Origin of the sequence: Lactobacillus sp. ESL0233, assembly GCF_003692995.1 — a bacterium.
In the GTDB taxonomy this organism is placed as follows: Bacteria; Bacillota; Bacilli; order Lactobacillales; family Lactobacillaceae; genus Lactobacillus; species Lactobacillus bombicola.
Map to the genome: position 1 here is coordinate 1 of NZ_REHH01000009.1, position 57,671 is coordinate 57,671.

The 57,671-nt window shown below is 35.7% G+C and carries 53 protein-coding genes (1 of these 53 running past the window's edge); 4 read left to right on the plus strand and 49 right to left on the minus strand.

The window, feature by feature from the left end; translation table 11 throughout:
• The 3 genes from F5ESL0233_RS06370 to F5ESL0233_RS06385 form a co-directional block, all read right to left on the minus strand.
• Nucleotides 1-18,419: DUF1542 domain-containing protein (locus F5ESL0233_RS06370; protein ID WP_122059330.1), on the minus strand; the 18,419-nt coding region annotated here is incomplete at its 3' end.
• 972 nt (nucleotides 18,420-19,391) lie between these two features.
• A complete protein-coding gene (locus F5ESL0233_RS06380) occupies nucleotides 19,392-20,717 on the minus strand; it encodes a PTS sugar transporter subunit IIC (protein WP_122059628.1) in 1,326 nt (441 codons plus the stop codon).
• A gap of 17 nt (nucleotides 20,718-20,734) precedes the next feature.
• A complete protein-coding gene (locus F5ESL0233_RS06385; RefSeq protein ID WP_122059334.1) occupies nucleotides 20,735-22,096 on the minus strand; it encodes a glycoside hydrolase family 1 protein in 1,362 nt (453 codons plus the stop codon).
• 134 nt (nucleotides 22,097-22,230) lie between these two features.
• Here F5ESL0233_RS06385 and F5ESL0233_RS06390 point away from each other — a divergent pair, with 134 nt between their 5' ends.
• Nucleotides 22,231-22,944, plus strand: a complete 714-nt coding sequence (locus tag F5ESL0233_RS06390) for a GntR family transcriptional regulator (RefSeq protein WP_122059336.1) — start codon at nucleotides 22,231-22,233, stop codon at nucleotides 22,942-22,944.
• Nucleotides 22,945-22,992: 48 nt separating this feature from the next.
• Here F5ESL0233_RS06390 and scrK read toward each other — a convergent pair whose 3' ends face one another.
• The 9 genes from scrK to F5ESL0233_RS06435 all read right to left on the minus strand — a co-directional run bounded on the left by scrK (nucleotide 22,993) and on the right by F5ESL0233_RS06435 (nucleotide 35,078).
• Nucleotides 22,993-23,868 carry a fructokinase ScrK gene (scrK, locus tag F5ESL0233_RS06395; protein ID WP_122059338.1) on the minus strand — a complete coding sequence of 292 codons (876 nt, stop codon included), beginning with the start codon at nucleotides 23,866-23,868 and terminating at the stop codon, nucleotides 22,993-22,995.
• 10 nt (nucleotides 23,869-23,878) lie between these two features.
• On the minus strand, nucleotides 23,879-25,810 hold the full coding sequence (locus F5ESL0233_RS06400) for a transcription antiterminator (RefSeq protein WP_122059340.1): 1,932 nt from the start codon (nucleotides 25,808-25,810) through the stop codon (nucleotides 23,879-23,881).
• A 40-nt stretch (nucleotides 25,811-25,850) separates the two neighbouring features.
• The gene (locus F5ESL0233_RS06405; protein WP_122059342.1) at nucleotides 25,851-28,466 is read right to left on the minus strand and encodes a glycoside hydrolase family 38 C-terminal domain-containing protein; all 2,616 of its coding nucleotides are present in this window, start codon (nucleotides 28,464-28,466) and stop codon (nucleotides 25,851-25,853) included.
• Between the two features lie 8 nt (nucleotides 28,467-28,474).
• A complete protein-coding gene (locus F5ESL0233_RS06410; protein WP_122059344.1) occupies nucleotides 28,475-31,144 on the minus strand; it encodes a glycoside hydrolase family 38 C-terminal domain-containing protein in 2,670 nt (889 codons plus the stop codon).
• 77 nt (nucleotides 31,145-31,221) lie between these two features.
• Nucleotides 31,222-32,319, minus strand: a complete 1,098-nt coding sequence (locus F5ESL0233_RS06415) for a PTS fructose transporter subunit IIC (protein ID WP_122059345.1) — start codon at nucleotides 32,317-32,319, stop codon at nucleotides 31,222-31,224.
• A gap of 3 nt (nucleotides 32,320-32,322) precedes the next feature.
• On the minus strand, nucleotides 32,323-32,640 hold the full coding sequence (locus tag F5ESL0233_RS06420; protein ID WP_122059347.1) for a PTS fructose transporter subunit IIB: 318 nt from the start codon (nucleotides 32,638-32,640) through the stop codon (nucleotides 32,323-32,325).
• A gap of 5 nt (nucleotides 32,641-32,645) precedes the next feature.
• Entirely contained in the window at nucleotides 32,646-33,095 is a 450-nt protein-coding gene (locus F5ESL0233_RS06425; protein ID WP_122059349.1) for a PTS sugar transporter subunit IIA, read from the minus strand.
• Nucleotides 33,096-33,305: 210 nt separating this feature from the next.
• Nucleotides 33,306-34,589 (minus strand): glycosyltransferase family 2 protein, encoded by a 1,284-nt coding sequence (locus tag F5ESL0233_RS06430; protein ID WP_122059350.1) that lies wholly within the window; start codon nucleotides 34,587-34,589, stop codon nucleotides 33,306-33,308.
• A 9-nt stretch (nucleotides 34,590-34,598) separates the two neighbouring features.
• Nucleotides 34,599-35,078: a cell division protein gene (locus F5ESL0233_RS06435; RefSeq protein WP_118898090.1), complete on the minus strand. Its 480-nt coding sequence runs from the start codon at nucleotides 35,076-35,078 to the stop codon at nucleotides 34,599-34,601.
• A gap of 192 nt (nucleotides 35,079-35,270) precedes the next feature.
• Between F5ESL0233_RS06435 and F5ESL0233_RS06440 the strand changes: the two genes are divergently transcribed.
• The 3 genes from F5ESL0233_RS06440 to F5ESL0233_RS06450 all read left to right on the plus strand — a co-directional run bounded on the left by F5ESL0233_RS06440 (nucleotide 35,271) and on the right by F5ESL0233_RS06450 (nucleotide 38,649).
• Nucleotides 35,271-36,344, plus strand: coding sequence for a S66 peptidase family protein (locus F5ESL0233_RS06440; RefSeq protein WP_122059352.1), 1,074 nt, complete (start codon nucleotides 35,271-35,273; stop codon nucleotides 36,342-36,344).
• A gap of 356 nt (nucleotides 36,345-36,700) precedes the next feature.
• On the plus strand, nucleotides 36,701-37,381 hold the full coding sequence (locus tag F5ESL0233_RS06445) for an ABC transporter ATP-binding protein (protein ID WP_122048089.1): 681 nt from the start codon (nucleotides 36,701-36,703) through the stop codon (nucleotides 37,379-37,381).
• The gene (locus F5ESL0233_RS06450; protein ID WP_122059353.1) at nucleotides 37,381-38,649 is read left to right on the plus strand and encodes an ABC transporter permease; all 1,269 of its coding nucleotides are present in this window, start codon (nucleotides 37,381-37,383) and stop codon (nucleotides 38,647-38,649) included. Before F5ESL0233_RS06445 ends, F5ESL0233_RS06450 begins: the two co-directional genes overlap by 1 nt.
• Before the next feature lie 39 nt (nucleotides 38,650-38,688).
• Here F5ESL0233_RS06450 and F5ESL0233_RS06455 read toward each other — a convergent pair whose 3' ends face one another.
• The 37 genes from F5ESL0233_RS06455 to fusA form a co-directional block, all read right to left on the minus strand.
• Entirely contained in the window at nucleotides 38,689-39,057 is a 369-nt protein-coding gene (locus F5ESL0233_RS06455) for a DUF6176 family protein (protein ID WP_228150092.1), read from the minus strand.
• Nucleotides 39,058-39,144: 87 nt separating this feature from the next.
• Nucleotides 39,145-39,540, minus strand: a complete 396-nt coding sequence (rpsI, locus tag F5ESL0233_RS06460; RefSeq protein ID WP_122059355.1) for a 30S ribosomal protein S9 — start codon at nucleotides 39,538-39,540, stop codon at nucleotides 39,145-39,147.
• A 12-nt stretch (nucleotides 39,541-39,552) separates the two neighbouring features.
• Nucleotides 39,553-39,996, minus strand: coding sequence for a 50S ribosomal protein L13 (gene rplM / locus F5ESL0233_RS06465; protein ID WP_090092276.1), 444 nt, complete (start codon nucleotides 39,994-39,996; stop codon nucleotides 39,553-39,555).
• 106 nt (nucleotides 39,997-40,102) lie between these two features.
• Nucleotides 40,103-40,888, minus strand: a complete 786-nt coding sequence (truA, locus tag F5ESL0233_RS06470; protein WP_122059356.1) for a tRNA pseudouridine(38-40) synthase TruA — start codon at nucleotides 40,886-40,888, stop codon at nucleotides 40,103-40,105.
• A complete protein-coding gene (locus tag F5ESL0233_RS06475; RefSeq protein WP_118895980.1) occupies nucleotides 40,888-41,685 on the minus strand; it encodes an energy-coupling factor transporter transmembrane protein EcfT in 798 nt (265 codons plus the stop codon). Before F5ESL0233_RS06475 ends, truA begins: the two co-directional genes overlap by 1 nt.
• 4 nt (nucleotides 41,686-41,689) lie before the next feature.
• Nucleotides 41,690-42,535, minus strand: coding sequence for an energy-coupling factor transporter ATPase (locus tag F5ESL0233_RS06480; RefSeq protein WP_122059358.1), 846 nt, complete (start codon nucleotides 42,533-42,535; stop codon nucleotides 41,690-41,692).
• Entirely contained in the window at nucleotides 42,511-43,362 is an 852-nt protein-coding gene (locus tag F5ESL0233_RS06485; RefSeq protein ID WP_118898097.1) for an energy-coupling factor transporter ATPase, read from the minus strand. Before F5ESL0233_RS06485 ends, F5ESL0233_RS06480 begins: the two co-directional genes overlap by 25 nt.
• A gap of 176 nt (nucleotides 43,363-43,538) precedes the next feature.
• Nucleotides 43,539-43,922, minus strand: a complete 384-nt coding sequence (gene rplQ, locus F5ESL0233_RS06490) for a 50S ribosomal protein L17 (RefSeq protein WP_090092283.1) — start codon at nucleotides 43,920-43,922, stop codon at nucleotides 43,539-43,541.
• 26 nt (nucleotides 43,923-43,948) lie between these two features.
• Nucleotides 43,949-44,887, minus strand: coding sequence for a DNA-directed RNA polymerase subunit alpha (locus F5ESL0233_RS06495; RefSeq protein ID WP_090092285.1), 939 nt, complete (start codon nucleotides 44,885-44,887; stop codon nucleotides 43,949-43,951).
• 45 nt (nucleotides 44,888-44,932) lie between these two features.
• A complete protein-coding gene (gene rpsK / locus F5ESL0233_RS06500) occupies nucleotides 44,933-45,316 on the minus strand; it encodes a 30S ribosomal protein S11 (RefSeq protein ID WP_090092287.1) in 384 nt (127 codons plus the stop codon).
• A gap of 17 nt (nucleotides 45,317-45,333) precedes the next feature.
• A complete protein-coding gene (gene rpsM / locus F5ESL0233_RS06505) occupies nucleotides 45,334-45,684 on the minus strand; it encodes a 30S ribosomal protein S13 (RefSeq protein WP_090092288.1) in 351 nt (116 codons plus the stop codon).
• Nucleotides 45,685-45,707: 23 nt separating this feature from the next.
• Nucleotides 45,708-45,824, minus strand: coding sequence for a 50S ribosomal protein L36 (gene rpmJ / locus F5ESL0233_RS06510; protein ID WP_046307548.1), 117 nt, complete (start codon nucleotides 45,822-45,824; stop codon nucleotides 45,708-45,710).
• 14 nt (nucleotides 45,825-45,838) lie between these two features.
• The gene (gene infA / locus F5ESL0233_RS06515) at nucleotides 45,839-46,060 is read right to left on the minus strand and encodes a translation initiation factor IF-1 (RefSeq protein ID WP_090092290.1); all 222 of its coding nucleotides are present in this window, start codon (nucleotides 46,058-46,060) and stop codon (nucleotides 45,839-45,841) included.
• 65 nt (nucleotides 46,061-46,125) lie between these two features.
• Complete coding sequence (locus tag F5ESL0233_RS06520) at nucleotides 46,126-46,782, minus strand: adenylate kinase (RefSeq protein WP_090092291.1); 657 nt, start codon at nucleotides 46,780-46,782, stop codon at nucleotides 46,126-46,128.
• Nucleotides 46,783-46,792: 10 nt separating this feature from the next.
• On the minus strand, nucleotides 46,793-48,088 hold the full coding sequence (gene secY / locus F5ESL0233_RS06525; RefSeq protein ID WP_118898098.1) for a preprotein translocase subunit SecY: 1,296 nt from the start codon (nucleotides 48,086-48,088) through the stop codon (nucleotides 46,793-46,795).
• Entirely contained in the window at nucleotides 48,088-48,528 is a 441-nt protein-coding gene (gene rplO, locus F5ESL0233_RS06530; protein ID WP_090092294.1) for a 50S ribosomal protein L15, read from the minus strand. The genes secY and rplO overlap by 1 nt, the downstream gene beginning before the upstream one ends.
• Before the next feature lie 23 nt (nucleotides 48,529-48,551).
• On the minus strand, nucleotides 48,552-48,737 hold the full coding sequence (gene rpmD, locus F5ESL0233_RS06535; protein WP_122059360.1) for a 50S ribosomal protein L30: 186 nt from the start codon (nucleotides 48,735-48,737) through the stop codon (nucleotides 48,552-48,554).
• Between the two features lie 12 nt (nucleotides 48,738-48,749).
• Entirely contained in the window at nucleotides 48,750-49,256 is a 507-nt protein-coding gene (rpsE, locus tag F5ESL0233_RS06540) for a 30S ribosomal protein S5 (protein ID WP_090092297.1), read from the minus strand.
• 16 nt (nucleotides 49,257-49,272) lie between these two features.
• On the minus strand, nucleotides 49,273-49,632 hold the full coding sequence (gene rplR / locus F5ESL0233_RS06545; protein WP_090092299.1) for a 50S ribosomal protein L18: 360 nt from the start codon (nucleotides 49,630-49,632) through the stop codon (nucleotides 49,273-49,275).
• Nucleotides 49,633-49,655: 23 nt separating this feature from the next.
• Nucleotides 49,656-50,186, minus strand: coding sequence for a 50S ribosomal protein L6 (gene rplF, locus F5ESL0233_RS06550; RefSeq protein ID WP_090092300.1), 531 nt, complete (start codon nucleotides 50,184-50,186; stop codon nucleotides 49,656-49,658).
• 24 nt (nucleotides 50,187-50,210) lie between these two features.
• Nucleotides 50,211-50,609 carry a 30S ribosomal protein S8 gene (gene rpsH, locus F5ESL0233_RS06555; protein ID WP_122059361.1) on the minus strand — a complete coding sequence of 133 codons (399 nt, stop codon included), beginning with the start codon at nucleotides 50,607-50,609 and terminating at the stop codon, nucleotides 50,211-50,213.
• A 22-nt stretch (nucleotides 50,610-50,631) separates the two neighbouring features.
• Nucleotides 50,632-50,817 carry a type Z 30S ribosomal protein S14 gene (locus F5ESL0233_RS06560; protein ID WP_046307561.1) on the minus strand — a complete coding sequence of 62 codons (186 nt, stop codon included), beginning with the start codon at nucleotides 50,815-50,817 and terminating at the stop codon, nucleotides 50,632-50,634.
• Between the two features lie 12 nt (nucleotides 50,818-50,829).
• Nucleotides 50,830-51,372: a 50S ribosomal protein L5 gene (gene rplE, locus F5ESL0233_RS06565; RefSeq protein ID WP_090092303.1), complete on the minus strand. Its 543-nt coding sequence runs from the start codon at nucleotides 51,370-51,372 to the stop codon at nucleotides 50,830-50,832.
• Nucleotides 51,373-51,386: 14 nt separating this feature from the next.
• The gene (rplX, locus tag F5ESL0233_RS06570) at nucleotides 51,387-51,635 is read right to left on the minus strand and encodes a 50S ribosomal protein L24 (RefSeq protein ID WP_090092305.1); all 249 of its coding nucleotides are present in this window, start codon (nucleotides 51,633-51,635) and stop codon (nucleotides 51,387-51,389) included.
• Nucleotides 51,636-51,652: 17 nt separating this feature from the next.
• Nucleotides 51,653-52,021: a 50S ribosomal protein L14 gene (gene rplN, locus F5ESL0233_RS06575; protein ID WP_090092306.1), complete on the minus strand. Its 369-nt coding sequence runs from the start codon at nucleotides 52,019-52,021 to the stop codon at nucleotides 51,653-51,655.
• 31 nt (nucleotides 52,022-52,052) lie between these two features.
• Nucleotides 52,053-52,319, minus strand: a complete 267-nt coding sequence (rpsQ, locus tag F5ESL0233_RS06580; protein WP_090092308.1) for a 30S ribosomal protein S17 — start codon at nucleotides 52,317-52,319, stop codon at nucleotides 52,053-52,055.
• A gap of 18 nt (nucleotides 52,320-52,337) precedes the next feature.
• Nucleotides 52,338-52,535 (minus strand): 50S ribosomal protein L29, encoded by a 198-nt coding sequence (gene rpmC / locus F5ESL0233_RS06585; RefSeq protein WP_090092309.1) that lies wholly within the window; start codon nucleotides 52,533-52,535, stop codon nucleotides 52,338-52,340.
• Nucleotides 52,525-52,965, minus strand: a complete 441-nt coding sequence (gene rplP / locus F5ESL0233_RS06590; RefSeq protein ID WP_090092311.1) for a 50S ribosomal protein L16 — start codon at nucleotides 52,963-52,965, stop codon at nucleotides 52,525-52,527. The genes rpmC and rplP overlap by 11 nt, the downstream gene beginning before the upstream one ends.
• Nucleotides 52,965-53,636: a 30S ribosomal protein S3 gene (gene rpsC, locus F5ESL0233_RS06595; protein WP_090092312.1), complete on the minus strand. Its 672-nt coding sequence runs from the start codon at nucleotides 53,634-53,636 to the stop codon at nucleotides 52,965-52,967. Before rpsC ends, rplP begins: the two co-directional genes overlap by 1 nt.
• A gap of 13 nt (nucleotides 53,637-53,649) precedes the next feature.
• Nucleotides 53,650-54,003, minus strand: coding sequence for a 50S ribosomal protein L22 (gene rplV / locus F5ESL0233_RS06600; RefSeq protein ID WP_090092314.1), 354 nt, complete (start codon nucleotides 54,001-54,003; stop codon nucleotides 53,650-53,652).
• Nucleotides 54,004-54,022: 19 nt separating this feature from the next.
• Nucleotides 54,023-54,301, minus strand: coding sequence for a 30S ribosomal protein S19 (rpsS, locus tag F5ESL0233_RS06605; protein ID WP_090092316.1), 279 nt, complete (start codon nucleotides 54,299-54,301; stop codon nucleotides 54,023-54,025).
• 18 nt (nucleotides 54,302-54,319) lie between these two features.
• Nucleotides 54,320-55,156, minus strand: coding sequence for a 50S ribosomal protein L2 (gene rplB, locus F5ESL0233_RS06610; RefSeq protein WP_090092317.1), 837 nt, complete (start codon nucleotides 55,154-55,156; stop codon nucleotides 54,320-54,322).
• Nucleotides 55,157-55,171: 15 nt separating this feature from the next.
• Nucleotides 55,172-55,477 carry a 50S ribosomal protein L23 gene (gene rplW / locus F5ESL0233_RS06615; RefSeq protein WP_122059363.1) on the minus strand — a complete coding sequence of 102 codons (306 nt, stop codon included), beginning with the start codon at nucleotides 55,475-55,477 and terminating at the stop codon, nucleotides 55,172-55,174.
• Nucleotides 55,474-56,106: a 50S ribosomal protein L4 gene (rplD, locus tag F5ESL0233_RS06620; RefSeq protein ID WP_122022137.1), complete on the minus strand. Its 633-nt coding sequence runs from the start codon at nucleotides 56,104-56,106 to the stop codon at nucleotides 55,474-55,476. Before rplD ends, rplW begins: the two co-directional genes overlap by 4 nt.
• Nucleotides 56,107-56,120: 14 nt before the next feature.
• Complete coding sequence (rplC, locus tag F5ESL0233_RS06625; RefSeq protein ID WP_090092322.1) at nucleotides 56,121-56,750, minus strand: 50S ribosomal protein L3; 630 nt, start codon at nucleotides 56,748-56,750, stop codon at nucleotides 56,121-56,123.
• A gap of 25 nt (nucleotides 56,751-56,775) precedes the next feature.
• Nucleotides 56,776-57,084, minus strand: a complete 309-nt coding sequence (gene rpsJ, locus F5ESL0233_RS06630) for a 30S ribosomal protein S10 (RefSeq protein WP_046327486.1) — start codon at nucleotides 57,082-57,084, stop codon at nucleotides 56,776-56,778.
• Between the two features lie 435 nt (nucleotides 57,085-57,519).
• On the minus strand, nucleotides 57,520-57,671 hold the final stretch of the coding sequence (gene fusA / locus F5ESL0233_RS06635; RefSeq protein ID WP_090092323.1) for an elongation factor G. Its footprint extends 1,942 nt past the window's final position; 152 of the gene's 2,094 nt are visible here — the last part of the coding sequence; the start codon falls outside the window, past its right edge; the stop codon is at nucleotides 57,520-57,522.

The window sequence follows — 57,671 nt, forward strand, 5'->3', positions numbered from 1 at the left end:
TGCTCTTCTGTTAACTTAGGATCCTTATTAATTGCATCCTTAGCAGCTGAAGCGGCCTTGTCAATGGCATCCTTAGCGGCCTGCTTCTGCTCTTCTAAGCTGTTACCTGGTTTGTTATTACCTGGTACTTGCTTATCAATATTTGCAGTACCCTTGTCTTTTGCCTTGTTAACTTCGTCTGGAGTCTTAGCCTTGTCGATTTCATCCTTGGCATTCGCTGCGGCATTATCAACTTCCTTCTTGGCATCCTCTTTTTGCTTGTCAGTTAAGTTTGGATCTTTATTGATCTTATCCTTAGCTGCGGCTGCGGCGTCATCAACTTCCTTCTTAGCATCTTCTTTTTGCTTGTCTAAAGTACTGTTTGGCACAACTTTACCAATTTCAGCTAAACCATTTTCTTTTGCTTGGTTAACTTCATCTGGCGTCTTAGCCTTATCTACTGCATCTTTAGCAGCTGAAGCTGCCTTGTCAATGGCATCCTTAGCGGCCTGCTTCTGCTCTTCTGTTAACTTAGGATCCTTATTAATTGCATCCTTAGCAGCTGAAGCTGCCTTGTCAATGGCATCCTTAGCGGCCTGCTTCTGCTTATCCAAAGTACCGTTTGGCACAGCCTTACCAATTTCAGTTAAACCATTTTCTTTAGCCTTATTAATATCATCTGAGTTAACAGCCTTATCGATTTCATCCTTGGCATTCGCTGCGGCATCATCAACTGCCTTATTACCAGTTGCTTTTTCAGCATCTGTTAAACTATTGTCTTTATTAATGACATCTTTAGCGGCTGAAGCTGCCTTGTCAATAGCATCCTTAGCGCCCTGCTTCTGACCTTCTACTGTACCATTTGATTTTGGAATAGCATTTATTTCAGTAATTCCAGCTGCTTGTGCCTGATTAATTTCATCTGCATTCTTAGCCTGATCTACTGCTTCCTTAGCCTTGGCCTGAGCATCATCAACTGCTTGACTTTGTTTTGCCTTTTCAGCACTAGTTAAGGTTAAATCTTGGCTTATCTTGTCTTTAGCATCTGAAGCTGCCTTGTCAATGGCATCCTTAGCAGCCTGCTTCTGACCTTCTACTGTACCATTTGATTTTGGAATAGCATTTATTTCAGTAATTCCAGCTGCTTGTGCCTGATTAATTTCATCTGCATTCTTAGCCTGATCTACTGCTTCCTTAGCCTTGGCCTGAGCATCATCAACTGCTTGACTTTGTTTTGCCTTTTCAGCACTAGTTAAGGTTAAATCTTGGCTTATCTTGTCTTTAGCATCTGAAGCTGCCTTGTCAATGGCATCCTTAGCGGCCTGCTTCTGACCTTCTACTGTACCATTTGATTTTGGAATAGCATTTATTTCAGTAATTCCAGCTGCTTGTGCCTGATTAATTTCATCTGCATTCTTAGCCTGATCTACTGCTTCCTTAGCCTTGGCCTGAGCATCATCAACTGCTTGACTTTGTTTTGCCTTTTCAGCACTAGTTAAGGTTAAATCTTGGCTTATCTTGTCTTTAGCAGCTGATGCTGCCTTGTCAATAGCATCCTTAGCAGCCTGCTTCTGACCTTCTACTGTACCATTTGATTTTGGAATAGCATTTATTTCAGCCACTCCATCCTCTTCTAACTGAGCAATTTCATCTGCATTCTTAGCTTTTCTGATTGCACTCTTAGCCTTTGCTTGGGCTTCATCAACTGCTTGACTTTGTTTTGCCTTTTCAGCACTAGTTAAGGTTAAATCTTGGCTTATCTTTTCCTTAGCTTTAGCAACAGCATCTTCAATTGCCTTATTTGCTATATCTTTTTGATCATTAAGTGGTTTCCCAGGAATGTATTGTGCATCAATTGTTGCAATTCCTTTATCTTGTTGATCTTCAACTTCTTGTGAAGTTATTGCACGATCAATTGAATTTTGTGCTTTTTGCAATTCTAGTTCAACATTGTCGATCTGTGCTTTCTTAGCAATACTGTCCAAAGTTGAATCGGCATTAATTGCACTCTTAATTGTATCTGCTTCTTTGACAAGCGCATTTTTAGCTGCTTGCTTTTGAGTTTCTAATTGATTAGATGCTTCATGTTGAGCATGAAGTGCAAGAACACCATTTTTATATTCATCTTTAATAGCTTGCGAATTCGTAGCTTCGTCAATCTTATCCAAAGCCTTTTGCTTCTGAGCTTCTACAGCTTCAATTTGTTGCGCCTTAAGTTTTTGGGATAAGGTATTATCACTATTAATTGCGTTCTTAACAATTTCAGCCTCATCCATAATAAGTTTCTTAGCATAAGATTTTTGATCTGCTATTGAAATTGAAGGTACATATTTAGCGTCGATATTGGTAATTCCAAGATTAAGAGCATCATTAATATTTTGGGAATTTTCAGCCTTTTGAATATTCTCCTTAGCTATAGTCGCTTCTTGGTCAACTGCCGCCATCTGATCGGCCTTTGCTTTATCGTCTAATGATAAATCATTTGCAATCTTATTCTTGATTACAGAAGCTTCTTGATCAATTGCTGCCTTCGCCTTAGCCTTTTGACTATCTAAGTTTCCTTGAGGAATGTATTGCGCATCAATTGCGGCAATTCCTTTATTAACGGTATTCTTAAGTTCTTGAGCATTAGGCGCATTATCAATTGATTCTTTAGCTTTAACTGCTTCTGCATCTACATTAGCTTTTTCTTTAGCCTTTGTAGCATTATCTAAAGTTACATCAGCTTCAATTGCATCCCTAATTTTCTTAGCTTCTTGATCAATTGTTGCTTTAGCTGCTAATTTTTGATCTGCTAATGATGTGCTATTGGTTACATAGTCACTATCAATTTTACTAATTCCAGTAGATTGAGCATCCTTAACACTTTGAGCATTAGTTGCTTGATCTATTTTGTCTTTTGCATCAGCAGCATCTTTATCTACATTAGCCTTCTGTGCTGCTTTGGCAGCATTGTCAATTGTAGGATCAGCATCAATTGCAGCTTTAACTTTAGCAGCCTCTTGATCAATTGCTATTTGTGCATTTCTCTTTTGATCGGCTAATGACATACTACTTGGAATATGATCACTGTCAATCTTACTAATTCCAGCTGTTTTAGCGTCTTTGACACCTTGAACATTTGGAGCTTGATCAACATTAATCTTAGCAGCTTGTGCATCTTTATCTACATTAGCTTTTTGAGTTGCTTTGGTTGCATTGTCTAATGTAGAATCAGCATCAATTTCGGCCTTAATCTTAGCGGCTTCTTGATCAATTGTTGCCTTAGCTTGAGATTTTTGACTTTCTAAACTTCCATTTTCATTAGTTATATGTTGCCCATCTACTGCTACAATTCCATCACGAACTGCACCTTTTATACCTTGAGCGTTGGTTGCATTGTCAATTGCACCTTTAGCCTTAGTTGCTTCAGCATCAACATTGACTTTTTGCTTAGCTTTGGTTGCGTCATCTAAAGAAGGATCAGCATCAATTTCGGTTTTGACTTTCTTAGCTTCTTGGTCAATAGCATCCTTAGCAGCTAACTTTTGATCGGCTAATGAAACTTTACTACTTAAGTGATCGGCATCAATCTTACTAATTCCTACTGCTTTAGCATCTTTAACACCTTGAGCATCTAGAGCCTGATCAATGTTATTCTTAGCAGCTTGTGCATCCTTATCCACATTATCTTTTTGTGCTAGTTTGGTTGCGTCGTCTAAAGAAGGATCAGCATCAATTTCAGCTTTAATCTTAGCCGCTTCTTGATCAATTGTATTTTGCGCATTCCGCTTTTGATCGGCTAATGACATACCATTTACTAAATGATCACTATCAATCTTACTAATTCCAGCAGATTTTGCATCTTTTACTTCTTGAGCATTAGTTGCTTGATCAATCTTACCTTTAGCGCTCGCTGCATCGTTATCTACATTAGCTTTTTGTTTTGCCTTTGCAGTATCATCTAAAGTTTCGTCGGCATCAATCTCAGCCTTAATTTTAGCGGCTTCTTGATCAATTGCTGCTTGAGCTGATGATTTTTGATCAGCTAATGAGGCACTATTTGGCACATGATCGCTATCAATCTTACTGATACCAGCAGATTTTGCATCCTTCACACCTTGAGCATTAGTTGCTTGATCAATGTTATTCTTAGCAACTTGTGCGTCTTTATCAACATTAGCTTTTTGAGCTGCTTTAATTGCATTATCTAAAGTAGAATCAGCATCAATCTCAGCCTTAATTTTAGCGGCTTCTTGATCAATCGCACTTTGCGCATTCCGTTTTTGATCAGCTAATGGAATATTGTTTGTTACATGATCATCATCAATCTTACTAATTCCATCAGCTTTAGCATCTTTGACTGCTTGAGCATTAGTTGATTCAGAAATCTTTGCCTTAGCAGCTTGTGCATCTCTATCAACACTATTCTTTTGTGCCAATTTTGTAGCATCATCTAAGGTAGAATCGGCATCAATTTCGGCTTTAATCTTAGCAGCTTCTTTTGTGATTTCTGCTTGCGCGTTTCTCTTTTGATCGGCTAATGAAGCACCGTTTTCTAAGTGATCACTATCAATTTTAGCAATTCCTGCACTTTGTGCATTCTTTACGCCTTGAGCATTAGGTGCTTGATCAATACTACTTTTAGCAGCTTGTACATCTTTATCGACATTAGCTTTTTGTGATTTCTTAGCTGAATCATCTAAAGTTTCATCTGCATCAATATCAGCCTTAATCTTAGCGGCTTCTTGATCAATAGCAGCTTTAGCATTATTTTTTTGCTCAGCTAATGATGTATTACTTGGTACATAATCACTGTCAATCTTAGCAGTCCCAGTTGCTTGTGCATCTTTTATGCCTTGAGCATTAGGTGCTTGATCAATTTTCGCCTTAGCGGCTTGCGCGTCTCTATCTACAGTTAGCTTTTGCGCTGCCTTGAGTGCATCGTCTAGTGTTAGATCGGCATCAATATCAGCTTTAATTTTAGCAGCTTCTTGATCGATAGCGGCTTTAGCATTAGTCTTTTGCTCAGCTAATGATGTATTACTTGGTACATAATCACTATCAATTTTAGCAATTCCTGCACCTTGGGCATCTTTGACACCTTGAGCATTCGTTGCTTGACCAATTTTAGCTTTAGCAGCAGCAGCATCCTTATCTACATTAGCTTTTTGCTTATTCTTTGTCGCATCGTCTAAGGCTGGATCGGCATCAATATCAGCCTTAATTTTAGCGGCTTCTTGGTCAATTGTCGCTTGAGCAGCAACTTTTTGATCCGCTAGTGAAGTACTATTTGGAATGTGATCACCATCAATTTTGGCAATTCCAGTTGCTTTAGCATCCTTCACGCTTTGAGCATTAGGTGCTTGATCAATACTATTTTTAGCAGCTTGCGCATCTTTATTAACGTTAGCTTTTTGGGCAGCTTTAGTTGCATCATCTAAGGTTTCATCTGCATCAATTTCAGCCTTAATCTTGGCAGCTTCTTGATCAATTATACCTTGAGCAGCCTTCTTCTGATCTTCCAGTGACATACTATTTGGTACGTGGTCACCATCAATCTTACTAATTCCAGCTGCTTTGGCATCTTTGACGCCTTGCGCATCTATAGCTTGATCAATATTGTTCTTAGCCGCATTGGCATGAGCATCAACATTAGCTTTTTGCTTAGCCTTAGTTGCATCATCCAAAGTTGGATCAGTATCAATTTCCGCTTTAATCTTAGCGGTTTCTTGGTCAATTACACCTTGAGCAACCTTCTTTTGATCTTCTAATGAGATACCACTTGGCACATGGTCACTATCAATCTTACTAATTCCAGCTGCTTTAGCATCTTTGACACTTTGCGCATTAGGTGCTTGATCAATGCTATTCTTAGCGGCTTGCGCATCTTTATCAACGTTAGCCTTTTGTTTTGTCTTTTCGTTGGTATCCAGAGATGGGTCAGCATCAATTTCAGCCTTAATCTTAGCGGCTTCTTGATCAATAGCAGCTTGTGCTGATGACTTTTGATCGGCTAATGAAGCACTATTTGGTACATAATCGCTATCAATCTTGTTAATGCCGGCTTTAGCAGCATCTTTAACTGCTTGCGCATCTGCAGCCTGATCAATCTTAGCCTTAGCGGCTTGTGCGTCTTTATTTACGTTGGCCTTTTGCGCGGCCTTAGTTGCATCATCTAAAGTTACATCGGCATCAATTTCCGCTTTAATCTTAGCGGCTTCTTGATCAATTGTACTTTGCGCATTCTTCTTCTGATCATTTAATGAAATGCCACTTGGTACATGATCAGCATCAATCTTAGTAACTCCCGCAGCTTGCGCATCTTTGACACCTTGGGCATCAGCGGATTGACTAATTTTAGCCTTCGCATCTGTTGCATCCTTATCTACATTTGCTTTTTGTGCATCCTTAGCATCACAATCTAAAGTTACATCGGCATCAATTTCAGCTTTAATCTTAGCAGCTTCTTGATCAATTATCGCTTGAGCAGCAGCCTTTTGATCAGCTAATGACATCTTGCTACTTTGATGATCTGAATCAATTTTACTAATTCCTGCAACTTGAGCATCTTTAATACCTTGGGCATTAATTGCAGCATCAATGTTAGCTTTTGCAGTTTGTGCATCTTTATCAACGTTGCCTTTTTGAACTGCTTTAGTTGCACTATCTAAAGTAGAATCGGCATCGATTTCAGCCTTAATTTTAGCGGCTTCTTGGTCAATTATATTTTGTGCATTCTTCTTTTGATTTTCTAAAGATACACTATTTGGTATATGATCTGAATCAATCTTGTTAATTCCAGCGGCTTGCGCGTCTTTGACACCTTGGGCATCTGTAGCTTGATCAATATTGTTCTTAGCTGCATTTGCATCGGCATCAACATTAGCTTTTTGTTTTGCCTTAGTTGCATCATCTAAAGTTAGATCATTATCAATTTCGGCCTTAATTTTAGCGGCTTCTTGATCAATTAAACCTTGAGCGGCCTTTTTCTGATCGGTAAGTGATGCACTATTTGGTACATGATCAGAGTCAATCTTACTAATTCCAGCTGCTTGTGCATCTTTGACGCCTTGCGCGTTAGGTGCTTGAGCAACCTTATTTTTAGCTACTGCTGCATCATTGTCCACATTAGTTTTTTGCTTGGCCTTAGTTGCAGCATCTATAGTTACATCAGCATCAATTTCGGCCTTAATCTTAGCCGCTTCTTGATCAATTGCATCTTGAGCATTCTTCTTTTGATCAGCAAGAGAAGTACTATTTGGTATATGATCGGCATCAATCTTAATGATTCCAGCATTTTGCGCATCCTTAACATCCTGGGCATTAGTTGCAACATCAATCTTATTCTTAGCTGCTTGTGCATCAGCATCAACATTAGCTTTTTGCTTGGCCTTAGCCGCATCATCTAGGGTTGAATCATTATCAATTTCAGCTTTAATTTTTATTGCTTCTTGATCAATTAAACCTTGTGCATTCTTCTTTTGATCGTCTAAAGAAGTACTATTTGATATATGATCGGCATCAATTTTAATGATTCCAGCATTTTGCGCATCCTTAACATCTTGAGCATTAGTTGCAGCATCAATCTTATTCTTAGCCGCTTGCGCATCAGTATCTACGTTAGCTTTTTGCTTTGCCTTTGTAGCACTGTCTAGGGTTGGATCAGATTCAATTTCGGCCTTAATCTTAGCCGCTTCCTGATCAATTGCAGATTGTGCATTCTTTTTCTGATCTGCTAATGACAAGCTATTTGGTACATGATCGGCATCAATCTTAATAATTCCAGCATTTTGCGCATCTTTTACGCTTTGAGCGTTTGTTGCTTGATTAATCTTGCTCTTAGCATCTTGCGCGTCAGTATCTACGTTAGCTTTTTGCTTTGCCTTTGTAGCACTGTCTAGGGTTGGATCAGATTCAATTTCGGCCTTAATCTTAGCCGCTTCCTGATCAATTGTTGCTTGTGCTTTAGCTTTTTGTGCGTCTAAACTTCCATTTTGACCGGATACATGCTGGGCATCAATTGCTGAAATTCCATCATGTAGAGAAGATTTGATTTCTTGAGCATTATTTGCACCATCAATTGCTTTCTTGGCTTTTGCTACTTCATTATTAACATTATTCTTTTGCACATCTTTTGTCGCATCATCTAATGTTATATCAGCATCAATTTCTGCCTTAACCTTTTTAGCTTCGGCATCAATTTCAGCTTTTGCTGCCAATTTTTGATCCGATAATGAGGTATTATTACTTTGATGATCTGAGTCAATCTTACTAATTCCAGCATTTTGCGCATCATTTACCTCTTGGGCATTAGTTGCAGCATCAATCTTATTCTTAGCTGCTTGCGCATCAGTATCTACGTTACCTTTTTGACTAATCTTGGTAGCATCGTCTAGAGTTACATCAGCATCAATCTCAGCTTTAATCTTAGCCGCTTCTTGATCAATTGCAGATTGTGCATTCTTCTTCTGATCGGCTAATGATAAGTTGTTTGGTACATGATCAGAGTCAATCTTACTAATTCCGGACGTTTTAGCATCTTTTACACCTTGGGCACTAGTAGCCTGATCAATATTATTCTTGGCTGCCTGCGCATCCTTGTCAACATTACTCTTTTGCGCTGTCTTAGTTGCATTATCTAAACTTGGATCATTGTCAATTTCAGCTTTAATCTTAGCCGCTTCTTGATCAATTGCAGATTGTGCATTCTTCTTCTGATCGGCTAATGATAAGTTGTTTGGTACATGATCAGAGTCAATCTTACTAATTCCAGCTATCTTAGCATCTTTAACACTCTGAGCATCAGAAGCTTGATCAATCTTATTTTTAGCGGCTTGCGCATCTTTATCAACATTACTCTTTTGTGCTGCTTTTTCAGCATTATCTAAACTTGGATCATTGTCAATTTCAGCTTTAATTTTAGCCGCTTCTTGATCAATCTCTGATTGAGCGTTCTTCTTTTGATCAGCTAATGATGAGTTATTTGGCACATGGTCATTATCAATTTTAATAATTCCAGCAGCTTGCGCATCTTTGACACCTTGCGCGTCAAGAGCTTGATTAATCTTATTTTTAGCTACAACTGCATCTTTATCAACATTACCCTTTTGCGCTGCCTTTTCAGTATTATCTAAACTAGTATCAGCATCAATATTTGCCTTAATCTTAGTTGCTTCTTGATCAATTGCATCTTGGGCATTCTTCTTTTGATCAGCAAGTGACGTACTGCTTGGAATATGATCACTATCAATCTTAATAATTCCAGCGGCTTGGGCATCCTTTACTTCCTGCGCATTAACTGCTTGATCAATCTTATTTTTAGCAACAGCTGCATCAGTATCGACATTGGCTTTTTGTTTAGTCTTAGCTGCGTTATCTAAAGTAGAATCATTGTCAATTTCAGCTTTAATCTTAGCCGCTTCTTGATCAATTGCAGATTGCGCATTCTTCTTCTGATCGGCTAATGTTGTAATACTTGGAATATGATCACCATCAATCTTAGTAATTCCGGCTGCTTGCGCATCTTTGATACCCTGAGCATCAGGAGCTTGATTAATCTTATTCTTAGCAACAGTTGCATCATTATCAACATTCGCTTTTTGCTTGGCCTTAGCCGCATTATCTAAAGTTGAATCATTATCAATATCAAATTTGATTTTAGCGGCTTCTTGGTCAATTGCGTCTTGAGCATTTTTCTTTTGATCGGCTAATGATAAGTTGTTTGGTACATGATCACTGTCAATCTTAATAATTCCGGCTGCTTGCGCATCTTTCACACCTTGAGCATCAAGTGCTTGATCAATCTTATTTTTGGCTGCAACCGCATCACTATCGACATTTGCTTTTTGCTTAAGTTTAGTCGCATTGTCTAAAGTCGAATCATTGTCTATTTCAGCTTTAATCTTAGCGGCTTCTTGATCAATCGCACTTTGGGCATTTTTCTTTTGATTGTCTAAAGATACATTATTTGGAATATGGTCGCTATCAATTTTGGCAATTCCAGCTGCTTGCGCATCTTTTACACCTTGAGCATTAGTTGCAGCATCAATATTCTTTTTAGCATTGGCTGCATCGACATCGACATCAGCTTTTTGCTTAGCTTTAGTTGCAGCATCTAATGTCACATCTTTATCTATCTCAGCTTTAATTTTAGCGGCTTCTTGATCAATTGCATTTTGAGCACTCTTCTTTTGATCAGTCAGAGTAACATTATTTGGAATGTGATCGCCATCAATCTTATTAATTCCAGCTATTTGAGCATCCTTAACGCCTTGTGCATTAGTTGCTTGATCTATTTGAGTTTTAGCAGCCGCGGCATCAGCATCAACATTATTCTTTTGTGAAGCTTTTTGTTCACTATCCAAAGTTGGATCAGCATCGATTTCAGCTTTAATCTTAACTGCTTCTTGGTCAATAGCATTTTGAGCACTCTTCTTTTGATCGGCAAGTGACGTACTGTTAGGAACATGATCACTATCAATTTTGATAATACCAGCTGCTTGGGCATCTTTAACTTCTTGAGCATTAGTTGCTTGATCTATTTTACTCTTAGCAGCAGCAGCATCAATATCAACATTACCCTTTTGTGTTGCTTTAGTAGCATTATCTAACGTTGGATCGTTATCAATTTCAGCTTTTACTTTAGCGGCTTCTTGATCAATTGCACTTTGAGCACTTCGCTTTTGTTCTGCTAAAGAAACACTATTAGTAATGTGGTCACCATCAATTTTGATAATACCAGCTGCTTGGGCATCTTTGACAGTTTGAGAGTTAGTTGCTTGATTTATCTTGTTTTTGGCATCAGCAGCATCCTTATCAACGTTTCCTTTTTGTATAGCCTTAGTAGCACTATCCAAAGTTGAATCAGCTTCAATTTCAGCCTTAATCTTAGCGGCTTCTTGGTCGATTAATAGGGCGGCATTCTTCTTTTGATCTTCAAGTGAAGTGCTATTAGAAATATGATCAGCATCAATCTTAGTAATACCAACTGCTTGGGCATCTTTTACACCCTGGGCATTAATTGCTTGATCTATTTTACTCTTGGCGTCAGCAGCATCTTTATCGACATTGCCTTTTTGTGTTGCTTTTTGAGCTCTATCTAGGCTATCATCAGCTTCAATTTCAGCCTTAATTTTAGTAGCTTCGGCATCGATTGCATCTTGGGCTGCTTTCTTTTGATCGGCTAATGAAATTTTATTTGGAATATGATCGCTATCAATTTTAGCAATTCCCGCATTAGTTGCATCCTTAACACCTTGAGCACTAACTGCCTGATCTATTTTTACCTTAGCTGCAGCAGCATCAATATCGACATTGCCTTTTTGAGCTGCTTTAGCAGCCGCATCTAAAGTTACATCAGCTTCAATTTCGGCTTTTACTTTAGCCGCCTCTTGATCAATTATACTCTGAGCATTTTTCTTTTGATCAGCTAGTGATGTACTATTTGGTACATGGTCACTATCAATCTTAGAAATCCCATTATCACGTGCATCTTTCACAGCTTGAGCTCCAGTTGCTTGATCTATTTTAGTTTTAGCATTAGTTGCATCAGTATCAACATTGGCCTTTTGTTTTGTCTTAGCTGCGTCATCTAAAGTTACATCAGCATCTATTTCACCCTTTACTTTGGCAGCTTCTTGATCAATAGCATCTTTAGCCGCCTTCTTTTGATCAGCTAATGAAGTAGAACCTGAAATATGATCAGCATCTATTTTGGCGATTCCAGCTATTTGCTCATCTTTAACTATTTGGGCATTAGTTGCTTGGTCAATCTTAGTTTTAGCATTAGTTGCATCAGTATCAACATCAGCTTTTTGTTTTGTCTTAGTTGCGTCATCTAAAGTTACATCAGCATCAATTTCGGCCTTAATCTTAGTTGCTTCCGCATCAATTGCTGATTTTGCCTTTGCTTTTTGACTGTCCAAACTTCCATTTTCACCTGGTACATATTGAGCATCGATAGCTACTATTCCATCGTGTAGTGAAGTTTTAACCTCTTGAGCATTCTTTGAGTTATCGATAGCTACTTTAGCTTTAGTTGCTTCAGTATCAACATTGGCCTTTTGTTTTGTCTTAGTTGCGTCATCTAAAGTTACATCAGCATCAATCATACTCTTGACTCTTCTTGCTTCAGAATCAATTGTTAATTTAGCTGATTGTTTTTGATCGTCTAAAGACAATGTATTAGGGATGTGATCTGCATCTATTTTCACAATTCCATCATTTTTGGCATCTTTAATGCTCTGTGCATCAGTAGCTTGACTAATCTTACTCTTAGCTGCGACTGCATCAACATCCACATTAGCTTTTTGCTTGGTTTTAGTAGCATCATCTAAGCTCTTGTCAGCATCAATTTCACCCTTAATCTTCTCTGCTTCTCGGTCAATTGCATCTTGAGCTGCCTTCTTTTGATCAGCTAATGAAATACTATTTGGAATATGATCGCTATCTATCTTTCTGATACCTTCATTTTTAGCATCTTTGATACCTTGAGCACTTGTTGCTTGATCAATCTTATTCTTGGCTGCTTGAGCATCTTTATTAACGTTACTCTTTTGCGTAGCCTTTTCGGCACTATCTAAAGTCGCATCAGCATCTATTTCAGCTTTAACCTTAGTTGCTTCTTGATCAATGGCATCTTGGGCGTTTTTCTTTTGATCGGCCAATGACACAGTGTTTGGAATGTAATCAGCATCAATTTTAATAATTCCAGCTGCTTGCGCATCCTTAACAGCTTGAGCCGTTGCTGCCTGATCAATATTAGATTTAGCAGCTAAAGCATCTTTGTCAACGTTGGCCTTTTGTTTTGCCTTTTCAACGTCATCTAAGGTCGCATCGGCATCAATCTCGGACTTAATCTTAGTTGCTTCTTGATCAATGGCATCTTTGGCTGTCTTCTTTTGATCAGCTAATGAGATGTTATTTGGAACATGATCGCTATCGATTTTAATAATTCCAGCATTTTGCGCATCCTTCACACCTTGAGCATTAGTTGCTTGGTCAATCTTCACTTTGGCAGCAGCAGCATCAATATCAACATTATTTTTCTGCGCTACTTTCTCATTATTATCTAAACTATTATCAGCATCGATTTCAGCCTTAATCTTAGTTGCTTCTGCATCAATTATTGCCTTAGCATTTTTCTTTTGATCAGCTAGTGAAGTAGAACCTGGAATATGATCACTGTCAATATTAATTATTCCCTGATTTTTAGCGTTTTTAACACCTTGAGCATTTGCTGCTTGATCTATTTGAGTCTTAGCTGCTGCCGCATCACTGTCTACATTTGTTTTTTGTTTTGCCTTAGTAGCATCATCCAAAGTTGGATCGGCATCGATTTCAGCCTTAATCTTAGTTGCTTCTTGATCAATTGCATCTTTAGCTGCCTTCTTCTGATCAGCTAATGAAGTAGAACCTGGAATATGATCACTATCAATCTTGGCAATTCCTTCTGCTTTAGCATCCTTAACTCCCTGTGAACCTGTTGCTTGATCAATTTTTGCTTTAGCTGCATCAGCATCAGTATCCACATTAGCTTTTTGCTTAGCCTTAGCCGCATCATCTAAAGTTACATCAGCATCAATTTCGGCTTTAACCTTAGCTGCTTCCGCATCAATGGCATCTTTAGCAATTTTCTTTTGACCAGTTAGTGAGGTTGAATTAGGAATATAATCAGCATCAATTTTGGCAATTCCTTCTGCTTTAGCGTCCTTGACTCCTTGTGAGCTTGTTGCTTGATCTATCTTTTTCTTAGCATTTGTCACATCAGCATCAACATTACCCTTTTGAACTGCTTTTTCAGCACTGTCTAAACTAGTATCCGCATCAATTTCAGCCTTAATCTTCTTTGCTTCTTGATCAATTGCATCCTGAGCTGCCTTCTTTTGATCAGTTAAAGAAACCTTGTTTGGAATGTGATCCGCGTCAATTTTTGCAATTCCAGCTTCAGTTGCTTCTTTCACACCTTGAGCATTAGTTGCTTGATCAATCTTTCTCTTAGCAGCATCGGCATCAGCATCAACATTCGCTTTTTGAGTGGCTTTTTCGGCATTATCTAAGGTCTCATCAGCATCAATTTCGGCTTTAATCTTAGTTGCTTCACGATCAATAGCACTTTTATCATTTTGCTTAATTTCATCTAAAGAAATATTATTTCTAACATGATCACTGTCAATCTTAATAATGCCTGCATCTTTTGCATCCTTAACGCCCTGAGCATTAGTTGCTTGGTCTATTTTAACTTTAGCAGCTGCAGCATCAATATCAACATTAGACTTTTGCTTCGCTTTAGTTGCATCATCTAAAGTATCGTCAGCATCAATTTCAGCTTTTATTTTTACTGCTTCTTGATCAATTATCCCTTTAGCAGCTTGTTTTTGGTCCGCCAAAGAAGTGGTGCCTGGAATATGATCTGAATCAATTTTAGCTATTCCTGCAGTTTGAGCGTCCTTCACACCTTGGGCATCAAGGGCTTGATCAATCTTATCTTTAGCTGCTGTAGCATCAGTATCAACATTAGATTTTTGTTTGGCTTTAGTTACATCATCCAAAGTTACATCGGCATCAATTTCTGCTTTGATTTTAGTAGCTTCTTGATCGATAGCAGCTTTAGCAGCTTGTTTTTGATCAATCAATGACATTTTATTTGGAATATGATCTGAATCAATCTTCGCAATCCCTGCTGCCTGTTCATCTTTAACTGCTTGTGCATTGGTAGCCGCATTAATCTTATTTTTAGCTGCTGTAGCATCTGTATCAACATTGGCCTTTTGCTTGGCTTTTTCTGTATTATCTAAAGTTACATCGGCATCAATTTCAGCCTTAATCTTAGTTGCTTCTTGATCAATTGCATTTTGTGCAACTCGTTTTTGATCAGGCAATGAAGTTTTGTTAGGAATATGATCGGCGTCAATCTTAGCTATACCTTCTGCTTGAGCATTTTTAACTGCTTGTGCGTTAGGCGCAGCGTTAATTTTGTTTTTAGCAGCTGTAGCATCAGCATCAACATTAGCTTTTTGAGTATCTTTTTCTGCATTGTCTAAAGTTACATCGGCATCAATTTCGGCCTTGATTTTAGTTGCTTCTCGATCAATTGCATCAGTAGAAGCCTGCTTTTGTTCATTTAAAGCCGTACCAGATTGATGTGCTGCATCAATTGCAGCTTTACCATTTTTCTCTGCCTTACTTACTTCGCTAGGGATGATAGCTTGATCTATTTTACTTTTGGCATCACTAGCAGCTTTATCAACCGCATCTTTTTGTGTTTTCTTAGCAAGATCGTCAAGGGTAGGATCATTATCGATTTCTCCCTTAATCTTAGTTGCTTCATCATCGATAGATTTATTAGCGGATTGCTTTTCAATATCTAGTGAATGATATACATAAGTTACCGAATCTGTTCCGTTAGCTAATTCAAACGATGCATCAAATGCAACTTTTTGTCCATTTACAATAACGTGATCTGGGGCCCAATTATTTGCATCAGGGGCTGGTGGTAATTTTACAGTTTCACCTGTAATGCCTTCAATTACTACTTTGTTATTTGGAGTAATCTTGTTACCGTTGGTATCTACATAAGTTGGATTTACAATCTGCTTATTTCCTTCAACGTAGATATTAACTACTGGATTATCATCAGATACCAAAGTTGTTGTAGCTTGATTTTGTGCCTTTGCGGCATAATGATAACCTGCTGGAACATTGTCTTGAGTATAGTATTTATTAGTCCAATCAATAGTATTACCATAGTTAGCTGGCACTAAGTTTTCAACAGATTCAGTACCTGTTTTACCTGACATTGGTGAAGTCAAAATACGTTCAGGATGGTTAACATCAACATATCTATATGTCACGTTCTTCTTCAACCCGTATACATAAACTTTATATATATAATTATCACCTTCCATTGGTGCGATACCAATAGAGGCTTGTCCAAATTCATCACCATTATCGTCAGTTGTAGTTAAGTCACCACCACTTTGAGCATCTTTTACGGCACCAGCATAGACTTGCTTACCTAAAGCCCACATATACCCTTTAGGTATATTTTTAATAGCAGTTTCATTATTAATCAGTGATATATATTCACCAATATACGGATCAGGTGGCAAAGTCATCTCTACTGGTGAACCAAGATTTTTACCATTTTGATCAACATATTGAATCTTGATTTTTCCTACTGGAATGGCAATGGTCTGTAATTCACGAGTTGTCGGTGTAACAATATTGGAATTAGAAGTGACGCCATTAACATCAGTAATTACAGCTTGACCATTTGTAACAACCATTCTAGCAAATTTTGCAGTATTATCTCCATTAGCAGTGTTAGTCTCGGAATTACTGCCAGTCCAAGTCTTAATATTTGAATTATTAAGAGTTACTGACCCTGTTCCTGCAATAATACCTGCACCGGTTGCTATTGGTTCACCATTAGCACCTTGAATTGCTAAATGTAATTTTTTAGGTGAAATAAAGACTACACTAGAAGTAGCATTAACTTGGATAACAGCAGCATTGGCCCTTTGACTAATATCAAAAGTAGTTCCTGCATTAAATTCAGCTCTCTGTCTACCAACGAGTGTTATTGCACCTGGCTGCGTGGTAATTGGCGCCTTCAAGTTGAAATTTTGACCAAACTTGAATTGACCATCAAGATTATTATTATTAGCCTGACTACCATTTAAGAAGTACTGAAATCCAGTTTGTGTCCATTTAACATTATCACCAACTTTTACATTATAGATGAAACGGTACATAGCTGGATAGTTAGCTGAACTATCGTTATAAGTATAGGCCTCATTGTAGGAGCCATCCCCCATAGTTAAAGTATTACCATAACCAACACTATTTACTGGAGCAGCATTAGAAAAGTAGAATTCGGAGAATCCAATATCATTACTTGTTCTTTGCATTATAACACCACCATTATTGGCAAATTCAATATTTCCCACGCCACGAGTTACCTCATTTGAAATATTAAAGGTGTTTTTTCCAGAAAACTTAACTTTTGAGAAATATGCAGTAGCAGCATGAATAGGATTCAAACCATTAAAGTTACTACTTGATAAAGTAATATTATCAAAATTAATACTTAAACCACTACCATTTGCACAATATACTAATGAAGATGCATTACCGTCATTAGCATTAAAACCTTGAAGAAAATTCGCATTCGTTAAAGTTAACGTCGTGAGATTATTAAAAGGAACATTAACATAACTTAGTGTCTGTGTTCCTAAATCAATCTTATGACCGTTACCATTAATGACCACACTAGCTCCTGCCGCACGGTTACCAATAATTCCACCAGTATAAAAAATATCATCAGTTATATTTATGTATGTAACCGATGCGTCGGCCCAAGCATTCGCTAAACCTTGCAAATCAGCAATATTTACTACTTTTTGCTTATATTTATCTGGATTAGTAACTTGGTCAGGATTAGCAATATTTACAGCAGTCGGTGCCTTACTTGCAGTCTTACCGATTCCATTAATAAAATCATCACGATTTACATCAGCATCAGATGAAACAGTTACATCTTTACTAGCATCAGTATCTGCCGCAGTTTCAATTCTAGGTGTTGCCTCAGCTTGTGCTGTATATTCACTCAAATCTTTTTTATCCGAGACCTTGTCATTTGGTACATCACTCGCTGTTACTTTTGTTGCAACATCACTTTTGGGAATATTTTCAGAACTATTAGCAGGCGCTTGAACTAGTTCTATAGATTTTCCCGTGGACGATTTCGTATTATTAATTGTTGACTTAGCATCATTTGGAATTGAATTTGAATCAGCAATGTTTTTATCAGCACCATTTATTTTATTAGGTTTTGAACTCACCGTCTTTGATTTTTTAACACTTGGCTTTGAATCTAAGAATGAATTAAGACCCGAATAAGTTTTTAAATTCTTTTTATTACCTGTAGAATTTTTACTTACCTTTTTAGTATCAATATCCTTATTTTGATCATTTGTTACAATGCTATTTTTTGTATTATCAATTTTATAACTTGCATCTATCTTTAAGACAGTATCATCCACAATGTTTTTAATAGAATCTAAATCAGTTGCTACTGTCACTTCAGCTTTAGCTTTATTAAACAAATCATCAATACTATTAAGTTGTGCTTCTTTTTCGTTAGCAGTCATGCTTTGATCTGCATTGATTTTTTGTTTAACTTCTGCCGCTTTAGTTTCTAAAGTGTTTGTTGCATCTTCGATTGCATCGCTGAGTGCTTTCGCACTGGCCTCTTCTAGAGCAGCCTTGCTACCTCCAGATTGACTAGTTTGGCTTTCAATGTCAGCAGCCTTTACCTCCTGCACATTTGTTGTGCCATAAAATACTCCCCCTAGCATAAAAGTTAATAATGAATAGCTAACTACCCATCCTTTTTTACTTTTATGCATTTTATAGTTCGTATTTTTTATTTCTTCGATTAATTCAAATCTGTTCAAAATATACTCTCCTTTTTATGCATGAATATATACAGTTGTAATTCAATATAGATAAAATTTTATCATAGTTATTATAGTGTTTCCATAGTTATGCAATTTTTTTGCATATTATTTTCTTATATTTATATACAATAAAATTACGAAAAATTACTAATCAATTTAAATAAATAACAAATTGTTTTTTCCAAAAGTAAAGCTTACTATTCGCATTCTTTAAAAATACTATTTATAATTTATTTTAAGCTATATATAATTTTAATATTATTTACTTCAATTTGTTAATCTAGTTTATTTTTAGCTAAACCTTGGTATTAATTCGCTATTAAGGCATTGCATTTATAATTAAAATTATCAATATTAGTTATTTGATTCCATTAAAATATATTTTATAATTTATTTGTACTATTTAATATATAATATTTTTAGCGATATAAAATAACGTTTTAGCAAAAGATGTTTTTAGATTTTTTTGAGAAAAATAGTTTTTGCTAAAATATAAAAGTATACACAATTAACATTTTATTAACAAAATATATCAAACTGATATTTTTTGCCAAAATAATTAGATTTTTGCTTTATTTTTATTATCTATATCTATATAATTTTAAAAATAATAGCTTTTTAAATTATATATTTACATAACAATATTACTAGTTTTATTTAGTATTATTTGCTGAATTTAATTAAAGTAATTGCTAATTATCTGTTTAATAAGTTATTTAACTGAAGATAATATTTAATAACTTTTATTTCAACATTATGCTTAGCAATTAAGCGTTTAATTTGTTTAAAATCATAAAGACTAACCACATTAAAATTTAGTCGTTCTTTTTCAACAATAAATCTAAGCAAAAAAGCTAATTCCCACTTAAATAGTGGGATTAGCTCCTTAATATGGTTTTTATTCAATTCAAATTATAATGCAGACTAATATGGCCTTTTTAACCAGGTTTATTGAAATTATCATTTAAATTATAGTCGTTCTGCTTGCTTTAAAGCTACTCGCTCAGAAATTTTAATGAACGGAATATAGAATAACGTACAAATTATTAAAATGATAAGTTGAACTAATACAACCTTCCAATCTCCAGCGCTGGCCAAAAGTCCACTTAAAAGTGGGGGAGTTGTCCAAGGAATTAGTACACTAAGTGGCTTAACAAAACCAATTGCCGTTGCAAAATATCCAATTAATGACCCAATTACTGGACTTAATACAAAAGGAATAATCATTGGAATATTAAAAACTATGGGAAAACCAAAAATGATTGGTTCATTAATTTCAAATATTCCCGGAACAGTTGCCAATCTAACTACATCTTTATAAGGCTTATAGCGCGAAACCAATAAAACAGCAATAATCAAGGATAAGGTCAGGCCGGTTCCACCCATTTGTGAATATACTGTTACAAAGTCTGTGTTGATAATATGAATTGGCTGTTTACCAGCTGCAACAGCTGCCATATTTTCGTTCATGTTAACCAGATTCAATGGGTCAAGAAGTGAGCCGTTAATAACAGTTTGATGAATCCCAAGAGTATAAAGAAAATTACCTGTAGAGTAAATTAATAAAAAGCCTGGAAGAGAAGTATTAACTGACCGTAAGGGATTTTGAATTAAGCGCGAAATTAAAGTTACCAAATCTGTTTTAAAATAAGCAAAAATAGCTGCCAAAATGCCAAATACACTTAAAGTTAAAAGTGATGGGATTAAAGAGCTAAAGCTTTGTCCTACGGCAGGCGGTACCTGATCTCCTAAATTGATTTTCAGCACCTTAACTTTAGTCAATCTAGTATAAATTTCGGTCGCCAGTAAACCAATAATGATACCGGCAAACATGCCTGTCGTGCCAATTTGTGAATATAAAGCTGCACCAGTTATTTCAACTGGTTTTTTCCCTGAAAGCGGCACAACATTGACTTTAATCGCTAACATAATAAAAACTGCTGCCAAAGAAACTGCAGCGGCAGAAATTGGATTTTCGTAAACCTTATTTTTAGCTAAATAATACCCAATCATGGGTGCAATTAAGATACTAGCTATATTTAATGTGCCATTTGTTAAGGCTGTGCCAAAAACTTGAAATCTTGCTAAAATTGCTCCCTTCATTAACCAAGTAAAAATGACATTATTAAACAAAACAGCAACACCAGCTAAAATAAACATTGGCATTAATGTGGCAAAAGCATCCCGCAATGATCTTAAATGAACCTGGTTACCAATTTGGACTGAAACTTCTGTAAATTTATCTAAAAATTTTTGTAATTGTGGATGAGCCTGATTCTTAGCTGAATTATTCATTTTAATCACCTCTAAACTTAAGTTAAATCTTGACCATTTGAATGAATAACTTTTTTCAACCATGCATAACTTTTTTTAGGAACGCGTTTCATATCACGCAAATCATGATTTGTACGATTAACATAGACGACACCATATCTTTTTTCCATATCACCTTGTGAACTCATAATATCAATTAGGCCCCAACCAAGGTACCCCATTACATTTACTCCATCTTCATTTATGGCTTGTTGCATTGCTTTAATATGATCGCGATGGTAACTAATACGATAATCATCAGCAATTTGATGCTTACCATCCCACCTTTCTCGTACCCCAATTCCATTTTCAATAGGGAAAACGGGCAAATGATAACGTTGATATATTTTATTTAAAACGTCTCTAAATCCTAGGGGATCTATTTGCCAACCCCACTCAGTTGACTTTAAATAAGGATTATCCTTTTTACCAAAATTCAAATACTGGTTAGGAGACGTATTTTCAGGAATTTTACTAGCATCAATTGTACTAGAAGCATAATAACTAAAACTTAAAAAATCACTTTTTAATTTTGCAATTTCTGCCAATTCAGCTTGATTGACCTGAATATTAATACTCTGCTTTTTAATATATTGCGTAACAGCAGTCGAATATTGTCCCAAAGCAAAAGCATCGAGTAAATTAAAATTTAAAAACTCATCGATTTGATTAGCCATAAATACATCTTGCGGATTGGCTGTTGCTGGATAGACCTGACTATAAGCTAACATGCCACCAATTTTTGCCTTAGTTTTATTGTGTAAATAATTTGCAATTGTCGCATGACAAAACATTACATTATGCGCAATTTGATATAGTTCTGAAATTGTTTTCTTGCCTTTTAAATAACCTGAAATTTTAAAAACTTCCATCGTATGGTACAAATTTTGTTCGTTAAAAGTAATCCAATATTTAACTTTACCTGCAAAATGGTCAATCACGATTTTGCTATAGCGAATAAAATCACGACAAACTTTTTTACTAATAAAGCCATTGTAGTCCTGAGCTAAATGTAACGGCATATCAAAGTGATAAAGACATATCATCGGTTCAATATTGCGTTTGCTTAGTTCATCAACCAACTTATCGTAGTAGTCAAAGCCCTCCTTATTGATAGTACCATCTCCATTCTTAATTATGCGCGACCAGGATACTTGAAAACGATACATATTCATTCCTAAATCTTGCATATAATCTAAATCTTCAGTTAAGTGGTGGTAGTTATCGTTAGCAAAATGCCAATCACTTATGTGATTCCCGGCCTTTCTAATATCATAAACAGATAAAGTTTTTCCCCCTTCATTCCAGCCACCTTCTGTTTGCATACTTGAAGTTGAATTTCCCCAAAAAAATTTAGCCATCATATTTCTTCTTTCTCAAATTTTAAAAGCGCTTTCAAAAATAATATTATTGCACTTTACTTTCCAAGTAAATATTTGCCAAAATGTAAGTAAAGTAAATTGTCTACTTATGAAAGATGAAAGGAATAACTATTATGCATAAGCAACCCAAATATGTTTTAATTGCCAATCAAATTGAACAAGATATTCTTTTGCACAAATACCAATGTCAACTGCCCCATATTGATCAATTGGCAAAAACTTATCATACTAGTAAGGTAACAATTATTAATGCCCTACATTTTTTACAATATAAAAGTATCGTAGAGCCAATCCGTGGTCATGGAACTATGATTCTGACAGCAGAAGAACAAGAAATCTCCAAAAAGGATAATGCCATTGAACACGTAGGTTTTACTGAACGAATAAAAAATAGCCAATTTTTAACAAGCCATGTAATTTCTTTTGATGTGCGAAAACCTACTCACCAAGAAATTTCTTTATTAAAGCTGAATAAACAGGAATTAGTTTATGATATTATCCGCTCACGTCTTTTACACAATAGTCCAGTTAGACTAGAATATACAATTATGCCCGTCAAACTGATCCCCCATGTTACGCCTAAAATATTAAAAAAATCTATTTATCATTATATTGAGCACGATCTTAATTTGAAAATTGGCAAGGCAAATCGCACTTTTCGGGCAGATAAAGCCGATGCTTATGATCAGTTATACCTAAACTGTCAAAAAAATGATCCAATTTTTGAAATTGAACAAGTCTGTTTTTTAACCAATGGGCTACCTTTTGAATATTCCCAAACTAGAAATCGCTATGATCAAGGCGAAGTAACTTTAAATCATGTATAAAAAAAGACAAAATGATAATAAACTCATTTTGTCTTTTTATTTTTTTAACTAATCAATGGCCTTAAGGATTCTTTTGGCCAAAGCAAAATTTCCTACTGTCGCTGAACCATTATCAAGAATTTCTGGCATTGTGATATATCTGTTTAGATCTGGTACTTGAAGATAGCCGTTTAACATTTGCGCAAAATCACGGCGCACTTTTTGTAAAAACGCTTCACTAGTTACACCGCCACCGAAAACAATTTTATCAGGACGGAATAATAAAGTTGCCTGCAATGCAGCCTGAGCAACATAATAGCTCATTATATCCCAAACTGGATGTGAAATTGGAACTTCGGCTCCTTTTTTACCAAGACGTGCTTCAAACGTTGGCCCTGCAACAAGTCCTTCTAAACAATCGGCATGAAAAGGACAAATACCTTTAAATTTCAAGTCATCTGGGTGGCGTTTAACCTTAACATGGCCCATTTCTGGATGCCCTAAACTGCCCACCAGCTTACCCGCAATAATTGCACCGCCACCAACTCCAGTTCCAATTGTGTAATATAGAAGAGAATTAATGTCTTCGTTAGCAAGTAAAGTCATTACATATTCACCATAGGCTGAACCATTCACATCAGTAGTAAAAAAAATGGGTACATTGATTTCCTGTTTTAGCATACCCACAATGTTAGTATCTTGCCAGCCTTTTTTGGGCGTCGTCGTGATATAACCATAATTATGAGCCGTTTTTCGAATTTCGATTGGTCCAAAAGATGCAATGCTGATTGCATCAACTGGATACCCCTTAAAATAGTCTATAACTTTTTTTATTGTTTCTTGTGGTGTAGTTGTTGGTATAGTAATTTGATCTTGGATTTGATAATTTTCATTACCTATTGCACAAACAAACTTTGTTCCACCTGCTTCAATTGAACCTAGCATTTCTATCTCCCTAATAACTTTTTTTAATTAACATACTAATAGCGTTCTTCACTTCCTGTGCATTAGAACTCTTATCTATTATTTTCCTAAAGGTGGGATTGGTTTGCAAGTCCACAATAAAATCAAATAATTTTTGGATACTTAAATAATCATCACGGGAAATCGCCAGGAGAAAGACATACTTTACTTCGTTCTTTTCATCCCACTTAATTGCTTTACTTAAACGTGCAAATGAAACTTTAGATTTTTTAGTTGCATAGCCTAAAGAATGCGGAATAGCAATTTTCCCACCAATAGCCGTTGAATACATCTGTTCTCTTTCATTCACTTTTTGCATAAAGTCCTTATTTACAATTGCTTTGCTCTCCAAATTTTTTATTAACATATTTAATAATTGCTTTTTAGTCATATTTTGCTTGACTAAGTAAATATTTTCCGTATCAAACAATTTATCAATTTTTTGGTATGGATTATTAAGTGACTTCAAATATTCCGAAAGCTGAATAATATCATTATTTAAATTCACCAAATCAATTTGAATGACTGGAATAGGTGCATCAGTAATCGGAACCATTGTAATTAAAAAATCATTATCAGTAGCTTTTCCTGCTAAATATTCCTCGTAGGTATAAGTTCCAGTAATATTTAAAAAAGCTGTAAACTGTGACTGCAATTTTGCTCTAACTAAAGCAGCAGTTGATATACCATTGCCACAAATTAAAGCTGTATTTTTTTTGGTTGATTTCATCCCCTGCCGTTCAATTGCAGCACCCACATGTAATGTGATGAAGGACAATTCATCATCATCAAGTTTTAAATTAAGCATATGTTCCAAATATGGTGCCGAATAAGCTGTAATTTCATAGGCATAAGGAAATGTAGATAAAATCACACTCAATAGTGGATTTTTTCTATTGCCATTAACTTTTTTTATTTTGACTAAATTATTTAAATGTTGAGTTAAGTTAATACATAATTCTGGATCATTTACTAAGTCTAATGCAAACTCTTTTTTTATATTTTTTAAAAAAATCCTGACCGCCTTATTAATATCTTTATTAGTTTTAGCCCTAATTTTATCAGTAACACATTCAGGATAATTCATGGCAAAATGATAAATTAAATCATTACGTTCACATTCATTTAGCTTAATGCAAAATTCTTTTTCTAAATTAGTAAATAACTTGCTAATAGCAGCTGAAACATTACCTTTGATTTTTAGCTTATGAGATTTCTCTAGTGAATAACCTAGCTTTACCCGTGAGATTGCTAGGGCAATATGCAAGATTATATTTTTTGTATTAATATCTGATAAAGAATAATTATATTGATGTAAAAAACTATGGACTATCTGTTTTAATCTATCAAGTCTAATATTAGCAAAAATAATTTTTTCCTGTTCAGTAAACCCCACAATATAAGCATTTGAACTTTTATTAATTAATTTGGTAATAATGAATTTTCTTTTAACAGTTTCTGTTCCTTTTAAGTAATAACAATCTTTTGATTTAATAATTTTTAGTCCAACTTCATTAAAATCTTTTTTTATTGTTACTAAATAAGTAAAAAAAGTATTGTCACTAATAAAAAAGCGATCAGTTAGTTCAGACAGTTTAATTTGATTATTAACTAACAAGTATTGCTCAATTTCAATAATTCGTTCACTAGAACTTGAAGCTGGTAAATTACTTTGCGCAATCTTCATTAATTGTTTACGTAAATTTTGATCTAAATAAGCAAGATAAAAGCCACTTCCTCTTTTATTTTTTATTTTTACTTTGTAATAATCCAATTCCTTATTTAATTCCTGAATATCGGACCTAATCGTTCTCGTACTAACATTATATTTTTTAGCTAGAAAAGCGGAGGAAACATAACAATTGGCAGAGTTATTTAATAAATCTGCCAAAATATTGCCTAATCGTTTATAGGATAGTTTCATACCGTTCCCCTTTTTGTAATCCACTTTTACTTACATATTCCTATATCTGTTTGATTAAAGTAATCATGTCATAGGGAGCAATTTGAAAACTTTGTTTTCCAATTTCTTCAAGGCCATTAATAACTTTATAACCCAATTTTTCAAGATATGACACATCCTGTGTCTCATTAGTAAGATTAGATAATCGCAAAATCAAACTATTTTCTACCGTATAGGCAAGATATAATGCTGAAACCTCAACTCCTGGTTCAATTGTCAACCAAGATTGCTCTTTTTTAAGTTCATGAAGCCCAGTAGGATATTCTATATCCCATAATTTATTATCTAAACGATTCACAAATAGATTATGTGTTTGCATTTGATAACTAACAGATGGGGTATACCACTTAGTTAAGTCCTGAGCTATCTGTTTTTCATTTAATTTTGAACCATTATAAGCACATAACCCAAAAACGAATTCATTTTGTCCTAATTCTTGCGCTAATGGGGTGGGCATCATTACATGCCCCACTGAAGTAGTATCACCAGAAGCTCGGCCAGGACGCCATAGTAAATCAGATTTACCCAATTGCCCTGTAGTTGCCATTAACGTAATTAAAAGGAAATCTGCAACTTTCTCATACTCTTTTTGACCCGTACCAAAGAAGTATAAGCCATTAATTTTATCGCACAGGCCAACACAGCGATCGAATACATAAATATTTACCGGTTTTTCAACAAATTCATCATTCCAATTATCTGCAATTCTTTCATTAATGGTCTTGCTAAAGCCACCTTGAATCTGAGCATGTGCAAAATTAGTGGTAATTCCTGTTTTTATCTTTAGCCGCAAACGATGAGATAGAGCTTGATTATCAATCTCCAATTTAGCACCTAACACAGGTGAATCTTTTCTTAATTCTAGGATTAATTTGTATTTTATTTCAGCAGTTTGTTTTTCCTTTAAACGATCTTTTAAAGTTCTTGGCAGCTCCCAAGTTCCTGTTAAAGTCATACGTTCAATGCCTGAAGCACTATATTTTTTAACATTACCATTCCATGGAAGATGAATTTCTTGATCACCTTTTAGTGGTGAAAAGTCATAAGTATCACCATCATTTCCTTGATCATAAATACGAATCACATCAGGAAAAATTTTATTAGCCGTTTTCATTGTGAATTTGCCATCTAAAAAAGATAAATCAATATCTTGATTAGTGATTTTCGTCCCCACATCTTGCCTTAATTCTTCACACGGTGTTTCGCAATCTTCAAAATGAACTACTTGATAGCCTAATCCTTGCATCTTAATTTTTAAGCTTACCTTTATTTTGTAATATCCAGGTTCATCTTTAAATTCATAACCATTAGGAGTTAATTGCATAATATTAGGACGCGATAGTATCTTCTCACTGGCTAAAATAACCGCCTGATTTTGATTAGGAAATTTAATTTTTTTACTTGAACTAATAATTTCAATTGTCTTACGTCCATCAAAATTATAAGGATCGGTATTAAATACAATAACATCATGATCAGTTAAAGATAACCGTTGAGCCAATCTTTTTTTGATATAATTTTCAACTCCTGCCGCGATTTCAAAAGCCTGCTTAAAACGGTGGTCTATATCAATGGCTACATTATCAGTCACACTACCACCAAGAGTATCGTGGGGCTGTAATTCAAATAATAATTTCCAGAGTTTAATAACAATTCCGTTAGAAATTGGAATATTCGCGTAACGTGCAATAACCATTAATGGTTCCAATCTTCGAGTAATTACTTGCTCTAAGTTGAAATTTTGTCTTTTATTTCTTGACCTAACTGAAGTAATTGTACGGTGAACGCGCGAGTAGGTAGGGTAGCGCAATTCTCCCTGATATGTAGGTAATTTTTTACTATGTAATTTAGCCATAAACTTGGGATAAGTACTGTTGATAACTTCATAACGCGAATATTTGTTCACCTCCTTCAATGTTGCTGAAATATTATGAATAATATTCATTTGATCGATACCGGATGGTATTAAAACTTCATCATGATGACCATTTGCGACTTCAAATTCTATTCCTTTATCTAAACGCTCTTTAACAAATTTTTGCAAATTTTGTTTTGAGACTAAATCAATTTGACCGGTATAGTAACCCAAAGGAAAATTTGCTGCAAAAACTGCCTTCCCGCCCAGTGCTTTCCACTTGAAATAAACTGAATTAGTTTGCCTTTGAAAGTTTGTACCACGCCAAGATAAAAAATCATGAATATCAACTTGATGTAGGATCATTGGCAAATTGGCATTAAAACCAAATGTATCAGGCAAATAGCCTAACATCATTGGATTACCATAGTTTTCTTTAGCATCAATAATGCCAATAATTAAATTTCTAAGTAGCGATTCAGCGCTTGGAACCATCGCATCCGTTTGTGTGTACCACGGGCCAATAAAGAGCTGTTTACGCTCTACTAAACGATGAATTCTTTTCTTGCCCTCAGGATGAATTTCAACATATTCATCAATGATAGACATCTGACCATCTAAAGTAAAATTTGCTTCTGGATGATTCTCTAATTCATCTAAAACTTCTGTAAATAATTGATCACTCAGTACTTGTGCATCTTGTGATGTAAAATACCATTCTCGATCCCAATGAGTATGATTGACAAAATATGCTTTAACCATAATCCCTCCTAAAATTGACAATAAACTGTTATAAATTTTGCATGTTTTAATTTGGGTAAAACTACTTGATTATTTTCAATTAATAATTCTGATTGACCGACTCCTTTTAAATTAACCAATTTAACAAGCTTAGGAGTCTGGGTGAATACAATTTTCCCGCCTACTTCATGGAATAGTGGATTATATAATCGGATTTCATAGGACTTAGTACCTGGAACTGTTTTAATTGTGCTTGTTACCAAATTACTTTCAAGTTTAAATAAGCTCAATTCCTCTTTGTATTTTCTTTTCACTGGGTTAAATGGAAAAGTTAATCGGCCATTTAAGAACTCTGCGTACTCATAAATTTGTAAAGGAGTATCCCACTGCTTTACTTCATTTGCCAAGCTACTTTGATCATAAGTTGTAGCCAATGTTTTTAAAGCAAATTCAAAAGATAACTTTTTTTGCAATTGAGCCTGTGGTGTAACCACGGTCTCATCACCAGAAGCTCTACCAGGTCGATATAACAAATTTTTTTTGCCCAACATCCCATAAGTACGAAAAATTGTTAACCTCATAATAGAATGGTTTTTCCCAATACATTCATACTCTCTTACACCTTGAGGTATTACAGCCATACATCTTGTATTATTAGATATGGCAACAAAACTTTGCATCGTATTGATTGAAATAGGCATTTCCTGCCATTTATCAGTTTCTTGCCGCCATAAAGTCAGTTCTTTTTCTTTAACTACTTGTCTTTTAACCGTTCCAAATTGCATATCTGCAATACTTGTCTTAGTCACTATTTCACTATCAAAATTAATACACAATCGATGACTTTTAGACTTTCTATTATCAACATTAATTTTAAAAGCAATAATTTTGCTATTTTTAGTTAAAGTAACCTCCAAACTAACTGGCATGGTAGTATCAACAACTTTTTGCGCACGTTTAGTTAAATTACTTGGTATTTTAAAATTAAAATTAATGATTAACTGATTTTTTAACTTTCCTAAATATTGATAAACTTTATAAGATTGCTGAGTTGAAAAGATATGCATATCTTTTCGTGGTGGTGAATAATTATAGGAGTCCCCATCGTCTCCATTTTCTTCTAGAATAGCTTGATTTTGATAAAGATATTGATTACTTTTATCCAAAATATTTAAACTACCATCGTCGTTAACTTCAATACGGTAAAATTCATTTTCAATCATCTTACCTTCTACAATTCGCTTAAGGCGGCACTCTTGATCAGGTAAAACTGACAAGTATAGTTGCTTATATCCAAATGATGGAATTTGTGTACATTCGATATCTAAATCAATTTGATAAACTTTCTGTGGGTGATAAATTTGCTTACCTGGATCTAATTGAATAGTTGCATCAGTTATTTTTTTTGTTACATCTTTAATATTTGTAATTTCGAATTGAATATTGCTACCCTGCATATCTCGAATTGAAAAGGCTCGGCTTGGTGAATATAGGGTATAATGTAAGACCTCATTACGAATAACTGGCATTGAATTAAATACTGTAAGAGTTATTGGATGATTAGCATTTTCTATCCTAGTAGAAATTTCTCGCATGGTAAGTTCAACTAGACCGGTTGCAAGATCTTGAACTTCTTTATACCGCATTTCAATATCTTCGTTTACACGATCAGAAACACAATTTCCCATTGAATCATGAGCAGCATTTTTAAACATTTTTTTCCAAATATCATTAACTGCTTGCTCTGGATATTCAAAACCAAAGTGATTACCTAATGTAAGTATAGGTTCCATAATATTACTCAAATAAAATTGTAACTTTGTATTGAGCTGTTTAATATCCGCCCTAGAGGAATAAATTGATTTATGCACACGCATGTCTTTTCCACAATCTTGCTCACCACTTATCCGTTTCAATAGTGGATTTTGTTGACGAACTGCCTTGATATATTCTTCAAGCGAAGCAACTTTAAAAGTAAATTTGCCAGCATTAGCATGATTTAATTTACTAGTAAACTTTGGCAAATCAAATCTAATTGGAGCCATATCAGAGCCGTTAGGAAAAAGTAAATTATTAGTGGTTGCTGTCAGAGTAACCGTTTTAAATGGTTCTTCTGTCATTAATTCTGCTAATTTAGTTTCATCAATTACACCACCAATAAAATAGCCACAAGCCATCCGGTAAACTGTAACTTCTGAGCCATCTTCGCCCTGCCAAATAAATTCAGATTTAGAAGCGCTACTTAATGAGAATCCTCGATATAAAACAGCATCATGAATGTCAAATTCTCGGTATATCTGTGGCATACTTGATTCCTGACCAAAGGAATCAGGAACATAAGCAATATTCATGTAGCCACCCAATTTATCGCATTCTTGCATTCCAATGCGTAAATTATTAACAATACTTTCTGCTGAAACCATGAATTGGTCGGTTTGCGTGTACCATGGACCTAAAATTAACCTTTTATTCTTTACTAACTTTTTTACCCGATCCATATCTTGTGGTCGCCATTTTAAATAATCTTCTATAAGTGAAGCTTGTCCATCTAATAAAAAAGAGTGATATTTTATATCATTTGCTAAACAATCGATTACATCTTTTAAATCTTTTAAAAGATAAATTTTTGCAGTAGAAGAAGTAAAAAACCATTCTCTATCCCAATGCGTATGCGGAACAATAAAAACTTTTTTAACCATTATTTCTCCTAAAGTTAAAAACTATAGTTTGAAAATAACGATGATTTAATTTTCAACTATAGTTTTTACCGTAATTATTATTGAATGTTTAATTCTATATCATCATCGCTCATCGATTCTTTACCAGTTGAGTTTTGATCAGTAAAGTCTGCAATTAATGGTGCTACAATTGCAATAAATATAGCACAAACTAAAATTCCAGCCAGATATGCAATAATATTATCAGCCGTTAAAATACCTGGCAGTCCTCCTAAAGGGGGAATATGTGATTTTACTCCTAAAAAAGCTCCAGTAGCTGAGCCTAAAGCACCACCAATGATATTCACAATAATCAGTTGTGGAGCCTTCATCATAAACGGAATTGCACCTTCTGTAATTCCAAATGTACCCATAATCAAATTATTATGACCCATTTCTAAAAGTTCAGAAGAAAAACGATTTCTAGGCCAAATAAAACTCATAATGGCGTAACCCATGGGAATTGCACAAATAGCAATATTAGTATATAGACATGGTTGATAAATTCCCTCGATAAAGAAGAAATTTCCAACTCCCCAGGCTGCTTTATTAACGGGGCCACCAAGATCAACACCAATCATGCCTCCCATAATAGCTGCGAGTAAAATTGCATTCGTCTTTTGTTCAACCATGAATTTTACCCATGAAGTTAAACCATTATTAATCCAAGCTAATGGTGGTGTAAGCACCACACCTACAAATAAGGCAACTGAGCCCACTGTTAAAAGCGGCATAATAATTAGTTCAATTGCTGAATTCCATTTATCTGGAACGTTAATCTTTCGGCACCACCGTGCAACATACCCAGCAATCAGTCCCGCAACAATTGCTCCGATAAATCCTAATTGATTGTTAGTAGCAAGCTGCCCACCAATAAATCCTGCACCTAATGCAGGTTTATCTCCTAGTGCATAAGCAATGTAACCGCCAATAACTAAATTAACTAGCCCAATTCCAATCCAACCAACCTGATTGATTTGATACAACATATGAAAAAATCCACTAGATTTTGCGAATTTTGATAAGTCACCATAGCCAAAGCACATGCCAATCAACTGTGGCACTCCGACTACTAAGGCACCACCAATTACAGTAGGAATCATATACGAAATCCCACTCATAACGGCTCCTTCCCATTCTCTTAGCAACCGTTTCATTTTTTAGTCCTCCTTTTTAATCGCGGCAGCACACTTCTTCAAAACAGCTTTTGGTGCTTTAATACAAGTATTAATATCTACCCTAATTATAGGTTTGCCTTCAAATCTTTCCATACTGGTAATTTTTTGGTCAGAAGCAATAAGTACAAAATCTGCTATTTTTGCTTCTTCTTGAGTAATTGCATTAACTGGCCCCATCATTCCCTGTTGTTCAATCTTAACATTCCAACCTAATTCTCTACCTGCCTTCTCTAAGGCTTTAGCTGCCATTGGTGTATGTGCTAAACCTGCTGGACAAGCTGATACTCCGACTACATTCATAATTGTTACTCTCCTATTCTTTCATTAATAAAATTTGCTATTTCATTTCTATTAGTCATTCGCCGTAATTCTTTTTTAAAATCGTGTTCCAATAAGGCTGTCGATAAATTAGCCAACATTTTTAAATGCTCATTGCCTACATTTTGAGGTGGAACCATCAAAGCAAAAACATCCGTTACTGGTTGATCATCATATGTTTGCCACTTTAAAGGATTTGCCAATCTAAAGTATAAAAAGCCAGCCTTTTTAACAGCAGCAGTTTTAGCATGTGGAATAGCAAAACCATCTTCTAAACCAGTAGAAAATTCCTTTTCCCTATCAATAAAGCTCTTATTTAAAGCTTTAGCATCCGTGGTGTAACCTGTTATAGCAGCGATTTCAGAAATATACTTTAACAAAGAATTAATGCTTGACTCACTTACATTTAGAAAAACGTTTTCCTGTGAAAAATTCATTTTTATTATCACTTCCAATTCCTAAAAGGCTTTACTGAAATTAAGCCTAACTTAAATTGATTATTTTGTAATTAGTAACAATTTCCATTTAAGTTGGAAAAAATATAATTTAAATATTTTTACTTTATTTTGCTTTTTTAAGAAACATAAAAAGCGTTCTTCTAATTAGAAAAGCGCTTTTAAATTAATTAAAACAAAATCACCTAAAGACTATCTTGTCGGACTGACCCAAGTACCGGATCCATAGCCCAAGATCGTTTTTACTGCAGGAATAAAAGTAGTGATTATTGTAATAGTATTAATTACCCATAAACATAATAAATAAATAGGGGCAAATAAAATATAACTTAATTTATTTCCACGAGTATCAATCAATAAAGCCGTAGTCAGCTGTAAAGTTCCGGCAATCATTTCAAAGCAAATAAGTAATAAAGTTGAAAATATTAAATATAACAACTGTGACCAATTTTGCGTAGCACAATAATTGATTACTAAAAAAACAAAAATTATTGACGAGATAGCAAAAAAGAACGACCACAGAATACTAAATGTTTGGTCAAATAATAATAACGATTCGCCTAAATTTTTAATGGGATGGCGTAAAACTTTTAATAAGTTAGTCAACCAAACTTCCGTACCACCCTTAGCCCAACGTTTACGCTGATGGTATAAATCTTTTAGTGTTTCCGGCACTAATGTATAAGAAATAATATTAGGGGCAAAAACTGACAGCCAATTATTTAATTGATGGTCCCACGCAATACTAATATCTTCAGTAGCACGATCTTGACGAAATAAGCCTACATCCATTAAGGCGCTTTTACGATACATCGTATTTGCACCACTGTAAGCAAAGATACTACCAAAAACACCCATTTCAGCCCGCTTGATGATTCCAACAATACTAGAAAATTCAACAGTGATTGATTTGGTAATCAGTTTAGTCCGATTCCTAACTTCAACATTAGAAGTTACGGCTGCAATATTTTGTCCTTCTGGACTATTAAAGTAATTAACATATCGGTTTAACGCATCCGGTTCTGGGATGGTGTCAGCATCGTTGCTAAGTACAAGTTCTCCCTTAGCAAAAGCTACCCCAACGTTAAAAGCATGGGCTTTACCCTTATTTTTTTCAACTCGAATAACACGCAAATTGGAATAATGTTTTTGAAGGGATTGTAAAATTTGTGGCGTTCGATCTGTGGAACAATCATCAATTACTAAAACTTCATAATTATTATAATTTAATTCATTAAGTAAATAAGTAACAGTTTCTTTTAAACTTGCTTGTTCATTATGCGCTGGAATCATAATCGTAATAAAGGGTTCCTTATTTTCAGCAATAGTAGTAAAAAATTTCTTCTTATTGCGAAATACATATCTATAACATAATCCTCCGACAAACCAACCCAATCCACCTAGAATAGGATAAGAAATTAAGATTAAGAATAATCCATTTAGTAACGGTTTAATTGTTGACCAAGTTATATCCATCAATTAACCTCATTTCTTAAACAAACGTTGCGCAAAATCATTTTCAAGATTTTGTTCTGGTTTAACACTATAGAAATTATATTGCTGGCGCTGTTTTAAATCACCAAATTTTTCGGTCCAACCTTGCTCAATTAATTTTTCATGTCTCATACGGCGCTTTTGATCAACTACTCTATGCTTGGTCCAAACAAAAGCAAAATGACGGTTATTATGAACGGTCAAAAATAAATAGGTTATTATAATGATAATGAAGATAATTATAAAAAATTCAATTAAAAATTTCATAGGTAAAATAATATCCGAATAATATTTAATATGCGCTTTTTGAGCAATTTGCGGAAAATGTAAAATTATATAAACGCCAATAAACGGTGAAATAACACCCAGCCAGCCAATTATGGCAATTATTGTTTGCCTTATCTTTAAATGCCAATTTCCTGAAGTAAAATAGTCATCTTGGGCTAAGTCAGAAAAAGATCTATGACTCATTATTAGTTTCCTCCTTATCTTATTCCATTCATGGATATCTAATTCTTTTATATTTACTTTATTATTATTACTATTTTAGGTCAAGAAAACAGAAATTATTAAATTGTTTTTGATTTTTCAACATCTATTGTATTTACTTAACCTATGATATACTGATGTTTAATTATTTTATAATAAAAAGGAGGCTAAATTTTGTTAGTAAAACCACATCAATTACAAAAAGGTGATCAAGTAGCACTAATTAGTTTGTCTAGTGGTGTCTTAGGCGAAAAGCAGGTTCTTCATGAACGAAAATTAGGGGAAAAGCGCTTAAAAGAACTAGGTCTTAAATTTATTTATATGCCTAATTCCTTAAAAGGAACTACTTACCTAAAAAAGCATCCCAATGAACGGGCTAATGATTTAAAAGAAGCTTTTATGAATCCTGAAATTAAAGCAATTATTGCGGCCATTGGCGGTGATGATACTTATCGCTTGTTACCATATTTAATGGAAGATTCAGATTTTATTAAAGCAGTACAAACAAGCCCCAAACTATTTACAGGATTTTCGGACACGACAAATAATCACCTAATGTTTTATCGATTAGGGATGCAGAGCTTTTATGGACCTAATTTTTTAAATGATCTCGCAGAATTAGATGTTAGTATGCTAGAATACACCCTAAATACTTGGAATCATTTCTTTATTAACCCACCTACAACTAATATTCCTGCAAGTCAAACTTGGTATGAAGAACGAACCGATTTTTCGCCTAAAGCGATCAATCATCCTCGAATTAGCCATCGCGATACTGGTTATCAAGTGCTTCGAGGAAATGGAATTATTCAAGGGCGACTTTGGGGTGGCTGCTTAGACAGTCTCTATGGTGACTTGACCCAATATCGTTATCCTGATCAAGCCGAAATTATTCGGCATTACCGATTAATTTTATCTCCCCAAGAAGCTCAAAACATCATTTTATTCATTGAAACTAGTGAAGAATGTCCCTCTCCAGATTTATATGCCCAAATGCTTAATCAACTAGATCAAGCAGGTCTTTTAAAATCTGTTCGAGGAATCTTAATGGGAAAGCCACAGAACAATTGCTATGTTAACGAATATCAGACCAAGCTTTTAGCAGCCACTGCAAAGTATCAAACACCCATTTTGGCAAACGTTAATATTGGTCATGCCTACCCCCACACCGCGCTTCCTTACGGCGCTCTTGCGCAAATTAACCTTGATCAGTCTTCTTTAAAAATTTTAGAACCATATTTTTCTTAACTAAAAAGCGTTATCCAAAACATTGAATAACGCTTTTTAAAATTACTACCTTTTTAATAATTAACCTTTCTTCTATATATCTGAGCCACCTTAATTTTAAACTGATTCCATTCATTTTTAATAACTTGTAATTCCACTTTACCTACCTTTGTTATTTTATAATAGCATTGCTTCCGTCCCTGAAATGGTTCATCGCATGTTAGCAAGTATTTTTCTCTTTGCAAACTAGCAAATAATATGAATAAAGCAAAACATTCTATCATTTAGCATAAATTATTTTATATTTATTTAATAAAAGCTTGAATTTTACTAATTATAGTGTATTATTTATATATAACACTAAAGGAGAGAGAACAATGAGCTTATTAGAAACTCAGAATGTGGTCAGAACTTATGGTAAAGGCACAACCAAGTTTGATGCATTACGCGGAGTTAGTTTAGCAATAGATAAAGGTGAATCAGTTGCCATTATTGGTAAAAGTGGATCTGGGAAATCAACTTTAATGCATATTATGGCGCTTCTTGATCAACCAACTTCCGGGAGTATTTTATTAGATAACCAACCAACAAACAAAATTAAAGGGCGAGCTTTAAATAAATTACGTAATCAAACTTTTGGCTTTGTCTTTCAACAATTTTTCTTAAATGCTCAAGATACCGTTCTTGAAAATGTAATGTTGCCATTAAAAATTGCTGGTGTAACGGGAAAAAGGCGCAAGGAATTGGCTTTAGCGGCAATCAGGGCGGTTGACCTTGAAAGTAAAGCTCAAAATAAAGCTAGTAACCTTTCTGGTGGTCAAAAACAACGTGTTTGTATTGCTCGCGCACTAGTTAATGAGCCACAAATTATTTTTGCTGATGAGCCAACTGGTAACTTAGACTCAACTACCGGAGAAATGGTAGAAAATATTTTGTTTAAATTACATCGTGAAAAAGGAATTACCTTAATCATCGTTACTCACGATCCTGATCTGGCTCAAAAATGTCAAAGACAAATTCAAATTAAAGATGGTCTAGTAGTTGAAGGGGGAGCATAATGAAGTATCGCGATATTTTAAACTCGGCTGCCAGTAATTTATGGCACAACAAAGGGCGAACATTTTTAACAATTATCGCTGTGCTAATCGGGGCCTTAACCCTGAGCATTACAATGGGGATTAATTCTGGTGTCAATAATTACTTAACCAAACAAATTGGAAACGTTGGTAATACTGAGCAAATGATTATCGCTCCTAGTTTTTCCAGTGGCAATAGTAATGGTGCACCAGAAAGATACAATACCAACAAAAGTAGCAATAATGCTGACGGAATGTTGACTAAAAATGACCTCAAGAAAATCAAAACAGTTAAAGGTATAAAAGATATTAAAGCATTAAAGGATAGCAACGTTACTTATGTCCAAGGACTTAATAAAGTCAAATATGTTATCGATGCTCAGCCAACCTTGGGAATTGCTTATGACTTAAAAGCCGGGCGACAAGTTGCAATTTCAGGTAATTCATCAGAAATTCTTTTAACTAAACAAATGATGAAAGCCTTTGGTTATCACAATGCTCAGCAAGCTTTAGGAAAATCAATTACACTTGTGACTAATTCACCCGTTACCAAAAAGAAACAAAAAATTTCAGCTAAAATTGTTGGTATTCGTAATGATAGTATGATTAGTAGCGGTCAAAATGTTTATAGTCATGGCTTAAGTCAAAAAATAATCAAAGCCAATCAAGATGGCATGCCTACGGCACTTAAAGATCGCTATGTTGAAATTGTCGCAACACCAACTAGTAAGAATCCTGATAAAATCGCAACAATCGAAAAGAAATTAGCTAAAAAAGGTTACACTGCCCAAACTTTAAAGGATGCGGTTAAGCAACTTTTTCAAACCTTTAATATTGCAACAGGTGTATTGATTATTTTTGGAGCAATTGCTCTAATCGCTGCCAGTTTTGGCGTTATCAATACCCTTTACATGTCAGTTCGTGATCGAACACGGGAAATTGGCCTAATGAAGGCTTTAGGATTAAGCCAAGGTAAAGTTTTTTCTATTTTTAGTTGTGAAGCAATTTTAATTGGTTTATTTGGATCACTTCTAGGGTTACTTGGAGCTGTGGGGATAGGTCAGGCCTTAAATTCAGTTGCCAGGAAGACTTTCTTAAAGGGAATCGATGGCTTTACCCTAATTCAATTTAATTGGCCTAATAGTTTATTAATTATTGGAATTATTTGCTTAATTACATTTTTAGCGGGAACACTGCCAGCTAGACGAGCAGCTAAGCTTGATCCGATTACCGCTTTAAGATATGAATAAAAAAAAAGACGAAAGTAAACTTTCGTCTTTTTTTACTTTTTAGTTTTCTGCTTTTTTTATTATTTGCTCAAGTCTAGGAGCTAATAGGCTTTGTTCTAATATCATGTCAACTGGATGATATTTTTCATCAATACATTCATCCCAGTATTCTAAATGTTTTTTATCAATATAGCTCCCAGACTCTTCCACTGCATTCCCCCCAATACCTTGGATTGAATACCAGTAGAAATATGTATAGCCATCTTGATTATCTTCTTTAAATACAGTTTCAATGTACATTTTTTCCCCAGCCATAGTTGCAACGGTATCTTTATGATGCTGATTAAGAAAATCCATCCACTCTTGTGCTTTTTTTTCTTTACCCTTTTTTATTCTAAATCTTGTGAGCTCTATCTGAACATTGATCAATTTATATTTCCTCGTATAAAAAGCATCAATCAGAGATTGATGCTTTTAAAATTACTAGTAATTAACCAGTATAAATTCAATAAAGAATTAACGCTTACTAAATTGTGAAGCTTTACGGGCTTTCTTCAAACCTGGTTTCTTTCTTTCAACCATTCTCGGATCACGAGTTAAGAAGCCAGCCTTCTTTAATGGGCTACGGAAATCTGGATCAACTTCAAGTAAAGCACGTGCAATTCCCAAACGAATTGCACCAGCTTGACCTGAAAAACCCCCACCATTAACGTTAACTTTAATATCATATTGATTTTCAGTTTCAGTCAAAGTCAATGGTTGCTTCAAATCCTTAACTAAGTTAGGGAATGGAATATATTGATCAATATCTTTATTATTAACAGTGATCTTACCAGTGCCTGGTACTAAGCGTACACGCGCAACTGAATTTTTACGGCGACCAGTACCTGCATATGCAACTTGTTGTGCCATTTATGTAACCTCCTAGATTAACTTGTTAATGTCTAATGCTTCAGGTTTTTGTGCTTCATGCTTGTGTTCAGCATCAGCATAAACATGCATCTTCATAAATTCTTGATGACCAAGAGTATTCTTTGGAAGCATCCCCTTAACTGACAATTCAACTAATCTAACTGGGTTATTAGCAAGTAATTCACCAGCTGGAGTGGCCTTAATGCCACCAAGATAACCAGAGTGGTGGTAGTAAATTTTGTCAGTAGCTTTCTTACCTGTCAACTTAATCTTGGCAGCGTTAATAATAATAACGTTATCACCAGTGTCGACATTAGGTGTATATTGAGGCTTATTTTTGCCTCTCAAAATAGTTGCTACTGCTGTAGACAGACGTCCTAGAGAGACATCTGTTGCGTCAATAACATACCACTTACGTTCAATTTCATTAGGTTTTGCTAATTGTGTAGTACGCAATTTAATTTCCTCCGTTTATACGTTGTTTGAAAACAATAAGATTCCGGGGCCTATCGTGGACAAACATACCATATTAGAATACGTCCTTTTATAAAAAAAGTCAATATTATTTACTGTCTTGCCGATATTTTATTGGAATATCCTCATAGAAAACGTGGTATAGATAGAGACCGTTTGCTTGTGCCGTTTCTCTAACCTGATTACGATCTTTAGCCTTTATTATCCGTGGTATATCATTAACTGGTCGCTTGCCATTACCTATTTCTAATAATGTTGCTACTAAAATCCGAACCATATTATATAGAAATCCAGAACAAATAAAATCAAATATTAACTCATTGGCCTCCTGGTCAAAATTCACATCAGTATAATACATTGTACGAACTTTATTCTTAATTTGACCACCACTAGCAGCAAAACTCGTAAAATCATGTGTTCCAACTAAATCTTGAGCAGCAATTTTTATTTTTTCTACGTCAATGGGATAAGGATAGTGACCCGTATAAAAGCGCTTAAATGGATCAACAAAGCGATCTAAACTCATTCGATAGCGATACCACTTACCTTTAGCGCTATAGCGAACGTGAAAACTTGGATCAACAATTTCACATTTTTTAAAAATAATGTCTAATGGCATCATTGAATTGAGGGCATAAATCATTCGCTCGGTTGCAATTTTATTGCCAGGATAATCAAAATGAATAACTTGGTCATAAGCATGGACGCCAGCATCAGTTCTACCAGATCCTTCAATTGGAACTATTTCTCCCTTAGTCATTTTAATAAGCGCTGCTTCAATTGTCTTTTGAATAGTGCGCTGGTGTGGCTGGGATTGAAAGCCATGAAATAAATGCCCATCATAGGCTAAAGTCATCTTATATCTTGTTTTCATTAATGTGTCCTAAATATTAATAATAAAATAACTAAAATTATAAAATAAACCAAATTAATTAAATCATATAATGACCACTGCAATATTCGATATCTAGTGCGCCCTTGATCACCGCGATAGCCGCGCGATTCCATTGCAGTTGCTAAATCAATTGCCGTTTCAAGAGAACTAATAAAAAGAGGAACCAAAAGAGGCGTAATTGCCTTAGCCCGAGTTATCAAACCGCCATTATTAAAATCTGCACCCCGTGCACGTTGGGCATTCATAATTTTAAAAGTTTGGTCAAATAAAGTTGGCACGAATCTTAAGGCAATTGACATTACCAAAGCAATTTTATCAACTGGAACCTTAAACAATTTCAGCGGTGTTAAGAGCCATTCAATCGCATCAGCAATTTCTAAGGGCATAGTTGTCACCGTCATAACTGTTGAAATTAAGACAATAAGCGTAAAACGGATAAAAATATAAATTGCATTGATAATACCATAACTTGAAACTGCTAGCATCATCCATTGCCAATATACTTTGCCACCTACGGTAAAGAATAATTGTAACAATGACGTGAAGAGGATTAGCCAAATAATTGGTTTTACCCCATCCCAAAATACTTTACCATTTAGTTTAGTAGCAGCAACTGCTACTAAACTAAAAATTGTCAGGATTGCATAAGTAGCTGGATTATTAGCTAAAAAAATTACAAAAATAAAAAGAATAGTCGCAACTAACTTTCCGCGTGGATCCATTTTGTAAACTATCGAGTCACCAGCAATGTAGCGGCCAATCAAAATTTTATTCACAAGCTCACTTCCTTAAATTATACTTGATTCCTGCTATCAATTCTTTTTTTGTTAGCGGTAAATCAGTAAATGTGTAATTCGTTAGTTGCGAAGCAAACAATGATGCCCTGGGTTCATCCAAGTAATGCTTTTTTAACCAGCTACGATCGTTAAATATTTTCTGCGGTACATCATGCTTAATCAAGCGTCCCTTTTCCATCACTAGGACATCATCGGCATACTCTGCAACATCATCCATATTGTGCGTAACTAAAATAATAGTATGGCCAGCTTTTTGATATTCAAAGAAAAGTTGCATCATTTTTGCTCTGGCACGTGGATCAAGACCAACCCCTGGTTCATCCAAGCAAAGAATTTCTGGTTCATAGGCCAATACTCCTGCAATTGCTACCCGTCTCATTTGCCCACCTGATAATTCAAAGGGTGACCTATTAGCAATATCTTTTGGTAATCCAACTCGGTCTAACCACCTTTGCGCACTAGCTTTTGCTTTTTCTGAATCATAGCCAAAGTTTTTGGGTCCAAAAGCAATATCATCAAGAACTGTATTTTCAAATAACTGTGTTTCTGGAAATTGAAAAACTAAACTGACATGCCGCCGTAATTTTTTTAAATGCTTATCAGTAGTTTCTGGTGTTATAAGACTACCCGCAATTTCGATTTGTCCACTAGTGGGCTTTAATAGTGCATTAAAATGTTGCATTAAAGTCGACTTACCACTGCCAGTATGACCAATAATTGCTGTAAAAGAATTATCTTTTAACTCAAAACTAACATTATCTAGTCCTTTTTTTTCAAGTGGAGAACCTTGTGAATAAACATAACTCACTTTTTGGAATTTAATTGACATAAGTAATTAATCAACTCTTTTTCTGAATTTATAGTATCCGGTATATTTATCGCATTACTCTGCAAATCTTTCTTTACTTGTTGAACAAATGGTACAGTCAGTCCTAGTTCATTTAATAACTTAGTTTTTTTAAAAACAGACTCAGGTTTTCCCTGAGTTACTATCTGACCATCATTCATTACCAGTACTTGATCGGCTAAAGCTGTTTCATCAATATCATGTGTAATTGCAATCACAGTTAGTCCATATTTGTCTTTCATTTGCTGTACAATTTGCAACACCTGACTTCTTCCATCGGGATCTAACATAGATGTGGCCTCATCTAAAATAATAATTTTAGGCTTAATAGCAATAATACCTGCAATCGCCACTCTTTGCTTTTGCCCGCCGGAAAGAGAACCTGGTTCTGAATCTGCATATTCACTCATTCCAACAGCTGCAATTGCTTTAGGAACAATTTTCATCATTTCTAGGCGAGAAACTCCTCGATTTTCTAATCCAAAGGCCACATCATCTGCTACTGTAGCACCAACGAATTGATTATCAGGATTTTGAAAAACAACCCCAACACGATTCCGTATATCCCAAACGGTTTTTTGGGTGAGCCTGATTCCATCAACTTCAATTTTAGAATTAGCATTTTCGCCCGCATCAAGTAAACCATTTATTAAACGAATAATAGTCGACTTACCACTTCCATTATGTCCAATTATAGAAGTCCATGAACCTCTTTCAATATCAAAAGTCACATTATTAATTGCGGGCTCTTTCGCATCAGGATAAGTAAAACTCACATTTCTAATTTTAATAATATTATCTATCGTCATGCTTTTGGCCTCCTAAGGTATGAATTAATTGTACCAAAAAAAGGCAAAAAAAATCACCCATGAGGAGGGATAATATGCATTATCTAAGCTAGACTAAACTTTCGTCATCATCCTAACGCTTATTCTCACTCTCATGGATAATTCTTAATAGCTATTAAGTTTTGGTTACTCTCAAATTAAACTAATTCCAAAATAACCATTGGAGCACCATCACCCTTACGAGCAGTGGCTAACTTCATAATTCTGGTATAACCACCATTACGATCTTTGTAACGAGGTGCGATATCACTGAAAAGTTTTTGCAAAGCTGATTTAACAACAACTGCATCTTTTTCTTCATGGATGTCAGCAACTTCATTACGAACAAAGGCAGCAGCTTTTCTTCTAGCTGCTAAGTCACCACGCTTACCTAAAGTAATCATCTTTTCGGCAGTTCTGCGTACTTCTTTAGCACGAGTTTCAGTAGTAACAATGCGTTCATTCATAATTAATTGGGTGGTCATCTCTCTAAGCATTGCTTTTCTATGTGCACTATCCCAACCTAATTTACGGTATGCCATTCAGTTTACCTCCTTTTATTTTTCAATTAATCTTCTTGACGAAGTGAAAGTCCTAGGTCAACTAATTTATTTTTAACTTCTTCTAATGATTTTCGACCTAAGTTACGTACACGCATCATGTCTGCTTCTGTTTTGTCGGTTAATTCTTGCAGAGTATTAATGCCTGCTCGCTTAAGACAGTTATAAGAACGAACAGAAAGATCAAGCTCTTCAATCGTCATTTCAAGCTTTTTCTCTGCTGTATCGTCTTCTTTTTCAACCATTACATCGTTAAATTTAGTACTTGTATCAGCATTTTCAAACACTTTAAAGTGCTCTGCCAAAATTTTGGCAGCAAAACTTAGGGCGTCATTAGGCTTGATTGAACCATCAGTCCAAATCTCTAAAGTGAGCTTGTCAAAATCGTCTCTCTTACCAACACGAGTTGATTCAACTTGGTAATTAACTTTTTCGATTGGTGAAAAAAGAGAATCAACCGGAATAACACCAATTGGCATGTCTTCACTCTTATTGTCGCTTGCTGCAACATAACCACGACCATTCTTAACGGCAACTTGCATATGTAAATGTCCGCCGTCTGCAATGGTACAGATATATTGGCCAGGATTTAATATTTGAATATCAGCGTCAATCTTAAAGTCATCAGCAGTTACAACTGCTGGACCTTCAACGTCAATTTCAATAATTTTTTGTTCATCTGAAAAAGACTTTAATTCAAGCTTCTTCAGGTTCAGAATTATTTTGGTAACGTCTTCTTTTACACCAGGAACGGTTGAAAATTCGTGCAGGACATCATCAATTTGAACATATACTAATCCTGTACCTGGAATAGATGTTAGTAAAACTCTACGTAATGAGTTACCTAAAGTAGTACCAAAGCCTCGTTCAAGTGGTTCAATAACAAATTTACCATAAGACTTCTCTTGGTCCACGACGGTAATATTTGGCTTTTCAAATTCAATCATTACTAGACCCCTTTCAAAACGCAACGTCTTTTATTAAGAAAAAAATTAAACACGACGACGTTTTGGTGGTCTAGAACCATTGTGAGGAACTGGGGTAACATCACGAATTGCAGTAATCTCCAACCCAGCAGCTTGCAGTGATCTAATAGCAGATTCACGACCAGCACCAGGACCTTTAACTGAAACTTCTACATGCTTCATACCTTGATCCATGGCACTCTTAGCAGCTGCTTCGCCAGCCATTTGTGCTGCAAATGGTGTAGACTTACGACTACCTTTAAAGCCCAAAGCTCCGGCTGATGACCAAGCAATTGCATTACCTTGAACATCGGTAATCATGACTAAAGTATTATTAAACGTAGAATGAATGTGAGCAACGCCTTTTTCAACGTGCTTCTTCACACGACGCTTACGTGCTGTTTTAGGCATCAATAAACCTCCTTATTTTATTTATTCTTCTTACTACCCTTACGAGTACGTGCGTTATTCTTGGTATTTTGACCACGAACTGGGAGTCCACGGCGGTGACGCATACCACGGTAAGAACCGATATCAATTAACCGTTTGATATTCATACTGACTTCTCTACGTAAGTCACCTTCAACACGGTATTTATCAACTTCTGCGCGAAGCTTTTCTTGATCATCTGGAGTCAAATCTTTTGAACGTATGTCTTCAGAAACACCAGCATCCGCACAAATTTTCTGAGCTGTTGGTTCACCAATGCCATAAATATATGTTAATGCAACAACTATTCTTTTATCTCTTGGTAAGTCAACACCAGCAATACGTGCCATAAATTGCACCTCCTATTTTATTTTTAACCTTGACGCTGCTTGTGTTTTGGATTTGCAGGGCAAATAACCATTACACGACCATGTCTTTTAATAATCTTACAATGTTCACACATTGGTTTAACAGATGGTCTAACCTTCATGTTTCCCTCCGTTATTATTTTATAAACCGATAAGTAATTCTACCTTTTGTTAAATCGTAAGGAGAAAGTTCTACAGTCACACGATCTCCTGGTAAGATACGAATATAATGCATTCTAATCTTACCGGAAACGTGTGCTAAAATTTCAGCCCCATTTTCCAATTCAACTTTAAACATAGCATTAGGTAAAGTATCAACCACTTTACCCTTTACTTCAATGACATCATCTTTTGCCAAAGCTGTTCCTCCGCATTTAAACAGTCATTCTTTGAAATTATAACACGGATAAATAAATATACAAATTATTCCTTTTTACTTAATACCGTGTCAACTTGTTCAAAGACTTTTTCTGGAGTTTGTTCACCATTAACAATAGTCAGCAAACCATTCTTTTGATAATAGTCTTTCAAAGGTGTATTCATTTTTTCATTAACTTGTAAACGATTCTTTACTACTTCAGGCTTATCATCTTCACGTTGATAAAATTCATGGCTACCACAACGATCACAACTACCTTCAACTTTAGGCATCTTAGTAATTTTATTATAAGTTGCGCCACATTTTTTACACATAAAGCGTGCTGATAACCGACTAACCAAGGTTTCTTCTTTAACTTCTAATGAAATAACTTTAGTCAAAGGCTTGTTAAGTCGCTTAGTTATGCCTTCTAAAGCTTCTGCCTGAACAATTGTCCTTGGGAAACCATCTAAAATATAGCCTTCTTTGATGTCAGGCTGATTTAAACGTTCCTCTACTAACCTAGCAGTAACTTCATCAGGTACTAGATCACCTTTATCAATATAACTTTTAGCTTCAAGACCAACTTTGGTCTCATTAGCCATTGCTTCTCTAAACATATCCCCAGTTGAAATATGAGTTAGATGATATTTATCGACAATTTGTTCTGATACTGTACCCTTGCCAGCACCTGGTAATCCTAAAAGAAATAAGTTAATCATTTATTTGTTCCTATCTAATGAATCCAACGTACTCTCTCTTCATTAACAATCCGTTAATTTGGCGAGATAATTCCAAAACAACCCCAATTACAATTAAAAGACTAGTACCTCCTAGACCTATTGAACTTGGTAAGTCCCAAAAGTTAGTAGCAAGCTGGGGTAGTAAGGCAACTAAGCCCAAGAAAACAGAACCAACTGTTGACAACTTTATTAAAAGCTTAGAAACATAATCCTGTGTATCTTTACCTGGCCAAACGCTTGGGATATAAGCTCCTTGTTTTTGTAAATTCTTTGATAGCTTTTCAGGATTAACCTGAACAAAAGCATAGAAGAATGTAAACAATACTATTAAGAGTGTATAAATTATTACGCCAGTCGTAGTTTGCATACTAAAAATATTAGTCATTATTTTGTACCATTGCTGGTCACCTTGAGATCTTTGAAAGGCCATTAAAATTGTTGCTGGAGTGATGATGAATGAACTAGCAAAAATTACAGGGATAACACCTGAAACATTAACTTTTAATGGCAAGAAACTTTCAGAGCCACTTACAGTCGCACGTTTAGTGTATTGTATTGGAATACGACGATCTGCTTGTTCAACCCACGTAACTATTTGTGTTACGACAAGTACTGCAATGATAATCGCAATGAAGAACACAACACCTTGCCAACGATCAGCTGCACTATTATTGATAATTTCATCTTTATATAACTGCCAAAGACCACGTGGAAGTCGAGCTATAATACCAGCAAAAATTATAACTGAAACACCATTTCCCAGACCTTTATCAGTAATTTCATCACCAAGCCAAGTTAACAGCATTGTTCCTGCTGTCATGATTATTGCAATTTCAGCATAAGTTTGTGGCGTTTGTGACTTGACAAGCCCCATTTGTGTCAAAGCGTTAAAGCCAAGAGTAATTCCAACACTTTGAACGAGTGCCACAAATAATGAAAGCCATCGAGTGACTTGATTAGTCTTACGCCGTCCAACTTCACCTTGTTTTCCCCATTCAACTAAAGTTGGAATAATATCCATTTGTAATAATTGAATAACAATTTGTGCTGTAATATACGGGGAAACTCCTAGAGAAAAAATAGAGTAAGTATCTAATCCACCACCTGAAACAGTATCTAGCATTGGAACTAGGCCAGTTTGTGCAACCTGAGTGATCGCTTTTGCATTAACACCTGGAACAGTAATGTTAGCTCCAATGCGATATAGCAAAAGAATAAAGAGTGTAAAATAAATTTTATTCCTTATTTCTTTATCCTTAAAGGCGTTCTTCAAAGTCGAAAACATTAGATCACCTCAACAGATCCGCCGGCAGCTTCAACTGCCTTTTTCGCAGCTGCGGAAACTTTATTAACCTTTACATTTAACTTGACTTTTAACTCACCTTTAGCAAGTAACTTGACACCTGATAATTCTTTCTTTACCAAGCCAACTTCTTTAAGACTAGCAACAGTTACTTCACTATTATCTTTAAATTTGTTTAAGTCGTCTAAATTAATAATTGCGTATTCTTTACGGTTAACATTCTTAAAACCACGTTTAGGCATGGTTCTGAAAAGTGGCATTTGCCCACCTTCAAAACCTAAACGTGTATGACCACCTTGACGGGATAATTGTCCCTTTTGTCCACGGCCAGAAGTTTTTCCGTAACCACTTGAAGTACCACGTCCAACACGTTTTCTAGTATTACGTGAACCTTCAGCAGCATGTAATTCATGAAGCTTCATTAATTCGGCACCTCCTTATTTAATTATTTAGTTGTCTCTTCAACAGAGATCAAATGAGCAATTTTTATTAACGCACCACGTGTAGTAGCGTTATCTGGTAAAGTTACTGTACTATTGATTCTACCCAAGCCAAGAGCTTTAACGATTTTTCTTTGGTCAGGTAGACGGTGCGCAGCACTTCTAATTAAAGTAACTTTTAATTCAGTCATTTATAAGTCTCCCTAATCTAAATCTGCGTGACGAAGCTTTTCAACATCTTCACTAGTTCTAAGTTTCTTTAATCCATCAATTGCTGCACGCACAACATTAATTGGAGTATTTGAACCTAATGACTTAGAAGTAACGTCTGCAATACCAGCCATATCCATAACGATACGAACAGCACCACCAGCAGCAACCCCAGATCCGGCTGGAGCAGGTTTAAATAAAATGCTTCCTGAGCCATAGTGGCCAATTACTTCATGGGGAATAGTTGTTCCAACTGTTGGAACAGTAATCATATTCTTCTTACCAGCTTCAACGGCCTTACGGATTGCTTCTGGGACTTCTTGAGCCTTACCAGTACCAAAGCCGACACGACCTTTTTTGTCGCCAACGATTACCAAGGCGGCAAATCTCATTCGTTGTCCACCTTTGACAACCTTGGTAACACGATTAATTGCTACTAACTGATCTTCGATGTCGTCTTTATTTCTGCGATTATTACGAGAATCGTTGCGGTTTGCCATGTATTATTCTCCTTCCTTAGAAATCTAATCCATTTTCACGAGCGGCATCTGCCAAAGCAGAAATACGGCCGTGGTATAAGTAACCACTTCTATCAAATACAATATTTGAAATATTTTTACTTTTAGCTGCTTCAGCAATTGCTTTACCAACAGCTTGAGCCTGTTCTACTTTAGTTGAATCCTTGGCAATGGAAGCATCTAAAGTTGAGGCACTTGCTAGCGTGACACCCGCTACGTCATCAATTAATTGAGCGTAGATGTTTTTGTTTGAACGGAAAACACTTAAGCGTGGGCGCTCAGCAGTACCAGAAATCTTGCTACGAATACGTTTATGACGCTTTAAGCGCAATTTATTCTTATCTGGTTTAGAAATCACAATTTCACCTCAAAATTTATCTATTATTTACCTGTTTTACCTTCTTTGCGACGTACATATTCATCAACATAACGAATACCTTTACCCTTATAAGGCTCTGGTGGACGTACATCACGAATTTCAGCCGCAAATTGTCCAACATTTTGCTTTGAAATTCCTTCTACTTCAATTTCAGTTGCTGAAGTAGCTTTTACAGAAACACCTTCTGGTGCAGTCATTTCAACTGGGTGTGAATAACCAACGTTTAAAGTTAATTTATCACCTTGAGTAGTTGCTCGATAACCAACACCGATTAACTTCAAAGTCTTCTTGTAACCATTAACTACACCTTCAACCATTGAAGCTAAGTTAGCTCTTTCAGTACCATGAAGTGCCTTATCACTTTCACTTGAACGTGAAAAAGTGATTTTGCCATCTTCTTGGTTAAAGGTAATTTTTGGATCAAAATATCTAGTTAATTCACCCTTAGGACCTTTGACAGTGATATTGTCACCTTCTTTGGTAACAGTGACACTATCTGGGACTTCAATTATTTTTAAACCTATCCGGCTCATTGATTGTTCTCCTTTCTGTCAGAATTACCAAACGTAAGCGATAACTTCGCCACCAACATCTTTTTGTCTTGCTTCTTTATCGGTAATTACACCAGCAGAAGTTGAAACGATGGCGATACCTAATCCATTAAGAACCTTAGGTAAATTTTCAGCACTAACATAGTTTCTAAGACCTGGCTTAGAAATACGCTTTAAGCCTGAAATGACACGTTCTCCGTCTGGACCATATTTCAAGAAAATCTTGATAGTACCTTGCTTATTGTCATCAGTAACTTCGTAATCACGGATGAAGCCTTCGCGTTTCAAAATTTCTGAAATAGATTTTTTTATGTTTGATGCAGGAATTTCAACAGAACTATGCTTTGCCATATTAGCATTTCTAATTCTTGTCAAGTAATCTGCGATCGGATCTGTCATGACCATTTATGCTATCCTCCTAACCGTATTACCAACTAGCCTTTTTAAGACCTGGGATCTGACCCTTGTGAGCTAAATCCTTCAAGCAAATACGGCATAAGCCAAATTTACGATACACAGAGTGTGGGCGACCACATCTCTCGCAACGAGTATATTCACGTGAAGAAAACTTAGCAGGACGATGATTTCTAATTTTTTGTGACGTTTTAGCCATTAGTGTCCTCCATTATTTTGCAAACGGCATACCAAATTGACTTAAAAGCTCACGCGCTTCTTCATCAGTGTTGGCAGTAGTTACGATAACAACATCCAAACCCCTAGTCCGATTAACTTTATCAAAGTCAATTTCTGGGAAAATCAATTGTTCCTTAATACCTAAAGTATAGTTGCCTCGACCATCAAATGAACGACTTGAAACACCGCGGAAGTCACGAACACGAGGAAGTGAAACACTAATCAACTTGTATAAGAAGTCATACATTCTATCCCCTCTAAGTGTTACTTTAGCACCAATAGACATACCTTCACGCAAGCGGAAGTTCGCAATTGATTTCTTAGCTTTGGTAACTAATGGTTTTTGACCAGAAATCAAAGTTAACTCATCAACAGCCTCATCCAAAGTTTTAGCATTGGAAACAGCATCACCAACACCCATGTTTAAAACGATTTTTTCAATCTTAGGTACTTGCATAACTGAACTGTAATCAAACTTTTCTTGCAATGCAGGAACAATCTTTTCTTTATATTCTTTAGCTAAATAATTTGCCATTTGTGTCCTCCCTTCTACTTTTTAGTTTCTTTTTTGCTTTCAGATTTAGCAATAACCTTAACATTAGATGCATGAATTGAACCTTCTGATTCAACTACACCACCATTTGCATTGGTTTGCGAAGGCTTTTGGTGTTTCTTTATTGTATTAACGCCCTTAACAACTACACGGTTCTTTTTAACGTTAACTGAAAGAACAATACCTTCTTTACCCTTATCTTTTCCGGCAATAACTTTTACTTTGTCACCAGTTTTAACAAACATCAGTGCACCTCACTTAATTATAAGACTTCTGGAGCAAGAGAGACGATCTTCATAAAGTCGTGCTCACGTAACTCACGTGCAACAGGCCCAAAGATACGAGTACCACGTGGGCTCTTATCTGCATTAATTACAACGCCGGCATTTTCATCAAACTTGATGTATGAACCATCTTCACGACGTGCGCCTGATTTTGTTCTAACAATAACAGCTTTAACAACGTCGCCTTTTTTGACAACGCCACCTGGTGTTGCTTGTTTAACTGTTGCTACCACGATATCGCCAATGTTACCAGTCTTACGCTTTGAACCACCTAAGACTCTAATAACTAAAAGTTCTCTGGCACCTGAGTTATCAGCAACCTTCAAACGGGATTCATTTTGAATCACTATATAATCCTCCCCTCACTAAATCCGCAAGTTAAACAGATTTCTTAACAATTTCAACTAAACGAAAGCGTTTTGTACGAGATAATGGACGAGTTTCCATGATACGAACAGTATCGCCAACTTTAGCTTCATTATTTTCATCTTGTGCGTAATATTTCTTTGAATATCTTGTACGCTTTTTGTATACAGGGTGATTCTTGTAAGTATCAACTACTACAGTAATAGTTTTATCATTCTTATCAGAAATTACTCGACCTTGATATACGTGACGACGATTTCTTTCGATTGATTCGCTCAAGTTAATAACTCCCTTCCACTAATCGTTTTTTAATGCTTCTTCGCTAAGAATTGTTTTAATTCTAGCGATATTTTTGCGGACTTTACTTAGGCGAGCGGTATTTTCTAATTGACCCGTTGCTTGTTGAAAACGCAAATTAAAAAGTTCTTCTTTATATTGCTTTTCCTTATCTAACATCTGATCATTGGTTAGTGCTCTGATATCCTTAGCCTTCATTAGAATTGCCACCTACTTCCGAACTTTTAGTCACAAATTTACACTTAATTGGTAATTTAGTTGCTGCAAGTCTTAAAGCTTCACGAGCGGTTGCTTCACTAACACCACCAATTTCAAACATTATTTTTTCTCTCTTAACAACAGCTACCCAACCGGCAGGTGCACCTTTACCAGAACCCATACGTACACCAACACCTTTAGCAGTGTATGACTTTTGAGGGAAAATTCTAATCCAAACTTTACCACCACGCTTCATGTAACGAGTCATCGCAACACGAGCAGCTTCGATTTGTTGATTAGTAATCCAATGTGATTCAAGAGCTTCCAAACCATACTCACCAAAAGCAATGGTTTTTCCACCTTTAGCAGCACCGCGCATTTTTCCACGGAATTCACGACGGTGTTTTACTCGCTTTGGTACTAGAGGCATTATTTGTTTCCTCCTTTCACAGCTTTTCGAGGTGTCTTACTCTTTGAAGGTAAGATTTCACCACGGTTAATCCATACTTGAACACCAATTTCACCATAAGTGGTAAATGCGTTTACCCAAGCATAGTCAATGTCAGCTCTCAATGTCTGTAATGGAACACGACCTTCAGTATGCCACTCTCTTCTTGCCATGTCAGCACCATTTAAACGACCAGAAGTTTGAACTCTGATTCCTTTGGCTCCTGCACGCATAGATCTTTGAGTAGCTTGGCGCATTGCACGTCTAAATGCTATACGCGCTTCTAATTGACTAGCGATACTTTCAGCTACTAATTTAGCATCTAAATCTGGCTTCTTAATTTCAACAATATTTACTTGAACTTGCTTCTTAGTTAAAGCATTTAACTCTTTTCTTAAAGCTTCAACTTCAGAACCACCTTTACCGATTACCATTCCTGGCTTAGCAGTATTAATCGATACATTGATTCTATTTGCTGCACGTTCAATTTCAATAGTAGAAACAGAGGCATCTTTTAATTTCTTAGAAATGAATTGTCTGATGCGCAGGTCTTCATTTAAGGTTTCCTTGTATCCTCTGTCAGCATACCATTTAGATTCCCAATCACGAATCACGCCGAGACGAAAACCATTTGGGTTAATCTTTTGACCCATTAATATACCTCCCTTAATCGTTCTTTTCTGAAACTACTACAACTACATGACTAGTTCTCTTGTTAATAGGAGAAGCCATACCTTTGGCACGTGGTCTAAATCTCTTTAAAGTTGCTCCTTCATTAACGTATGCTTCAGATACATATAAATTTGCACTTTCGAGATCGTAATTGTGTTCTGCGTTTGCAATTGCTGAACGTAAAACTTTTTCAACGATTGGGGAAGCAGCTCTAGGCGTAAATTGCAAGATTGCCAATGCTTCAGCAACATCTTTACCGCGAATCAAATCAACGACTAAACGTGCTTTTCTTGCAGTAATCCGAACAGTTCTTGCTTCAGCCCTAGCTGAACTAATTTGTTCTGCCATTTAAGTGTTTCTCCTTTCTTTATCTTGTAGCCTTGTCGTCAGATGCTTTGTGTCCATGGAACGTTCTCGTTGGAACAAATTCACCTAATTTGTGGCCAACCATGTCTTCAGTAATATAAACTGGAACATGTTTTCTACCATCGTAAACAGCTATAGTCAACCCAACAAAGGAAGGGAAAATAGTTGAACGACGTGACCAAGTCTTAATAACCTGTTTTTTTTCTGAATCAGCTTGTGCATCAACTTTCTTTAACAACGATGCATCTGCAAAAGGCCCTTTTTTAATACTACGGCTCATTAATTAACCCTCCTTCTATTACTTGCTACCTTTACGGTGACGAATAATTAACTTCTCGCTGGCTCTCTTACTATTTCTAGTCTTAATACCACGAGCTTTCTTACCCCAAGGAGTCATAGGTTGTGGACGACCAACTGGGGCCTTACCTTCACCACCACCATGTGGGTGATCGTTAGGGTTCATTACAGAACCACGGGATTGTGGACGTCTGCCTAGCCAACGGCTACGACCAGCTTTACCTATTTGAATTAATGAATGTTGTTCATTGCCAACAACACCAATAGTTGCACGACAAGCTGACAAAATCTTACGAACTTCGCCACTTTGTAATCTAACTAACGTATACTTACCGTCACTACCCAAAACTTGAGCACTAGTACCCGCACTTCTTACTAATTGACCACCTCTACCAGGTCTCAACTCAATGTTATGAATTGAAGTACCAGTAGGGATATCTTTTAATGGTAATGCGTTACCTGGCTTAATGTCTGCATTAGAACCTGATTCAACTATATCACCAACTTTTAATCCTTTAGGTGCTAAAATGTAAGTTTTAATACCATCAGTATAGTGAAGAAGTGCGATATTAGCAGTTCTATTTGGATCATATTCAATAGTTTTAACAACGGCCTTTGTGTTGTCCTTGTTACGTTTGAAATCAATGATACGATACTTTTGTTTATGTCCACCGCCACGGTGTCTACTAGTAATATGACCATATGAGTTACGACCCGCAGTATGTGATTGTGACTCAAGCAAAGTACGCTCTGGCTTGCTTGTAGTAATCTCAGCGAAGTCGGAAGAAGTCATATTACGGCGACCATTTGTGGTTGGCTTATAAATCTTAATAGCCAATTGACTGACCTCCTATTACTTATTCTCTTCTGTATTTTCGTCTTTAAAAATTTTGATGCCGTTTGAATCGTTAGTTAAAGTAACAATTGCTTTACGTGTGCGAGCAGTTTTACCAGTATAGCGCCCAACTCGTTTATCCTTACCACGAACATTCATAATGTTAACTTTTTTAACTTTAACGTCAAAAATTTCTTCAACAGCGTTACGAACTTGAGTCTTGGTTGCAGTTAAAAGCACATTGAAAGTGTACTTCTTATCATCCATTAAATTCGTAGACTTTTCAGTAATGACAGGTCTTAAAATGATATCGTGTGCACTCATTCTTTTGCAGCCCCCTCAACATTCTTTTCAATCTTCTCAATAGCATCCTTAGTCAAGATTAATTTGTCATAATTGACAACATCTTCAACATTAACACCATTAATAGTGATTACCTTAACGTTTGGCAAATTCTTAGCTGAAAGTTGCACGTTTCTATCTTCTGAAACAACCAACACTTTACCTGCAACATTTAAGCTGTCCAGTATTGCTTTGAATTCTTTTGTCTTAGGTGCTGACATAGTCAACTGATCTAAAACAATCAAATTATTATCAATTAATTTTTGGGAAAGAACTGACTTAATAGCCAAACGACGTTGCTTTCTTGGCATTGAATATGCATAAGAACGTGGAGTAGGTCCAAAGACTACACCACCACCACGCCATTGAGGTGATCTAATAGAACCTTGACGAGCACGACCAGTACCCTTTTGCTTCCATGGCTTCTTACCACCACCACGAACAGCAGATCTATTCTTCACTTTTGAAGTGCCTTGACGCTTGCCAGCTCTTTGTCTGATGATTGCATCAAAAACTACGCTTTCATTTGGTTCAATACCAAAAACTTCATCTTTTAAAGAAACTTCACCAGCATCTTTACCTTTTTGATCGATAACTTTTAAATTAGCCATTCTAGTCCTCCTTCCTAATCGTTATTTTTAACAGCAGATTTGACAGTAATTAATGAATTTTTAGCACCAGGCACGTTGCCTTTAATTAATAAAACATTCTTATCTGCCACAACTTTTTCAATTACTAGGTTTTCAATGGTAACTTTTTTCACACCCATGTGACCTGGCAAGCGCTTGCCTTTAGGTACACGGTTAATGATGGAACCCATTGAACCAGGAATTCGATGGTATCTTGAACCATGAGTTTCAGGTCCACGTGATTGACCCCAACGTTTAATGTTACCTTGGTATCCATGACCTCTTGTAATTCCGGTAACGTCAACAACGTCGCCTTCCTTAAATGTGTCCACAGTAATTTCTGAGCCGACTTCGTAGTCCTTAAGCTCTACTCCGCGGATTTCACGAATGAAGCGCTTAGGCGACGTCTTTGCTTTTGCAGCATGACCTTTTTCTGGTTTGTTGCTCAAAACTTCACGCTTATCTTGATAGCCCAATTGAACTGCTTCGTAACCGTCTGATTCAACAGTCTTAACTTGCATAACAACATTAGGTGTTGCTTCAACAACAGTTACAGGAACAAGGATACCATCTTTAGTGAATATTTGAGTCATACCAACTTTTCTTCCTAAGATTCCTTTGGTCATGTTTACACCTCTTTCTTTTTAAAATTTATAGTTTGATTTCGATGTCAACACCGCTTGGTAAATCAAGCTTCATTAAAGAATCAACAGTTTTAGGTGTTGGATTTAAAATATCAATTAAACGTTTATGCGTCCGCATTTCAAACTGTTCACGAGAATCTTTGTTCTTATGCGGTGAACGTAAAACTGTGAATAAAACCCTTTCTGTTGGCAAAGGAACTGGACCTGAAATTTCAGCGCCAGTTCTCTTTGCAGTAGCTACGATTTTAGCAGCTGATTCATCGAGAATACCATGTTCGTATGACTTTAGTCGAATACGAATTGATTGACTTGCCATTAAATTACCTCCTTAACGTCCTCTTTAAAAGATGACTGGCTTCCGCAAAAATTCCCAGCACACTTCTGTGGCAATGCAGCCTGGTGTGCCGCAACCTTTTGCATCAACGCTCTACAACAAAGATATGCTTTAAAGCAGAATAAGCCCTAAATGCACAAAGACTATTGTACCTACTTTACGCTTAAATATCAAGGGTTAGGGTTAGTTTTATTTAAATTAAAGCATTAATTTAGACGAAATTTATTTGATAAAAAATAGCTATTATTATAAAAATCTATTAATAAAAGTAAAAATCAATTTTTAAGCTGATTGAATTTTATTGGGTTCAAAGCAAAAGCATCAAACTACTCATGTAGTTTGATGCTTTTAAGCCTAATTAAAATAAAGAATTATTAAATTTATCAACAACTCGATCTTTATATTAGGACAAAATTACTATTCAGCGTTACCGCCACGATTTTTAATAATTTCTTCCTGGATTGACTTAGGAGTAGCTGCATAGTGATCAAAGACCATTGTGAAAGTACCACGGCCTTGAGTTGATGACCGCAAAGTAGTTGCGTAGCCAAACATTTCAGCAAGTGGAA

What these genes read in the sequence shown, in the direction of transcription:
- F5ESL0233_RS06380 (WP_122059628.1), bottom strand. Translation starts at nt 20,717, where the DNA reads ATGAATAATTCAGCTAAGAATCAGGCTCATCCACAATTACAAAAATTT.
- F5ESL0233_RS06385 (WP_122059334.1), bottom strand. Translation starts at nt 22,096, where the DNA reads ATGGCTAAATTTTTTTGGGGAAATTCAACTTCAAGTATGCAAACAGAA.
- F5ESL0233_RS06390 (WP_122059336.1), top strand. Translation starts at nt 22,231, where the DNA reads ATGCATAAGCAACCCAAATATGTTTTAATTGCCAATCAAATTGAACAA.
- scrK (WP_122059338.1), bottom strand. Translation starts at nt 23,868, where the DNA reads ATGCTAGGTTCAATTGAAGCAGGTGGAACAAAGTTTGTTTGTGCAATA.
- F5ESL0233_RS06400 (WP_122059340.1), bottom strand. Translation starts at nt 25,810, where the DNA reads ATGAAACTATCCTATAAACGATTAGGCAATATTTTGGCAGATTTATTA.
- F5ESL0233_RS06405 (WP_122059342.1), bottom strand. Translation starts at nt 28,466, where the DNA reads ATGGTTAAAGCATATTTTGTCAATCATACTCATTGGGATCGAGAATGG.
- F5ESL0233_RS06410 (WP_122059344.1), bottom strand. Translation starts at nt 31,144, where the DNA reads ATGGTTAAAAAAGTTTTTATTGTTCCGCATACGCATTGGGATAGAGAA.
- F5ESL0233_RS06415 (WP_122059345.1), bottom strand. Translation starts at nt 32,319, where the DNA reads ATGAAACGGTTGCTAAGAGAATGGGAAGGAGCCGTTATGAGTGGGATT.
- F5ESL0233_RS06420 (WP_122059347.1), bottom strand. Translation starts at nt 32,640, where the DNA reads ATGAATGTAGTCGGAGTATCAGCTTGTCCAGCAGGTTTAGCACATACA.
- F5ESL0233_RS06425 (WP_122059349.1), bottom strand. Translation starts at nt 33,095, where the DNA reads ATGAATTTTTCACAGGAAAACGTTTTTCTAAATGTAAGTGAGTCAAGC.
- F5ESL0233_RS06430 (WP_122059350.1), bottom strand. Translation starts at nt 34,589, where the DNA reads ATGGATATAACTTGGTCAACAATTAAACCGTTACTAAATGGATTATTC.
- F5ESL0233_RS06435 (WP_118898090.1), bottom strand. Translation starts at nt 35,078, where the DNA reads ATGAGTCATAGATCTTTTTCTGACTTAGCCCAAGATGACTATTTTACT.
- F5ESL0233_RS06445 (WP_122048089.1), top strand. Translation starts at nt 36,701, where the DNA reads ATGAGCTTATTAGAAACTCAGAATGTGGTCAGAACTTATGGTAAAGGC.
- F5ESL0233_RS06450 (WP_122059353.1), top strand. Translation starts at nt 37,381, where the DNA reads ATGAAGTATCGCGATATTTTAAACTCGGCTGCCAGTAATTTATGGCAC.
- rpsI (WP_122059355.1), bottom strand. Translation starts at nt 39,540, where the DNA reads ATGGCACAACAAGTTGCATATGCAGGTACTGGTCGCCGTAAAAATTCA.
- truA (WP_122059356.1), bottom strand. Translation starts at nt 40,888, where the DNA reads ATGAAAACAAGATATAAGATGACTTTAGCCTATGATGGGCATTTATTT.
- F5ESL0233_RS06480 (WP_122059358.1), bottom strand. Translation starts at nt 42,535, where the DNA reads ATGTCAATTAAATTCCAAAAAGTGAGTTATGTTTATTCACAAGGTTCT.
- F5ESL0233_RS06485 (WP_118898097.1), bottom strand. Translation starts at nt 43,362, where the DNA reads ATGACGATAGATAATATTATTAAAATTAGAAATGTGAGTTTTACTTAT.
- rplQ (WP_090092283.1), bottom strand. Translation starts at nt 43,922, where the DNA reads ATGGCATACCGTAAATTAGGTTGGGATAGTGCACATAGAAAAGCAATG.
- F5ESL0233_RS06495 (WP_090092285.1), bottom strand. Translation starts at nt 44,887, where the DNA reads ATGATTGAATTTGAAAAGCCAAATATTACCGTCGTGGACCAAGAGAAG.
- rpsK (WP_090092287.1), bottom strand. Translation starts at nt 45,316, where the DNA reads ATGCCTAAAACAGCACGTAAGCGTCGTGTGAAGAAGCACGTTGAAAAA.
- rpsM (WP_090092288.1), bottom strand. Translation starts at nt 45,684, where the DNA reads ATGGCACGTATTGCTGGTGTTGACTTACCAAGAGATAAAAGAATAGTT.
- rpmJ (WP_046307548.1), bottom strand. Translation starts at nt 45,824, where the DNA reads ATGAAGGTTAGACCATCTGTTAAACCAATGTGTGAACATTGTAAGATT.
- F5ESL0233_RS06520 (WP_090092291.1), bottom strand. Translation starts at nt 46,782, where the DNA reads ATGATTAACTTATTTCTTTTAGGATTACCAGGTGCTGGCAAGGGTACA.
- secY (WP_118898098.1), bottom strand. Translation starts at nt 48,088, where the DNA reads ATGTTTTCGACTTTGAAGAACGCCTTTAAGGATAAAGAAATAAGGAAT.
- rplO (WP_090092294.1), bottom strand. Translation starts at nt 48,528, where the DNA reads ATGAAGCTTCATGAATTACATGCTGCTGAAGGTTCACGTAATACTAGA.
- rpmD (WP_122059360.1), bottom strand. Translation starts at nt 48,737, where the DNA reads ATGACTGAATTAAAAGTTACTTTAATTAGAAGTGCTGCGCACCGTCTA.
- rpsE (WP_090092297.1), bottom strand. Translation starts at nt 49,256, where the DNA reads ATGGCAAACCGCAACGATTCTCGTAATAATCGCAGAAATAAAGACGAC.
- rplF (WP_090092300.1), bottom strand. Translation starts at nt 50,186, where the DNA reads ATGAGCCGGATAGGTTTAAAAATAATTGAAGTCCCAGATAGTGTCACT.
- rpsH (WP_122059361.1), bottom strand. Translation starts at nt 50,609, where the DNA reads ATGGTCATGACAGATCCGATCGCAGATTACTTGACAAGAATTAGAAAT.
- F5ESL0233_RS06560 (WP_046307561.1), bottom strand. Translation starts at nt 50,817, where the DNA reads ATGGCTAAAACGTCACAAAAAATTAGAAATCATCGTCCTGCTAAGTTT.
- rplE (WP_090092303.1), bottom strand. Translation starts at nt 51,372, where the DNA reads ATGGCAAATTATTTAGCTAAAGAATATAAAGAAAAGATTGTTCCTGCA.
- rplX (WP_090092305.1), bottom strand. Translation starts at nt 51,635, where the DNA reads ATGTTTGTTAAAACTGGTGACAAAGTAAAAGTTATTGCCGGAAAAGAT.
- rpmC (WP_090092309.1), bottom strand. Translation starts at nt 52,535, where the DNA reads ATGAAGGCTAAGGATATCAGAGCACTAACCAATGATCAGATGTTAGAT.
- rplP (WP_090092311.1), bottom strand. Translation starts at nt 52,965, where the DNA reads ATGCCTCTAGTACCAAAGCGAGTAAAACACCGTCGTGAATTCCGTGGA.
- rpsC (WP_090092312.1), bottom strand. Translation starts at nt 53,636, where the DNA reads ATGGGTCAAAAGATTAACCCAAATGGTTTTCGTCTCGGCGTGATTCGT.
- rplV (WP_090092314.1), bottom strand. Translation starts at nt 54,003, where the DNA reads ATGGCAGAACAAATTAGTTCAGCTAGGGCTGAAGCAAGAACTGTTCGG.
- rpsS (WP_090092316.1), bottom strand. Translation starts at nt 54,301, where the DNA reads ATGAGCCGTAGTATTAAAAAAGGGCCTTTTGCAGATGCATCGTTGTTA.
- rplW (WP_122059363.1), bottom strand. Translation starts at nt 55,477, where the DNA reads ATGAGTGCACACGATATCATTTTAAGACCTGTCATTACTGAAAAGTCT.
- rplD (WP_122022137.1), bottom strand. Translation starts at nt 56,106, where the DNA reads ATGGCTAATTTAAAAGTTATCGATCAAAAAGGTAAAGATGCTGGTGAA.
- rplC (WP_090092322.1), bottom strand. Translation starts at nt 56,750, where the DNA reads ATGACCAAAGGAATCTTAGGAAGAAAAGTTGGTATGACTCAAATATTC.
- rpsJ (WP_046327486.1), bottom strand. Translation starts at nt 57,084, where the DNA reads ATGGCAAGTCAATCAATTCGTATTCGACTAAAGTCATACGAACATGGT.